The organism is Capnocytophaga sp. oral taxon 412 str. F0487 (genome assembly GCF_000271925.1).
GTDB lineage: Bacteria > Bacteroidota > Bacteroidia > Flavobacteriales > Flavobacteriaceae > Capnocytophaga > Capnocytophaga ochracea.
This window is the reverse complement of the sequence record NZ_AJZR01000033.1, coordinates 1-57671: the sequence shown is the minus strand read 5'-3', so window position 1 is coordinate 57671 and position 57671 is coordinate 1. Positions and strand designations below refer to the sequence as shown.

At 38.8% G+C, this 57671-nt stretch carries 48 protein-coding genes (1 of these 48 running past the window's edge); 19 read left to right on the top strand and 29 right to left on the bottom strand.

Annotated features, from left to right (window positions below; translation table 11 throughout):
- From HMPREF1321_RS06065 to HMPREF1321_RS11870, 8 genes are all read right to left on the bottom strand, one after another.
- Positions 1–1241: the 5' portion of a peptidase U32 family protein gene (locus HMPREF1321_RS06065; protein WP_009421772.1), read on the bottom strand. The gene continues 10 nt to the left of window position 1, outside the view; 1241 of the gene's 1251 nt are visible here — the first part of the coding sequence; its start codon is at positions 1239–1241; the stop codon falls past the left edge of the window.
- 121 nt (positions 1242–1362) lie between these two features.
- Positions 1363–3228, bottom strand: coding sequence for an ABC-F family ATP-binding cassette domain-containing protein (locus tag HMPREF1321_RS06060; RefSeq protein WP_009421793.1), 1866 nt, complete (start codon positions 3226–3228; stop codon positions 1363–1365).
- Positions 3229–3251: 23 nt separating this feature from the next.
- Complete coding sequence (locus tag HMPREF1321_RS06055; protein WP_009421782.1) at positions 3252–4562, bottom strand: (Fe-S)-binding protein; 1311 nt, start codon at positions 4560–4562, stop codon at positions 3252–3254.
- Positions 4563–4571: 9 nt separating this feature from the next.
- Positions 4572–5522, bottom strand: a complete 951-nt coding sequence (locus HMPREF1321_RS06050; protein WP_009411846.1) for an MlaD family protein — start codon at positions 5520–5522, stop codon at positions 4572–4574.
- Between the two features lie 20 nt (positions 5523–5542).
- Entirely contained in the window at positions 5543–6664 is a 1122-nt protein-coding gene (locus tag HMPREF1321_RS06045; RefSeq protein ID WP_009421809.1) for an N-acetylmuramoyl-L-alanine amidase, read from the bottom strand.
- Between the two features lie 149 nt (positions 6665–6813).
- Complete coding sequence (gene gpmA, locus HMPREF1321_RS06040) at positions 6814–7560, bottom strand: 2,3-diphosphoglycerate-dependent phosphoglycerate mutase (protein ID WP_009421776.1); 747 nt, start codon at positions 7558–7560, stop codon at positions 6814–6816.
- 22 nt (positions 7561–7582) lie between these two features.
- Positions 7583–10261 carry an AsmA-like C-terminal region-containing protein gene (locus HMPREF1321_RS06035; protein ID WP_009421781.1) on the bottom strand — a complete coding sequence of 893 codons (2679 nt, stop codon included), beginning with the start codon at positions 10259–10261 and terminating at the stop codon, positions 7583–7585.
- A gap of 203 nt (positions 10262–10464) precedes the next feature.
- Positions 10465–10719, bottom strand: a complete 255-nt coding sequence (locus tag HMPREF1321_RS11870) for a hypothetical protein (RefSeq protein ID WP_034575790.1) — start codon at positions 10717–10719, stop codon at positions 10465–10467.
- Between the two features lie 323 nt (positions 10720–11042).
- Between HMPREF1321_RS11870 and HMPREF1321_RS06025 the strand changes: the two genes are divergently transcribed.
- The 3 genes from HMPREF1321_RS06025 to HMPREF1321_RS06015 are packed head-to-tail and all read left to right on the top strand — an operon-like array spanning position 11043 to position 14078.
- Positions 11043–12461, top strand: coding sequence for an L-serine ammonia-lyase (locus HMPREF1321_RS06025; protein WP_009421783.1), 1419 nt, complete (start codon positions 11043–11045; stop codon positions 12459–12461).
- 25 nt (positions 12462–12486) lie between these two features.
- The gene (gene folP / locus HMPREF1321_RS06020; RefSeq protein WP_002672486.1) at positions 12487–13305 is read left to right on the top strand and encodes a dihydropteroate synthase; all 819 of its coding nucleotides are present in this window, start codon (positions 12487–12489) and stop codon (positions 13303–13305) included.
- Positions 13302–14078 (top strand): diadenylate cyclase, encoded by a 777-nt coding sequence (locus tag HMPREF1321_RS06015; RefSeq protein ID WP_002672484.1) that lies wholly within the window; start codon positions 13302–13304, stop codon positions 14076–14078. The genes folP and HMPREF1321_RS06015 overlap by 4 nt, the downstream gene beginning before the upstream one ends.
- Before the next feature lie 98 nt (positions 14079–14176).
- Here HMPREF1321_RS06015 and HMPREF1321_RS06010 read toward each other — a convergent pair whose 3' ends face one another.
- Positions 14177–14788, bottom strand: coding sequence for a fumarylacetoacetate hydrolase family protein (locus HMPREF1321_RS06010; RefSeq protein WP_009421773.1), 612 nt, complete (start codon positions 14786–14788; stop codon positions 14177–14179).
- Between the two features lie 404 nt (positions 14789–15192).
- Here HMPREF1321_RS06010 and HMPREF1321_RS06005 point away from each other — a divergent pair, with 404 nt between their 5' ends.
- Positions 15193–17571, top strand: a complete 2379-nt coding sequence (locus tag HMPREF1321_RS06005; RefSeq protein ID WP_009421790.1) for a thiamine pyrophosphate-dependent enzyme — start codon at positions 15193–15195, stop codon at positions 17569–17571.
- Here HMPREF1321_RS06005 and HMPREF1321_RS06000 read toward each other — a convergent pair.
- Entirely contained in the window at positions 17566–17952 is a 387-nt protein-coding gene (locus HMPREF1321_RS06000) for an RNA-binding S4 domain-containing protein (RefSeq protein WP_009419517.1), read from the bottom strand. The two genes, HMPREF1321_RS06005 and HMPREF1321_RS06000, sit on opposite strands and share 6 nt — an antisense overlap.
- An 81-nt stretch (positions 17953–18033) precedes the next feature.
- Between HMPREF1321_RS06000 and HMPREF1321_RS05995 the strand changes: the two genes are divergently transcribed.
- Together HMPREF1321_RS05995 and HMPREF1321_RS05990 are read left to right on the top strand one after the other, a co-directional pair.
- A complete protein-coding gene (locus tag HMPREF1321_RS05995) occupies positions 18034–18867 on the top strand; it encodes an FKBP-type peptidyl-prolyl cis-trans isomerase (RefSeq protein WP_009419518.1) in 834 nt (277 codons plus the stop codon).
- A gap of 1 nt (position 18868) precedes the next feature.
- Positions 18869–19570, top strand: coding sequence for a CDP-alcohol phosphatidyltransferase family protein (locus tag HMPREF1321_RS05990; RefSeq protein ID WP_009421774.1), 702 nt, complete (start codon positions 18869–18871; stop codon positions 19568–19570).
- On the opposite strand, the gene HMPREF1321_RS05985 is transcribed toward HMPREF1321_RS05990, so the two are convergent.
- The 3 genes from HMPREF1321_RS05985 to HMPREF1321_RS05975 all read right to left on the bottom strand — a co-directional run bounded on the left by HMPREF1321_RS05985 (position 19559) and on the right by HMPREF1321_RS05975 (position 24971).
- Positions 19559–21469, bottom strand: a complete 1911-nt coding sequence (locus HMPREF1321_RS05985) for a ComEC/Rec2 family competence protein (protein ID WP_009421778.1) — start codon at positions 21467–21469, stop codon at positions 19559–19561. The two genes, HMPREF1321_RS05990 and HMPREF1321_RS05985, sit on opposite strands and share 12 nt — an antisense overlap.
- Positions 21466–22374, bottom strand: coding sequence for a C40 family peptidase (locus HMPREF1321_RS05980; protein ID WP_009421811.1), 909 nt, complete (start codon positions 22372–22374; stop codon positions 21466–21468). Before HMPREF1321_RS05980 ends, HMPREF1321_RS05985 begins: the two co-directional genes overlap by 4 nt.
- Before the next feature lie 65 nt (positions 22375–22439).
- Positions 22440–24971, bottom strand: coding sequence for an ATP-dependent Clp protease ATP-binding subunit (locus HMPREF1321_RS05975; protein ID WP_009421814.1), 2532 nt, complete (start codon positions 24969–24971; stop codon positions 22440–22442).
- A 201-nt stretch (positions 24972–25172) separates the two neighbouring features.
- Here HMPREF1321_RS05975 and HMPREF1321_RS05970 point away from each other — a divergent pair, with 201 nt between their 5' ends.
- From HMPREF1321_RS05970 to rlmH, 9 genes are all read left to right on the top strand, one after another.
- Positions 25173–25982, top strand: coding sequence for a M48 family metallopeptidase (locus HMPREF1321_RS05970; protein ID WP_009421788.1), 810 nt, complete (start codon positions 25173–25175; stop codon positions 25980–25982).
- 219 nt (positions 25983–26201) lie between these two features.
- The gene (locus HMPREF1321_RS11865; protein ID WP_157461792.1) at positions 26202–26594 is read left to right on the top strand and encodes a hypothetical protein; all 393 of its coding nucleotides are present in this window, start codon (positions 26202–26204) and stop codon (positions 26592–26594) included.
- A gap of 225 nt (positions 26595–26819) precedes the next feature.
- A complete protein-coding gene (locus tag HMPREF1321_RS05960; protein ID WP_034575787.1) occupies positions 26820–27770 on the top strand; it encodes a hypothetical protein in 951 nt (316 codons plus the stop codon).
- A gap of 51 nt (positions 27771–27821) precedes the next feature.
- The gene (gene murG / locus HMPREF1321_RS05955) at positions 27822–28904 is read left to right on the top strand and encodes an undecaprenyldiphospho-muramoylpentapeptide beta-N-acetylglucosaminyltransferase (protein WP_009421808.1); all 1083 of its coding nucleotides are present in this window, start codon (positions 27822–27824) and stop codon (positions 28902–28904) included.
- Positions 28905–28909: 5 nt separating this feature from the next.
- The gene (locus HMPREF1321_RS05950; protein ID WP_009421787.1) at positions 28910–29818 is read left to right on the top strand and encodes a hypothetical protein; all 909 of its coding nucleotides are present in this window, start codon (positions 28910–28912) and stop codon (positions 29816–29818) included.
- A gap of 54 nt (positions 29819–29872) precedes the next feature.
- Complete coding sequence (gene murC / locus HMPREF1321_RS05945) at positions 29873–31225, top strand: UDP-N-acetylmuramate--L-alanine ligase (protein ID WP_009421789.1); 1353 nt, start codon at positions 29873–29875, stop codon at positions 31223–31225.
- Positions 31226–31285: 60 nt separating this feature from the next.
- Positions 31286–32701 (top strand): S1C family serine protease, encoded by a 1416-nt coding sequence (locus tag HMPREF1321_RS05940; protein ID WP_009421797.1) that lies wholly within the window; start codon positions 31286–31288, stop codon positions 32699–32701.
- Positions 32702–33005: 304 nt separating this feature from the next.
- Positions 33006–33470 (top strand): macro domain-containing protein, encoded by a 465-nt coding sequence (locus HMPREF1321_RS05935; protein WP_009421796.1) that lies wholly within the window; start codon positions 33006–33008, stop codon positions 33468–33470.
- Between the two features lie 44 nt (positions 33471–33514).
- A complete protein-coding gene (gene rlmH, locus HMPREF1321_RS05930) occupies positions 33515–33988 on the top strand; it encodes a 23S rRNA (pseudouridine(1915)-N(3))-methyltransferase RlmH (protein WP_009421791.1) in 474 nt (157 codons plus the stop codon).
- Here the strand turns inward: rlmH and HMPREF1321_RS05925 are convergent, their stop codons facing one another.
- The 3 genes from HMPREF1321_RS05925 to HMPREF1321_RS05915 all read right to left on the bottom strand — a co-directional run bounded on the left by HMPREF1321_RS05925 (position 33989) and on the right by HMPREF1321_RS05915 (position 36673).
- Positions 33989–34783, bottom strand: coding sequence for a lysophospholipid acyltransferase family protein (locus HMPREF1321_RS05925; RefSeq protein WP_009421775.1), 795 nt, complete (start codon positions 34781–34783; stop codon positions 33989–33991).
- A 186-nt stretch (positions 34784–34969) separates the two neighbouring features.
- Positions 34970–35920, bottom strand: a complete 951-nt coding sequence (locus HMPREF1321_RS05920) for an electron transfer flavoprotein subunit alpha/FixB family protein (RefSeq protein WP_009421786.1) — start codon at positions 35918–35920, stop codon at positions 34970–34972.
- 6 nt (positions 35921–35926) lie between these two features.
- On the bottom strand, positions 35927–36673 hold the full coding sequence (locus HMPREF1321_RS05915) for an electron transfer flavoprotein subunit beta/FixA family protein (RefSeq protein WP_034575795.1): 747 nt from the start codon (positions 36671–36673) through the stop codon (positions 35927–35929).
- A gap of 157 nt (positions 36674–36830) precedes the next feature.
- On the opposite strand from HMPREF1321_RS05915, the gene HMPREF1321_RS05910 reads away from it, so the two are divergent.
- Positions 36831–37490 (top strand): class I SAM-dependent methyltransferase, encoded by a 660-nt coding sequence (locus HMPREF1321_RS05910; RefSeq protein WP_009421805.1) that lies wholly within the window; start codon positions 36831–36833, stop codon positions 37488–37490.
- A gap of 15 nt (positions 37491–37505) precedes the next feature.
- On the opposite strand, the gene HMPREF1321_RS05905 is transcribed toward HMPREF1321_RS05910, so the two are convergent.
- The 6 genes from HMPREF1321_RS05905 to lepA all read right to left on the bottom strand — a co-directional run bounded on the left by HMPREF1321_RS05905 (position 37506) and on the right by lepA (position 45419).
- Entirely contained in the window at positions 37506–38240 is a 735-nt protein-coding gene (locus tag HMPREF1321_RS05905) for a shikimate dehydrogenase family protein (protein ID WP_009421807.1), read from the bottom strand.
- Between the two features lie 70 nt (positions 38241–38310).
- Positions 38311–39291 (bottom strand): polyprenyl synthetase family protein, encoded by a 981-nt coding sequence (locus HMPREF1321_RS05900; protein ID WP_009421780.1) that lies wholly within the window; start codon positions 39289–39291, stop codon positions 38311–38313.
- Complete coding sequence (locus tag HMPREF1321_RS05895) at positions 39288–41138, bottom strand: DNA topoisomerase IV subunit B (RefSeq protein WP_009421785.1); 1851 nt, start codon at positions 41136–41138, stop codon at positions 39288–39290. The genes HMPREF1321_RS05900 and HMPREF1321_RS05895 overlap by 4 nt, the downstream gene beginning before the upstream one ends.
- A gap of 79 nt (positions 41139–41217) precedes the next feature.
- Positions 41218–42123, bottom strand: a complete 906-nt coding sequence (locus tag HMPREF1321_RS05890) for a hypothetical protein (protein ID WP_009421798.1) — start codon at positions 42121–42123, stop codon at positions 41218–41220.
- Positions 42124–42728: 605 nt separating this feature from the next.
- Positions 42729–43604, bottom strand: coding sequence for a hypothetical protein (locus tag HMPREF1321_RS05885; protein WP_009421802.1), 876 nt, complete (start codon positions 43602–43604; stop codon positions 42729–42731).
- Between the two features lie 18 nt (positions 43605–43622).
- Positions 43623–45419, bottom strand: coding sequence for a translation elongation factor 4 (gene lepA, locus HMPREF1321_RS05880; RefSeq protein ID WP_009421806.1), 1797 nt, complete (start codon positions 45417–45419; stop codon positions 43623–43625).
- 316 nt (positions 45420–45735) lie between these two features.
- On the opposite strand from lepA, the gene HMPREF1321_RS05875 reads away from it, so the two are divergent.
- Entirely contained in the window at positions 45736–46920 is a 1185-nt protein-coding gene (locus HMPREF1321_RS05875; protein ID WP_009421800.1) for an alpha-hydroxy acid oxidase, read from the top strand.
- Between the two features lie 91 nt (positions 46921–47011).
- On the opposite strand, the gene HMPREF1321_RS05870 is transcribed toward HMPREF1321_RS05875, so the two are convergent.
- The 3 genes from HMPREF1321_RS05870 to HMPREF1321_RS05860 are packed head-to-tail and all read right to left on the bottom strand — an operon-like array spanning position 47012 to position 49904.
- Positions 47012–47896, bottom strand: a complete 885-nt coding sequence (locus HMPREF1321_RS05870) for a Ppx/GppA phosphatase family protein (protein ID WP_009421784.1) — start codon at positions 47894–47896, stop codon at positions 47012–47014.
- A gap of 7 nt (positions 47897–47903) precedes the next feature.
- A complete protein-coding gene (pdxA, locus tag HMPREF1321_RS05865) occupies positions 47904–48962 on the bottom strand; it encodes a 4-hydroxythreonine-4-phosphate dehydrogenase PdxA (protein ID WP_009421794.1) in 1059 nt (352 codons plus the stop codon).
- A gap of 24 nt (positions 48963–48986) precedes the next feature.
- Positions 48987–49904: a leucine-rich repeat domain-containing protein gene (locus HMPREF1321_RS05860; RefSeq protein ID WP_009421813.1), complete on the bottom strand. Its 918-nt coding sequence runs from the start codon at positions 49902–49904 to the stop codon at positions 48987–48989.
- A gap of 66 nt (positions 49905–49970) precedes the next feature.
- Between HMPREF1321_RS05860 and HMPREF1321_RS05855 the strand changes: the two genes are divergently transcribed.
- Complete coding sequence (locus HMPREF1321_RS05855; protein WP_009421803.1) at positions 49971–50870, top strand: GYDIA family GHMP kinase; 900 nt, start codon at positions 49971–49973, stop codon at positions 50868–50870.
- 328 nt (positions 50871–51198) lie between these two features.
- Here the strand turns inward: HMPREF1321_RS05855 and bshA are convergent, their stop codons facing one another.
- Positions 51199–52323, bottom strand: coding sequence for an N-acetyl-alpha-D-glucosaminyl L-malate synthase BshA (bshA, locus tag HMPREF1321_RS05850; RefSeq protein ID WP_009421804.1), 1125 nt, complete (start codon positions 52321–52323; stop codon positions 51199–51201).
- A gap of 100 nt (positions 52324–52423) precedes the next feature.
- Here bshA and HMPREF1321_RS05845 point away from each other — a divergent pair, with 100 nt between their 5' ends.
- Complete coding sequence (locus HMPREF1321_RS05845) at positions 52424–52852, top strand: hypothetical protein (RefSeq protein ID WP_009421810.1); 429 nt, start codon at positions 52424–52426, stop codon at positions 52850–52852.
- A gap of 127 nt (positions 52853–52979) precedes the next feature.
- Here HMPREF1321_RS05845 and HMPREF1321_RS05840 read toward each other — a convergent pair whose 3' ends face one another.
- From HMPREF1321_RS05840 to HMPREF1321_RS05830, 3 genes are read right to left on the bottom strand one after another with little or no spacing between them, the layout of a single operon-like run.
- The gene (locus tag HMPREF1321_RS05840; RefSeq protein WP_009421777.1) at positions 52980–55349 is read right to left on the bottom strand and encodes an ATP-dependent helicase; all 2370 of its coding nucleotides are present in this window, start codon (positions 55347–55349) and stop codon (positions 52980–52982) included.
- A gap of 22 nt (positions 55350–55371) precedes the next feature.
- Entirely contained in the window at positions 55372–56583 is a 1212-nt protein-coding gene (locus HMPREF1321_RS05835; protein ID WP_009421795.1) for a metallophosphoesterase, read from the bottom strand.
- A gap of 18 nt (positions 56584–56601) precedes the next feature.
- On the bottom strand, positions 56602–57327 hold the full coding sequence (locus HMPREF1321_RS05830; RefSeq protein WP_009421771.1) for a copper homeostasis protein CutC: 726 nt from the start codon (positions 57325–57327) through the stop codon (positions 56602–56604).
- Between the last annotated feature and the right edge of the window lie 344 nt (positions 57328–57671).

The following is a 57671-nucleotide window of genomic DNA, read 5'->3' as shown; positions in this document are numbered from 1 at the left end:
TTTGTTTTTACTATTTTATACAGTTTATCTGATAACCTTATTCTGAAATTGGTTTTGATAGTACAAGAATCACCTTTCTTAGCTCTTTCAGCAGGAGTATCGTTTACCATCATTGAGGTGAGTTCTATTTCTTGAACGCCTGTTGAAGGTCCAGTGATAAGTAATTTGTCGCCTATCTTTATATCAAAGGCTTCAATAGCAAACTCTGCAATGCCAGTCTTAGGAAAATAGTGTTTGCCTTGCCCAATGTACACTTTCTTTTGGGTAGCATTAGAGCCTGGGTTTTCACTCCATTCACCAAGTTTTTGCCCTAAATAATATCCACTCCAGAAACCACGATTGTACACCGTTTTGAGGGCTTCTATCCAGCCTTCAAATTTTTCTTTACTGTATGTGCCTGCGTAATAAGCATCTATTGCTTCTCGGTAGGTGCGAATAACGGTAGCCACATACTCAGGAGCGCGCCCACGCCCTTCAATCTTTAATACCTTTGCTCCTGTGTCGATTACTTGGTCGAGAAAGTCAATCGTGCAGAGGTCTTTAGGCGACATCATATACTCGTTGTCCAATTCTATTTCAAAACCGCTTTCTTGGTCGATTACAGTGTATTTCTTGCGGCAGTTTTGCTTGCAAGCTCCGCGATTGGCTGAGGAATTGTGTGAGTGCAAACTCAGGTAGCACTTGCCCGATACCGCCATACAAAGCGCCCCGTGTCCAAATATTTCTATTTCTACCAAATTGCCCGAAGGTCCTTTGATTTGCTCTTTTTCTATCTGCTCACATATCTTCTTGATTTGTCGCAAGCTCAGTTCACGGCTCATTACCATTGTATCAGCAAACATCGCATAGAAGCGCACGGTTTCAATATTAGTGATATTGATTTGGGTAGAGATATGCACCTCCATTCCTATTTGTCGAGCATAAGCTATGACTGCCTGATCCATAGCTATCACAGCTGTAAGACCTGCTTTTTTGGCAGCGTCTAATAGTGTTTTGATGATAGATAGGTCGTGGTCGTAAATAATAGTATTAAGGGTGAGATAAGTGCGAATGCCCTTAGGAGCACAACGGTGCGCTATTTCATCAAGGTCGTCAATCGTAAAGTTGATACTTGCTCTTGCGCGCATATTCAGCTGGTCTACCCCAAAATACACTGAGTCGGCACCATTGTCTATTGCCGCTTGTAGCGACTCAAAATTACCAGCTGGTGCCATTAGTTCAATTTTTCCTGAATGAGTCATTATATAGTGAGTGAGGGGGCAAAGATACGAAAATAAAGTAGAATTTGAAAATTGTAATGCATAAAATTAAGTAAATAGCCAAAATACTCTTAATATGCTAACTTGTCAGTGGAGTAAAATATTAATGTTCTTCCAGCTTCTCCGTTAGTTCAAACCAGCGTTCGGTCTTTTCCTCTATGGCAGTAAGCGTCTCTTGCAAGGCTACTGATTGTTCTTGTATTTCATTACTGCTAAGATTTCCTTCGGCAAAAGTAGCTTCTATAGCAGTTTTTTTCTCTTCTAACTGCGCTATTTCTTTTTCCAATCGGTTGTATTCCTTCTGCTCGTTGAACGATAAACCTTTCATTCCGTCCTTGCGCCAAGTGTTTTTGGTGGCTTCTTTCTTGGGAGTATCGTCTGTCGGAGGAACGCTCTCTTCGTACACGCGGTAATCGGTGTAGTTACCAGGGAAATCCTCTACTTCGCCATTACCTTTGAAGATAAAAAGGTGGTCTACTATTTTATCCATAAAATAGCGGTCGTGCGATACTACCACCAAGCACCCTGGATAGTCTAACAAAAAGTCTTCTAAGACGTTCAGAGTAACAATATCGAGGTCATTCGTAGGCTCGTCTAAAATCAAAAAATTGGGGTTTTGAATGAGTACAGTACATAGGTATAAGCGTTTAAGTTCCCCTCCGCTGAGTTTCTCTACATAGTCGTATTGCTTTTTACGGTCGAAGAGAAAGCGTTCTAATAGCTGTCCTGCTGAGAGAGTGCGCCCTTTAAGTAGAGGAATGTAATCGCCATACTTTTGTATCACTTCTATTACCTTTTGTCCTTGTTGTACCTCAATACCATCTTGGGTATAGTACCCGAACTTAATAGTGTCTCCCACTACTATTTTACCACTATCAGGCGTGATAGCCGAGGTGAGTAAGTTGAGAAAGGTGGATTTGCCCGTGCCGTTCTTACCTATAATTCCCACTCGTTCGCCCCGCAAGAAATTATAATTGAACTTATTGAGCACGCGCAAGTCTCCGAAGCTCTTGCTCACATTGTGAAACTCCACCGTCTTGCTTCCCAATCGCTCCATATTGATTTCGAGCTGTACCGAGTGCTCCTTCCGACGCTTGTGGGCTGCCTCCTTTATCTTATAAAAATCGTCTATACGCGATTTCGATTTGGTAGTTCGTGCCTTAGGTTGCCTACGCATCCAGTCGAGTTCCTTTACATAAAGGTTTTTAGCCTTCTCTACCGATGCCTGCTCTTGTGCTAATCGCTGTTCTTTTTTCTCTAAGAAATAGGAGTAGTTCCCTTTGTAGCTGAATAGTTCGCCATTGTCCAATTCCAGAATTTCATTGCACACACGTTCCAAAAAATAACGGTCGTGCGTAACGATGAAGAGCGTAAGGTTTTCTTTGGCAAAGTACTGTTCTAACCATTCAATCATTTCTAAGTCGAGGTGGTTCGTAGGTTCGTCCAATATCAGCAAGTCAGGTTTGCTAATAAGTACATTGGCTAAGGCGAGACGCTTTTTCTGTCCTCCCGAAAGGTTTTTTACTTTCAGTTGGAGGTTGTCTAATTTTAGACGGAAGAGTATTTGTTTGTATTGTGTTTCAAAATCCCAGGCATTATGGCGTTCCATCTGTTCAAAAGCCTTTTGATAAGCCATTTCGTTTTCAGGGTGCTGTAAAGCGTGTTCGTACTCCTGAATCAATCGTAAAATAGGATTGTCGGTTGCGAAAATAGTCTCTTCTACTGTTAGTTCTTCGTTAAAAGAGGGATTTTGTGAGAGAAAACCTATATGTATGCCCTTGCGGAATACTACTTGTCCGCTATCGGGTTGGTCTTTGCCTGCAATAATATTGAGTAAAGTAGTCTTCCCTGTACCATTTTTAGCGATAAAGGCTATTTTTTGGTCTTTATTGATACCAAAAGAGATGTTTTCAAGGATTATGCGTTCGCCAAAGGCTTTTGATATATTTTCTACGGATAGTAAGTTCATTTAATTTAGATAATAAATTAAAACTAATTTGTGATGTCTCTATCTGCTTGGCTATACGCCCAAGGGGCTCCATTGTTCTCTATATTAGTCATCATCACATTGAGTTCGGTAGGAGCTGCCGATTCTTCCATTACCAAATACTGTCTCATATCCATAATAATAGATAACGGACTGATACTCACAGGGCATACCTCCACACAAGCATTGCAAGTGGTACAAGCCCATAGTTCTTCAGGAGTAATGTAGTCGCCTAAAAGTTGTTTGCCATCGGGTTCAAAAGTACCGTGTTTGTCGATATTGCGCCCTACCTCTTCTAAGCGGTCACGTGTTTTCATCATAATCGCGCGAGGAGAAAGCTTTTTACCAGTGAGGTTCGCTGGACATTCATCGGTACAACGCCCGCACTCGGTACAAGTATAGGCGTTCATCAGCTGTAACCAAGTGAGGTCGGTCACGTCCGAAGCTCCAAACTTATCAGGAGGGGCTGTGTCTTGTGGTGTTGCAAAAGGATCGGCATTGGGGTCTAACATTAGTTTCACCTCTTGTGTTACCGCTGGATTTACCTTAGAAGCTCCTAACGGACGAATAGGTGCGTAGTACGTATTAGGGAAAGCTAACAGTATGTGTAGGTGTTTGGAGTAATACAAGTAGTTTAAAAAGCATAAAACCCCGGTAATGTGTAACCACCAACAACTGCGTTCTACAACTATAAGAGTGCTTACCGAAGCGTTTCCTAACAAGGGGCGTAACCATTCGCTCACAGGAAAAGAACCTGCTTGCACATAGTGGGGTACGTGTAATGCTTGTAGCTGAGCATCGGCAGCGTTCATCAGTAGGAAAAGACTCATCATTACCATTTCGGCATAAAGGATATTGCTTGCATCTTTTTTTGCCCACCCTCTGATTTCTGCCTTGCGAAAGCGTGGTAATTTTAGTACGTTTCTCCTTATCCAAAATACGGTTACTGCTACAATCACTAAGAGAGCTAATACCTCAAAAGAAGCTATCAAGAAGTTGTAAAACGCCCCTAAGGAGGCAAATATGCGGTGGGTTCCTATGATACCGTCAGTAATAATCTCTAAAAGTTCGATGTTGATAATCAGGAAACCTGCATATACAATAATGTGCAACACACCCACTATGGGGCGTACCAACATTTTCCGTTGCCCTAAAGCGAGCCACAACATATTTTTGAGTCGCTCTTTGCGGTTGCCAGAAGTGTCTTCCGGCTTGCCTAAACGGATATTCCTAATGAGTTTCCGTAGATTATAAATAAAAAAGCCTCCCCCTATACAGAGAAGTATTATAAATACTATGTTAGGAAAGAAGCTCATCAATACAGTTTATTCTCCTTTTTCTTCGTCTTGAGGCTCGTATGTTTTAGCTTTTTTACCAAAAACGGAGAAATGAAGATAACGCTTAGGATTTAAACGAAGGTCTTGCAAGAGCAATTCGAGCTGTTTAGCCGATTTGTCTAAATCTTTATAGAGCGTTTCGTCTTTTAGTAATTTTCCAATAGTACCCTTGCCTCCTTCTACTTCAGCCAAAAGAGTATTGAGGTTGTTAAGAGTTGTTTGTGCATTGGCAATTACTTTATTAAGTTCAGCTTCCGAAAGCTGTCCTGATACTTTTGATAGATCAGTAGTGATTTTATTAGCATTGCTTAAAGTAGCATTCAAATTGGCTTGATTAGCTACCAACATCTTATTGAGGTTTACTGATGCCTGATTTAGGTTGTGCATTGTCGCACTTAGTTCGGCAATGGCAATTTTTAAATTGTTAGTAGTTTTAGCATCTAAAACACTGTTCACTCCTGTAAGAGTGGTATCGGCTTGTCCTAAAAGGCGATTGAGCTTATCTTGTGTAGGTTTGATTGACGAAGAGATAGAGGCGAGCATATCTTCTTGTACACGTGCTTCTAATACATCTCCCGATACGGCTATAGGAGCATTATCGAAGGCGGGAATAATTTGCAGTCCTGCACCTCCAAGCAAACTGTTGTAAAGCTCGGCTACACTATTCTTAGAGAACTTAAAATCGTCTGAACACTCCATCGTAATTTTTATCTTGGCACTTTTCTCTTCTAAGTCCACTGCTTCCACACTCCCTACTTTCACCCCATTTACAGTGATTTGTGTACCTGTTTTTAACCCTCCTGAATGAGGAAAATAAGCGTAATAAGTATTCGTTTTATTAAATAATGATTTAGACTTCAAGAAGTTAAAGCCTATATAAAAAGCGGCAATACCCGCCACAACTATAATAGCTGTTTTTATTTCTCTGGATAGTTTCATCAGTTTCTATTTGAATAAGTTTACTTTTCTATTTGTTTAGCTCTTTCTACTGTAATGCGTTTCTTTTGGTAAAAAGCTACGATGTAAGCATCTTTATACCCTTTTTTTTTTGCTTTGTTCAGTAGCTCAAGGGCTTCTCTGTGCTTCGAAGTATCACCATAGTAATACACATATACACGCCCGTCTTTTTCAACCGATATAGGCGAGAGTCCTTTGAAATTAAAAGCCTTTGTTTCTAAATTTTTAGGGCTTGATGATATCTGTACTTTATAGCTCAAATCGCTGTTGTTGATAGTGCTTTTACTTGTACTTTGTCTTGGGGTATTATTTTTTTCTCTTACTTGTGAAATACTGTCGTCAGGGGTAGTATAAGAACTTTTGTCTTCTATCCATTTCTTGTAAGCGAGTATCGCCTCAGCAATGTTCTCTGCAAACTCTTCTTGCCCCTTAGCCGAGGTGAGGAATTTGCGTTCCTCGTTGTTAGTAAGGAATGCTGTTTCTATAAGAATACTGGGCATATAGGTTTGGTGCAAGACGATGAATCCCGCTTGGCGTACGCCTCTGTTAGTGCGTTTCATAACTCCTGTGAGTTGGTTTTGCACTAACTTAGCTAGCTGAATGCTCTGCTCCAAGAACTCTTCTTGCATAATAGATAGCCCTATTACCGATTCAGGTGAGTTAATATTGTACTTAGCGTATTTCTTTTTGTAATCATCTTCCAAGTAGATTACCGAGTTTTCGGCTTTGGCAACCTCAAAGTTCTGCTGGTTGGCGTGTAGCCCTAATACATATGTTTCCGCACCGTCTACTTGTGTTTCGTGAGCGTTGCAGTGTACTGAAACGAATACATCGGCTTTGTTCCTGTTGGCAATAGCTCCACGCTCATAAAGGTCAATTAGCACATCGGTTTTGCGAGTGTAAATCACCTTTATATCAGGGTAAGCCTCTAACTTTTTGCCTACTAATAATACTATTTTCAGCACCACATCTTTCTCAAAGATGTTTTTCTGTACTACTTTACCGGGGTCTTTACCTCCGTGACCCGCATCTAAAACTACTTTAAACACAGGGTTCTTCTGTCCATAAAACAGACTAAAAGTACTACTGCATAGTGAAAAAAGAAGAATGTATATAAATTTCATTAATATATGTTCTGCTTAAAATTGGTGCAAAGGTAATTATTTTACTCGAATATACAAAAAGCGTGACGTTAAAGTTTCATTTTTAAAGGAATAAAGGAGGTTATCTGCAATAAATAACCTCCTTATTCTATCAATATATCAAGCAAATTTTATTTTGATTTACCTTGATTTGCCACGCTGTTGATAGCGGCTGCAATAGCTTCTTGGTCGCCTAAATAATAATGTTTGATAGGTTTCAAATTAGCATCGAGTTCATATACCAAAGGTACTCCCGTTGGGATATTGAGCTTTAAGATTTCTTCTTTTGAAAGCCCGTCGAGATATTGTACCAAAGAACGCAAACTGTTACCGTGTGCTGCGATAATCACACTCTTGCCTGCTTTAATGTCTGGCGCAATCTCGTTAAACCATATAGGCAACATACGGTCATAACAATCTTTCAAACTTTCGCCTGCTGTTTTTTCTTCTTTGGTAAGTGAAGCGTAACGACGGTCGTGTGAGGGGTGACGTTCGTCCGATTCTTCAATAAGTGGAGGACGAACATCGTAAGAGCGTCTCCACAAAAGTACTTGGTCTTCACCGTATTTAGCAGCAGTTTCAGCTTTGTTCAAACCTTGTAGCGCTCCGTAACTCTTTTCATTGAGTCTCCAGCTTTTGTGTGTAGGCACCCAAAGGTCGCCCATTGCCTCCAAAGCATTGTTCAAGGTTTTGATAGCTCTTTTGAGCACTGAAGTATAGGCAACATCAAATTTGAAGTCTTCTTCTTTCATTACGCGTCCTGCTTCACGTGCTTCTTGTACGCCTTGCTCTGTTAAATCTACATCTTGCCACCCTGTGAATAAGTTGAGCTTGTTCCATTCACTTTGCCCGTGGCGTAAAAGTACTACTTTATACATATATATTTAATTAATTTTATTCTTATTCTTCTCCTTCTTTTTTACCCAAACCTCTGAGGAAATTGCCTATTTGTTTCTTGGCTTCTTTTTTAGCCTCTTCTTTGGCTTTCTCTTTCACTTTAGTCATTGTGCTGTCTTTGTTCTTCATCAGTCCTCCCACCGTTTTGGTTATTTCGCCTGCTGTACCCGAACTTGTTTTACCTCCTAAAGCCTTTTGTAGTGCGTCAGTGCCTTTAGCGGTAAGGTTGTTAATTTGGTTTTTAGCTATTTGGGTAGCCAAATTTTTTACTACGGCTTTAGCATCGGTGCTTACTTGTGGTTTTTTGAAAGTTCCACCTACGGTTGCTACCACGGGCAAGTTGTTTATCTTTTTCTGGTTTTCAGGAGTCAATTTTGCTAACAAACCTTCTGCTTCTTTACCCAACATTTGAGGCGGTACATTAAAGGTGAGCTTGTAATTCATCTGTTGGTCAAATCCGTGAGAACCTGCTACCTCTATGGCTACATCTTTATATTTGATAGTAAAAGGCTTGATTTTCACTTTTCCATCTTCAAAATCAACCGCTGCTTTCACATCTTTTAGGTTGAGATTGGCTAAATTTAAACCTGTAAATTGGCTGTCTAAGGCTGAGAGTAGAGGAGAACCGTGGCTGTCAATCTTAGAGTCGATAAGTGCTGCAAATAGGTCGCCCGAGATACTGTTAATTTGAGGAGTTAAATCGTTTTTCAAATTACCTTTTACGTTGATAACCGTATTCACTTTCCCTTGTACAACTTTCGCAATAGGCGCTATCTTTTCGAGCATAGTAATTTGCGTAAAAGCATCGGATATGTTAAGGCGGTTTAGGTTTAAATCTACGTCAAAGGTAGGTATTTTCTCTTTGGTCGATACATCTCCTGCAAGAGCTATATTTCCTCCAAAAATATCCGATTTTAAGTTCTCTAAGGTTACTTTTTGGTCTTTTATAATCAGTTTACCCGATACATTACTCAATTTCAAATTGTCGTATAACACCGTATTGGCTTTTGCAGTAAGCGCACAATCTAAGAAAGCAGGCACTTTTATAGCCGCTTCTTTTGTAGAGGTCTTATTAGCTTTAGGAGCTTCTTTGGTTTCTTGTTTCGCAGGAGCAGACGATTCTGTTGCGGGTTGCATAAAATCGTTTACTACTAACTTGTTCGAAGATAGATTAAAGTTTCCTTTGAGGATTTCTTTTCTGAAAGCAAAACCGTACAGATTATCTATCGTTCCAGTAAGGTGTAAGTCGCTATCACCTGTGCGAGCATCAAATTTTGAAAGCCCAATGTGCGACGGATTAAAGGCTACGTTTAAGTTATCAATATGGAAAGGTTTTACAAACTCCTCGCCTGCATATACAAACTGAGAAAGCGACAAATTACCTTGCGCTTTAATTTTTTGATAATTCTTAGCCTCTACCGATTTCATATCCAATTGTGTCGCTATATCAGCGCGTAAGATTCCTGCCAACTTCTTGTTTAACGAAATAGGGTATGCTTGCGATAAGTTTGCCAAGTTGATAGTCCCTTTTACTGCCATATCCACAAACGGGTTTACTACCACATTGCTCACATTGGCACGAGCCGAAAAATGGTCTTGGTCGATACTCATCGTAAATTTGTTGAGGTTCACTTTGGTATCGTTGGTAATACCCGTAGCGTTGTTTACTTTTAGGTCGATAGTGATGTCACGCACCGTTTTAGGCAGGTTCGGATATTTAAAAGAAGCATTGTCTGCATACATTTCAAGTCCGAAAGTAGGGATTTTATCACCTACCATATCACCTTTGGCAAAACCTTTCAGGGTCAGATTTCCTGTGGTTTTTACATTCTCAATGCTTTTAGAGTACTCTTCGGGAATGAGCGCTAAAAAGTTTTGAAATGAATTGGTAGGGGTGCTAAAAGTAAGGTCGTAATGTTGTCCTTCCTCCAATAACTGAATAAAACCATCGAATACCAAATCCAAACGATTTACAGTGGCTTTGTTTTGCTTGAAAGTATATTTCTGATTTTTGAGGTCGATGCCCAAAATAGCCTGCAAGGTAATAGGCACTTGCTTCATAAAAGTGCTTTTACCCATTGCAAAAGTTAGGTTGGCTTTCGTCTGAGTGTCTAAGTCCAATACCTCTTCGGCAAAGTTTCCTTTCCCGCTGTGGTAAATATCGGCTGCTTCCATAAAGAGGTTGCCGTCGTCCATTTTGAAACTAAATTTCAGATTTTCTACATTGTACCGCTGAATATCTAGTTTTATAGGTGCTGACTCTTCCTCAGGTTTATCCGAAGGAATAGCGATATCATAGTTGCCTTCTCCCTCCTTGTTAAGGTGTATATACACCGAAGCATCTTTCACATTAGCTCCTAACAAATTGTAGTTGCCCGCTAATAAATCTTTGATGCTAAGTGTTACATCTATGTGTTTAGCAGCAAAAAGTGTATCACCTACGAAAGGCTCTTTGTTTACCAAAACAAAATCGTTGAGGGTAACGCGTGCCTTAGGAAAGTTCTTAAACAGACTAATATCAACATCTTGTAATCCGATGTTCGCCTTTAAGTTTTCATTTGCCATCTCAATAACCTTTTCCTTGATAGTATCTTTAAAGAAAAAAGGAATAGCAATCATTGCGATGATGAGGAGCAATAGGGTTATACCTCCCCATTTCAGTATTTTTTTAGCTATTTTCATTCGTGTTTTAGCAATTATGTTTTCTGAGTGCAAAGATACGAAATAATTAACAATTAGCAATAAATTCTGAAATAATTATTTTGTTCTTTGTTTTTATAGTCTACCAGAATTGGTCTGCAAATTTTCATTTTGCACTTTACCAAGGTTGAAATCTACCAATATCCTCTTTTTTAACACTCTCTTAGCTTTAACTTCCCTTTGCTTTAACGCCACTCTTTCTTCGTCTTTTGTTCGTCTTTCCTTCGTCTTTTGTTCGTCTTTCCTTCGTCTTTTGTTCGTCTTTTCTTCGTCTTTTGTTCGTCTTTCCTTCGTCTTTTGTTCGTCTTTCCTTCGTCATTTGTTCGTCTTTCCTTCGTCATTTGTTCGTCTTTTCTTCGTCTTTTGTTCGTCTTTTCTTCGTCTTTTGTTCGTCTTTTGTTCGTCTTTTCTTCGTCTTTTGTTCGTCTTTTCTTCGTCATTTCTTCGTCATTTGTTTATCTGCCCGTGTGGCTCGCACCGTTCATTGTTCGTCTTACTTTTTCCGTTACTACACTCCCTCTCCTTGGGAGTAGCTTCCGAATAGGAGAGTATGTGACTGGGGAGAGGATATTCTGTCCGCTGATTCTTCGTTGGAGGTTTAGAGGAAATTTTATTAATCATTTTTGTTCAAATTCTACACCCAAGCTATACTGCTTTTACTTCACTAATTTAGTGTGTTTTATCTAATATGCTAATTTTCAAATTTGCTAATTTGCTAATTTCTCTCTATTTTTGCATTCTTATAAAGTCTTATAACGAAAAAATGGAGCAGATAAGTGTATTCGATATGCTAAAAATAGGGGTAGGTCCTTCCAGCTCTCACACTTTAGGTCCTTGGCGTGCTGCTGAGGCTTTCCTCAAAGAATTGAGAGAGAAGCACCTCCTAACCCGCACAACCAAAGTGCACGTAGATTTATACGGCTCACTCTCCCTCACAGGCAAAGGTCACGCTACCGATTTGGCAGTAATGTTAGGTCTCAGTGGTGCCGACCCTGAGTATGTGCCTATTGAGAGTTTAGACGTGATTATTACGGCTATTACTAATAATCAAGAGCTCTATTTAGGCAATGAGAGCATCATTAGCTTCAATCCTAAGGAAGACATTATTTTCAATAGAGATTTTTTGCCTTTTCACCCCAATGGTCTTACTTTTACAGCTGAAGGCGAGGGGTTTAGTTATGCTTCTACTTTCTACTCAGTAGGGGGTGGTTTTATAGTAAAAGAAGGAGAACAAGCAACAGCCAAGGAAGATACTCAGCGAAATTTCCCTTTCCCTATTGATAAAGCTGAGCAACTGATTAGCTATTGTTGCCAAGAAGGAAAGAAAATATCCGAAATCGTCTATGAAAACGAAAAAGCCTTGCGTACTGAGGAGCAAATCCATAGCGAACTGATGCGTATATGGCATACTATGTTGGAATGTACTTATATAGGTTGTCATACCGAGGGTGTACTCCCAGGCGGTTTACACGTGCGTCGTCGTGCTTATGATATCCACAAGAACCTCATAGGGGTAGTCACCTACGATAGTCCAGAGAATTGGCTGAACTCTATCAAGAAAACGAATATCAAGTTTCGCGAAATCCTTAAATGGGTAAGTTGTTTTTCGCTGGCAGTTAATGAAGTGAATGCTTCGTTGGGGCGTGTAGTTACGGCACCTACCAATGGTAGTGCAGGGGTGATTCCCGCCGTGTTGCTCTACTACATAACTATCGAAAACCAACAAGCTACCGAGGAGCAGATTCAGCAATTCCTATTGGTAGCGGGCGAAATAGGCAGTCTCTTCAAAAAAGGAGCAACCATCTCAGCAGCTATGGGCGGTTGTCAAGCCGAAATAGGTGTATCTTCCGCAATGGCGGCAGGTGCGCTCTGCGAACTCTTGGGTGGTTCTCCTGAGCAGGTGCTCATCGCTGCCGAAATAGCAATGGAACACCACTTGGGGCTTACTTGCGACCCTATTGGCGGATTGGTGCAAATCCCTTGTATCGAGCGCAATGCTATGGGGGCAATCAAAGCAATTAACGCTGCCGAATTGGCTATCGAAACCGACCCTAAGAATGTGAAAGTACCCTTAGACAAGGTTATCAATACTATGTGGCAAACTGCCAAAGATATGAACTCTAAATACAAAGAAACCTCAGAAGGGGGCTTAGCGGTAGCTGTAAATATGGCGGACTGCTAATCTAACGACTAATAACTAACAATTAATGACAATAAACTGTAAAGGAGAGCTTCTCTCTATGGATACCCCGCGAGTGATGGGAATCCTTAATCATACTCCCGACTCTTTCTACGAAGGTAGTCGTGTAACCGAAAAAACGCTCTTACAACGCGCAGAAACAATGCTCGCTCACGGCGCAGATTTTATTGATGTGGGTGGTTATAGCACCCGCCCCAATGCACCCGAAGTCTCACAAGCCGAAGAACTCAGTAGGGTAGTGCCCGTAGTGCGTTCTTTGGTGCAACATTTTCCCGAGATACGTATCTCGGTAGATACTTTTCGCAGTGAGGTAGCACGCCAATCGCTCTTAGAAGGAGCTTGTATTATCAACGATATTTCTGCCGGACTCTTAGATGAGCAGATGTTGGCTACAGTAGCGCAATTTCAGGTGCCTTATATTGCGATGCACCTCGTAGGTACACCCCAAACAATGCAACAGCACACTGATTATAAGGATATCATCAGTGATATGCGCTACTATTTTTCTGAGCGCAAAGCCAAAGCCTTGCAAGCGGGGATTAACGATTTTATAGTAGATGTAGGCTTTGGTTTCTCTAAAACCTTAGACCAGAATTACGAAGTGTTGAAGCACTTAGAGCTATTCCATAGCTTTGGTTGTCCGCTATTGGTAGGTTTTTCCCGCAAGTCGATGTTGTACAAATTGTTAGAAACTGACCCTGCTGGTGCGCTGAATGCTACGACAGTAGTCAATACCATAGCCCTGATGAAAGGGGCACACATTTTGCGGGTACACGATGTAAAAGAAGCTAAAGAATGTGTAACACTCTTTGAAAAAATACAATGAAACTATTCGATATTTTAGACTTTACAATTGTCGATGCGATTGACATAGTGCTGTTTGCAGCCCTCTTGTACTACCTCTACCGATTAATTCGAGGCACGGTAGCCATTAATATTTTTATGGGTATTGTGATTATTTATCTGATATGGAAGATTACCGAAGCCCTGCAAATGCAGTTGCTCAGTAGTATATTAGGTCAGTTCATTGGGGTAGGAGTCTTCGCACTGATAGTTGTATTCCAGCAGGAAATACGTCGCTTCTTGCTCACCATTGGTTCTACCAATATCACTGCGCGCAACAAGCTACATCGTGCTTTTCACTTCTTCAAAGAGAAGGAAATTCTTCTTAATATTGAGAGTTTGATAAATGTATGTCAGAAGTTAGCCAGTACCAATACAGGGGCGCTTATTGTTTTGGAACACAATATGCCTCTCGACTTTGTAACCCAAACTGGCGACAAGGTGAATATAGAGTTCTCCGAGCCTATTATCGAAAGTATCTTTTATAAGAATAGTCCGCTACACGATGGAGCCATTGTGATAAAGGGTAATCATATTATAGCTACAAGGGTAATACTGCCTGTTGCAAGTGAAATCAACTTGCCTAAACGCTATGGTTTACGTCATCGTGCTGCCATTTCTATCACCGAGAAAACAGACGCTACTGCCTTAGTCGTTTCTGAAGAAACCGGACACATTTCCTACTTCAAGAATGGTGCTTTTGTAAAGTTCAAGAATAACGATGAACTCATCAAAGCTGTACAATCCGATTTTTAATTGCTTGTCGCGCTACAACCTTTTTCAGATAGCGAACTTCAAGCATTCACTGGCTTTGGGGCTTCTAGGGCTAATAGTCAAATTTGCTAATTTCCAAATTATCTAATTTTCAAACTAAATCCTTTCTCTCCCATTAAAAATCCTTCTAACACATCACCTGTTGTAACTTTCCCTGCACCTTTAGGTGTTCCCGTAAAGATAAGGTCACCTTTACGAAGGGTAAAGTATTGTGATACCTCCGAGATGATAACGTCAAAACCTCTAAGCATTTGTATCGTATTGCCATTTTGTACAGTAGAGCCATTTTTGTCTAAGTGAAACTGAATAGAGGAAGAACTCTCAAATGTTTCTTTAGAGACAAACTTTCCTACGATAGCTGAGCCATCAAAAGCCTTCGCTAGCTCCCACGGTAGTCCTTTTTGACTCAATTCCACTTGCAGGTCGCAAGCAGTAAAGTCAATGCCCACCGCAATCTCGTCGTAATATTTATGTGCAAACTTCTCCGAAATACACTTTCCATTCTGGTTGATTTTGAGTACTAACTCTATTTCGTAGTGCAAATCCTGTGTAAAATCAGGAAGGTAGTAAGGAATTTCGAGGTTGTGAATAGCCGTATCAGGCTTCATAAATACCACTATGGGCTGAACCGTTGTTTTATCAAATTTTTCGATAGTCTCGTGGTAATTTTTACCTATACAAATAATTTTCATATTTATTTTAATGTGAGTTTGATATAAAAATACTATTTTTCAATCGCTTTTACGTTGTTACAATTCCTTATTAGGAATAAGGTCTTGAGACAAAAAACGCCTTTATTTATAATTTGGTTTTCTTTCCTTTGGGAAGGGTTTTATTTTATAAAATCTGTGAGAGGTTTTAAAGTAACAAAACACCTATTTGTTCAATTAAAAAAATAGTTTATTGTGATAAGAATACGCTTCATATGCAATGATTTCCTATTACTGAAATAAAGCTTATAGATTGCAAAAGTAAAAATAAAAACTGTATTATGTTTGTAAATTAAAAAAAAAGTAATACATTTGCCCGAGTTTTTCTAACAGAACAAAAAACGATTGTGAAGTAAAACGAATAATATCATTTTAAGATATAACCAATGAAAAAAGAACATATTTTAGAGGACTATGGCATCGCTGTTCTCAGTAGAGAATGTAGCTTGATGGGAAGGAAAGAAGTGCTTAGTGGTAAAGCAAAATTTGGTATTTTTGGAGAAGGAAAAGAAGTACCTCAATTAGCTTTAGCAAGAGCCTTTCGAGATGGTGATTTCCGAAGTGGTTATTACCGCGATCAAACTCTTATGATGGCTCTCGGGGTGCATACTGTAGAGAATTTCTTTGCAGGAATATATGCACACGCTGATATAAAGGCAGACCCTACAAGCGCAGGTCGTCAAATGGGTGGGCATTTTGCTACTCATAGTTTAGATGAGGAAGGGAATTGGAAAGATTTATTAAAACAAAAGAATAGTAGTAGCGATATATCGTGTACTGCAGGGCAAATGCCTCGTTTATTAGGATTAGCGCAAGCCTCTAAAGTATATCGTGAGTTACCTAATGCTGAAAGTAAAGGTTTCTCAAATCACGGTAATGAGGTAGCTTGGGGTACTATTGGTAATGCAAGTACCAGTGAAGGTCACTTTTTTGAAATCCTCAATGCAGCAGGGGTAATGCAAGTGCCTTTAGTAATGTCTGTTTGGGACGATGAGTATGGTATTTCTGTTCCTAAAGAATATCATACTATTAAGCAAAGTATTTCTGAAGCATTAAAAGGCTTTGTACGAGACAAAAAACATAAAGGTTTTGAACTATTTGTCGTAAAAGGTTGGGATTACCCAACCTTATATGAAACCTATCAAAAGGCAAGTAAGATAGCTCGTGAACAACATATACCTATATTGGTACACGTTCTTGAACTTACTCAACCTCAAGGTCACTCTACATCTGGTTCACACGAGCGTTACAAAAGTCCTGAACGACTTCAATGGGAAAAAGATTTTGATTGTATTTCCAAAATGCGTGAATGGATATTGGCGGAAGGCTATGCTACTGAAGAAGAATTGCTAGCTATAGAACAACAGGCTAAGAAACGCGTGAATGAAGGTAGGAAGAAAGCTTGGGAAGCTTATATTACACCTATTGAACAAGAGAGGAAAGAACTTACTGATCTTCTTGCTTCATTACTAACAAATACAAATAATAGTACTATAAAAGCAAAAGTAGAAAGTCTATCCAAATCTCTTCTTAAAGTGGCTTTACCTAATCGTAAAGATATTTTGAGCACTGCCAGAAAAGCCTTACGTTTATTATTATCTGAAGATGAAAATAGAATACTTCCTTTACAGAATTGGATAAAGAGCTATATAAAGGAAAACGAACCTAAATATAGTCGATTTCTTCATACTGAAAATAAACAAAATCCTATCCATATAGAAGAAGTACTCCCCACTTATGATATGTCAAAAGAACTTGTTGATGGGCGTATTGTACTGAGAGAGAATTTTGATGTCTTACTTTCTAAATATCCTAATTTATTGATATTTGGTGAGGACGTAGGGAACATAGGTGATGTAAGCCAAGGATTAGAAGGATTACAGAAAAAACACGGGGCTATAAAGGTGGCTGACACAAGTATTCGTGAAATCGCTATTGTAGGACAAGGTATAGGTATGGCCATGCGTGGCTTGCGTCCGATTGCTGAAATACAATATTTAGACTATATTCTTTATGGTTTACAAACACTAAGTGATGATTTGGCTAGTTTGCATTATCGCACTTTTGGTAGACAAATGGCTCCTCTTATCATCAGAACAAGAGGACACCGTTTACAAGGTATTTGGCACGCAGGTTCTCCTATGGGAATATTGTTAGCCTCTCTTAGAGGAATGTATATCCTTACTCCTCGTAATATGGTAAAAGCGGCAGGATTCTACAATACACTTTTAGAAGGCAATCAACCTGCGGTAGTGGTGGAATGTCTTAATGGTTACCGCCTGAAAGAAGCAATGCCCACGAACCTCACCGAGTTCAAAACGCCTATTGGAGTAGTCGAAACACTTCGTGAAGGAAAAGATATTACAGTCGTATCTTATGGCTCTACTTTGCGCATCGTGTGTGAAGTTGCCGATGAGTTAGCTTCTATGGGTATTGATATAGAGATTATAGATGCACAATCCTTGGCACCATTCGATGTGCGTCACGATATAGTGAAGAGCATACAGAAAACCAATCGACTATTAGTAGTAGACGAAGATATGCCTGGAGCTACTTCGGCATATATTTTGCAGAAAATTGTAGAAGAACAAAATGCTTATCAGTATTTGGACAGTGCGCCACAAACCTTAGCAGCAGGAGAACATCGTCCAGCGTATGCTACTGATGGTGATTACTTTTCTAAACCTAATGCTGATAGTATCATTGAGAAGATATACAGTATAATGCACGAAGCTAATCCTGAAAAATATCCAACCTTGCTATAATTCATTATCTTCTTGAAAATCGTTCAAGAGATTATCAATAGCACGACGGTCTTTTTTAGTAGGGCGACCCTCTCCTTTTTCGCGATAATAGTCTTGCGCAAGTCTTTGTATTTCGGCTTGTTCAAAAGCCTCAGGAGGCGTGTTGTCTTGGCGATAAAGGTCTACTAACTTAGCTCCCACACGGCTCACAGGGATATCTAAAACCTCCAATTGGTAGTTGATTTGGTTCTTACGCACTATTATTTGGTCGTTTTTGTAAATCTCCCTTGAGGGTTTTGCAGTTTCACCATTCACTTTGATGTGTCCTTTTTTGCAGGCTTCAGTAGCTATATTACGTGTTTTGAAGTAACGTACACACCATAAGTACTTATCAATTCGCATTCTTTTGTATTTTAGAAAATATAATAAGTGCAAAAATAATAAATTAATTGTATCTTATACTAAGGGATAAAGAAATTTTATATGATGAATAAATTTATATTTACTATTAGCACAATAGGTTTACTATTTGCTGTTTCGTGTAAGAAAAATGAAAACTCTAATGTAGCGCCTCCACGTGATGTTACAGAGGTGAGAAATGAGAATAATCAAAGTATTGAAACATTCTTAAAAACGCATACTTACACTTTTTCAGCAACAACCACTATTTCTGAAACGGTTACCTTTGCAACAACCTCTAATACTACAGCGTCTATCTTCAATGATAGTAAGCTAAAACGGTTAGAATTAGATGTCTATGATGCTAATAATGCTCTTGTACGTCATACGCTTTACTATCTTATTTTGCAAGAGGGAACAGGAACTACCACTACTATTGCTGATTCAGTATATGTGAATTATAAAGGACAGTTATTAGATTTAAGTGTATTTGATGAAACAACAACACAATCTACTTCTAATTGGATGGATCTCATAGGTAATATTGTTACCAACAAGCCTTCAGGTACTATTAGAGGTTTTAGGGAGGGGGTTGCTCAACTAAAAGCATCAGCTAGAGGGCTTACAAACAATAGTGATGGTACTCTAAATGCTCCTACTGATGGAGGAGTTGGAGTTTTCTTTATTCCTTCAGGTTTAGGCTATTTCAATAACAGCCAATCTAAAATACCTGCTTATTCACCTTTAATTTTTACAGTAAGACTTATTGCTACACGTCGTGCCGACCACGATCACGATGGTAAACCTTCTATAAATGAGATTGTGCGTAATGAATATGGTGTGGTAACTTATCCAGATTGTGATGCTAACAAAGATATTTCGTATCTTCCAGATTATTTAGATGCCGATTGTAAGTAGAATGAAGAAGTATGTCCCTAATCTTATCACTTTATCCAATCTCCTTTGCGGAACTGTAGCGATTGTCTTTGCCGTAAGAGGAGCGATTGATTGGGCTGCTTTGTTTGTGGCAATAGGCATTTTCCTCGATTTTTTTGATGGTTTCTTTGCTCGTTTGCTACACGTAAAATCCGAAATGGGTTTACAGTTAGATTCCTTAGCCGATATGGTTACTTCTGGAGTAGTTCCTGGCATTGTGATGTTTCAGCTGTTGAGTAATAGTACCTATGTATTACAAACTGAAGGGACTTTTGTTATGTTGTTGCCTTATGTTGGTTTCCTTATTACTTTAGCTTCTGCCTATCGTTTGGCGAATTTTAATATAGATACACGGCAGACATCTGGCTTTATAGGGCTTCCTACCCCAGCTAATACAATGTTTATTCTCTCTTTGCCTCTTATATTACAATATCAGCCTACTGAATTATTCGATAGTTTATTGCATAATATGTGGGTCTTGTTAGGGATTACTTTGTTGAGTGCTTACTTGTTGAATGCTGAATTAGCACTTTTTGCGTTGAAGTTTAGCGATTATTCTTTTAAGAATAATGCGTTGAAATATATATTCTTAGCACTTTGCGTAATTTTACTTCTAAGCTTAAAAATAATCGCTATTCCGTTAATTATTTTATTGTACATTATTCTTTCCTTACTACCTAAGTGATAAATCTCGCTTCATTCTATCCAAATTGATTTTAGGTTTCTGTAAGAAGATAACACTATCAATAACTACTTGCTTGGATTTTGGGTATACCCCTAAACTATCCATTAGCAAGTAGTTTTTTTGTTTGAAACGCAATATATAAGGTATCTTCTTAAGCTCGATATTGCTGATACCTTTATTTTTTATGTAGTTTATTACTACAGGATCAGGAGAAATTGTATCTGTTTGATAGATACTTAGTTTATCACCTTGTCTAATAGTGATTACTTTCTGTTTATATTTGCTGAAAACTAGCATTTCTTCAGTAGTTTCTAATTGATATTTGTAATAGAAAAGTACCCCTTGAAATAAAATAACAGATAAGAGAAGTGCTACCAATACTTTGTATTTCCTATAATGTACAAAAACAATGAGTATGAACACCGTCAATAAGGAAGAAAGAAGTAGGGGAGTAGTAAAAGGTATGTTGCGTATGATAAACATTTCTTGATGGGCTATAAATGCTACCAAAAAGTTCATCAAAGCGATTAATTTTTCTAAGACGAAGACTATGGCATAAGGCAGAATACCAAAACTTCCCAAACATAAGGCAATGATACCTCCTATGAGTATAGGTTGTAATAAAGGTACTACTACCAAGTTAGAAACGAAAAACAATATAGGAAGCTGGTGAAAATAGTACAAACTGATAGGTAAAACTACTATTTGAGCAGATAATCCTACCAAAAATAGTGACCATATCCATTGTAAGTATTTATTCTCAGGTTGCCACCATTTGCGCATCACAGGGTAGAATTTCATTATAGAAAATACCGCTGCATAACTCAACTGAAAGCCTACATCATACAAATAGTAAGGATTGATAAGCAACAGAAATAACATTGAGAGCATTAACGCATCAAACCTGCCTTGTTTCCTGCGTATAAGAGTACTCAATCCTACAAAGCTGAACATTACAGTAGCCCTCAATACCGAAGGAGAGGCGCCTGCTATGAAAGCAAAAGCCCATAAGCCTGCTAATAGTATAAAGTATTGCAATGGACGATAAAAACCTAAATTAGGCATCTTTTGCAGTAATAAAAGGAGTATAGCAGTAATAATCCCTACGTGTAATCCCGAAATAGCTAAGATATGCACCGCTCCCGCATCAACATAATGTTGATAGACTTCGTTATCTAAATCAGTACGTTTTCCTAAGAGTAGTGTTTTTAACAGAGCAGAAGACTCTTGATTAAAATATTTGTCTATTACAATAGCTAAATGAGAGCGTGTTCTCGCAATACTCCCCATAAAACCTGTTGTATTATTTTTTACAACAGAAAAAGCAACTACTTCTGTTCGCCCATATACACCTTTTCGCTCCATATACCGTTTATAGTTGAATTGATATGGATTTTTAGGAGGAGATATAGGAGTATATTTGCCTACAAAAACCAATCTATCTGTTGGAGCTAATGTTTTCACATCATCGGTAATTGTTTTAGAAGGGAAAAAGCACAGAATTTTTCCTTCTGTACTTGTATGGTTAGCCGTTAAGAGTTCAGCTTTAAAGGTAGTGCCGTAATCTGTTTGTGAAGTTTGCTCTATTATGTCAGCTTCTAAAGTGTAATACTCATTGGCATTTAGTTTTTGTGTGTAATGCTTAGAGTTATAGGTGGGGGTATGAAGGATAGTTATCAGTATACCCACTGCTACGGAAGTGAGACCTACGTGTATTACAATTCCGTGGCGAAAAGCATATCGTTTGGTAGCTAAAAACTGATGTATTGCCAAAGTGAGCAGTAAGCATATACAACTACTTATTGCAAATAAAAAAGAGGGAGCTATTACATCAGTGATAGCAATCCCTCCTATGAGTCCTAATAAGATAGTTAATATGGGAGTATTTACAAATCTCACATTACACGTTTTGCCATACGAAATGTTTTCTTGTAATATTCATCACTTAATGAAGAAATCACAACTCCTCTTTTAGAGGAAGAGTGTATGAATTTAATATCTCCATCTATATCTACTACCATACCTACGTGTGATATTCTGCTTTTCCTAGTCGTTCTGAAGAAAAGTAAATCGCCTACTTTTACATCTTCCAAGTCAATTTTAGTTCCTTGTGTAGCCATTTCTTGTGAGGAGCGAGATAATGGTACTGAAATAGATTTGAAAGTAGTACTTACAAAACCAGAACAATCCATACCATTACGGGTAACACCTCCGTGTCTGTAAGGAGTTCCTAAATATGAGAAAGCTGTATCTAATAATACTTTCTGTTGTTTGGTATCTGCTTTACTTTTAGAGAGTGCAGTAAGCGCTATATCGGTAGTTTCATAGCTTTCAGGTTCCTCAAATAGTTCTTCGTCTTCTAAGTCGTCTTCCAATTCAGTGTCTGCGAGAGTATTTTCAGCGTATTGTTTCAGGGCTTTATTACCGGTGTGTTTTTTAGGAGCATATCTCTTACTCTTAGCAACAGCTATATCTGCTTTTACAGGTTTTTTCTTTTTATCAGTTATAGCTATAGCTCTCTTAACAGGAGCTTTTTTTACAGACTTTTTAGCAGAATGATGAGCTACACTGCGTTTAGGAGGTAACTTATGACGTTTTTTAGCTGTTGAAGCCACTCTGGTGGTAGCTTTTTTCCCTTTCTTAGGAGGAGAAAATGTTTTCTTTTTAGGCTTGCTCTTATTTTCCACAGCCTTTGTGGTAGCTGTATTTACAACTACACTCTTTTCGGTATTCTTTACTGCCTCTGAAAAGGAAGATAAGCTGAGTAGTAGTGTAAATAAACCTAAAATTCTTAATACGTACATAGTAATTTGAGCGTTTAAATTCTGAACTTTGAGGAAACACCTAAAAGTTCAAAAGGTTGATGTTATTAAATAAGTTCTTTTTGCGTTATTATGAGGTTTTCTCCTTTCTCATCTAAATCAAAGTGAATGCTATCGCCTTCGTGCACTTGGTTAGATACTATTTCTTCGGCTAATATGTCTTCTACATATTTCTGAATAGCGCGTTTCAAAGGTCGAGCACCATATTGTTTGTCATAGCCCTTATCTGCAATGAATTCTTTTGCTTTCTGGCTGAGTTGTACTCCATAGCCTAAATCGTTGATACGTGAGTACAGTTTAGAAAGCTCAATATCGATAATTTTAAAGATATCTTCTTTACTAAGAGGATTGAAAGTAATCACATCGTCAATACGGTTTAGAAACTCAGGAGCAAATACCTTTTTCAAAGCATTTTCGACAATAGATTTCTCATTAGCTTCAGATTGGGCTATTCTTGCTGAAGTGCCAAAACCAACACCTTGCCCAAAATCTTTTACTTGGCGAGCTCCTATATTAGAGGTCATAATGATGATAGTATTTCTAAAATCAATCTTTCGTCCTAAACTATCAGTTAAGAAACCATCGTCAAGCACTTGTAAAAGCATATTGAAAACATCGGTATGTGCTTTTTCTATCTCATCTAAAAGCACCACAGAATAAGGTTTGCGACGTATTTTCTCGGTGAGCTGACCGCCTTCTTCATAACCTACATACCCTGGAGGAGCTCCTATGAGACGAGAAACAGAGAACTTCTCCATATACTCACTCATATCAATGCGTACCATTGTTTCTTCTGAATCGAAAAGTTCTTTGGCAAGCACTTTAGCGAGTTGTGTTTTCCCAACTCCTGTTTGTCCTAAAAATATGAAAGAGCCTATAGGTTTATTCGGGTCTTTTAAGCCTGTACGATTGCGTTTGATAGATTTCACTACCTTTTCTACCGCTTCATCTTGACCAATGATTTTAGATTTCATTATCTCGGATAATCCTGAGAGTTTGCTCATTTCAGTTTGAGCAATTCTGTTTACAGGTACGCCGCTCATCATTGAGACTACATCGGCAATATGGTCGGCGGTTACTACATCACGGTGTTGTTTAGATTCTTCGTCCCATTTCTTATTCATTTCGACTAATGAATTTTCGATAATTTTCTCGTTATCGCGCAAACGGGCAGCTTCTTCAAACTGCTGACGTGAAACAGCTCTGTTTTTGGCTTGAGTAGCTTGTTCTAAACGTTCTTCCAATTCCACGATATATTGCGGAACTTTTACTTGCATAATATGTATTCTTGCACCAGCTTCGTCTAAGGCATCAAGAGCTTTATCGGGCAAATAACGGTCGGTAAGATAACGATTGGTGAGCTTTACACAAGCCTCGATAGCCTCATCGGTATAGGTTACGTTGTGATGTTCTTCGTATTTTCCTTTTATATTGCGAAGGATTTGTATGGTTTCATCTACACTTGTTGGTTCGATGATTACTTTTTGGAAACGGCGTTCTAAGGCGCCATCTTTTTCAATAGATTGACGATATTCATCTAAGGTAGTAGCTCCAATACATTGTATTTCACCACGTGCTAAGGCAGGTTTAAACATATTAGAGGCATCTAAGCTACCTGAGGCGCCACCAGCTCCCACTAAGGTGTGAATTTCATCAATAAAAAGAATGATATCTTTATTCTTTTCGAGTTCACTCATTATGGCTTTAAGGCGTTCTTCAAACTGTCCGCGATATTTAGTTCCAGCTACTAACGAAGCTAAATCGAGTGTTACCACACGTTTGTTATACAATACTCGTGCCACTTTTTTCTGAATAATGCGCAAAGCTAATCCTTCGGCGATGGCACTTTTACCAACACCAGGTTCACCGATGAGTATTGGGTTATTCTTCTTACGGCGGCTCAATATTTGGGATACGCGTTCTATTTCCTTCTCGCGACCTACTACGGGGTCTAAACTACCTTGTTCGGCTAAAGCAGTTAAATCTCTACCAAAATTATCTAACACAGTGAGTTTTCGTTGCCCATATTGCCCCCCTTGATTGGGTTGCTGACCTTTGTAACCCGATTTGTTTTCGTGAGGTAAACTATAGTCTCGGTCGTATTCGTCAACTTCATCGGTGGGTGATGAGACTTGATAATTATCGTCGCGTATGGGTTGGAATTTATCTCTTGCTACTTCATAATTTACGCCTAGCTTGTTGAAAACTTTAGTAGTAGGGTCGTTTTCGTTACGCAAAATGCTTAGTAATAGATGAGCTGTATTAATCATATCATTCTGGGAGCGTTTTGCTTCTAAGTAAGTAGCCTGCATTGCTCTTTCGGCTTGTACGGTGAAATGAACGGCATTGAAGTTAGGAGGGTTGAGACCACGTGCAGAAGTGAGCGTGTGGATGTTTTGGCGTAGTCTTTCCATATCGATATTTAAACTGTGCATTAAATCGATTGCACTACCTTCACCTTCTTGCAATATGGCTAACACAAAGTGCTCAGTGCCTACCGTAGATTGCCCTAAGCGAATGGCTTCTTCTTTGCTATATGTGAATATCCTTTTAACTCTTGGTGAAAAGTTATCGTTCATAAAATCTCCTCTTGTTTTGTATTAAATAGTTGGGTAGTAACAAAAACTATTCCATTTCTCCCTATCAGGGAAAAAGATAGTCTTCTACACTGCGGGCAAAGGTACGAAAAAAAATATTAATACGAAAGAAAAATATAAAAATATTTTGTTTTAACCATAGAAAAGCATAAATTTGCGCCATTATTATTAAAAGAATTTCAAATGAAAAATTTTATCTTAATTGCAATGTCTATAGGGCTATTTTCTATGGGACAAGCTCAAAAAATCAATTTAGGGAAAGCCGCAAGTGCCGTTACAAAAGGAGCACAAGCTTTATCATTTACTAATGAAGATGCTAAAAGGCTTTCAAAGGAATCAGTAGACTGGATGGATGCTCATAATCCGGTAGCAGGCAAAAACAGTCCGTATACTAAACGCTTGAATCGTGTGTTTGGGAAACACCAAAATGAGGACGGTTTGAAGCTCAATTACAAAGTATATCTGGTAACCGATATCAATGCGTTTGCTTGTGCTGATGGGAGTGTGCGTGTGTTTTCATCGTTGATGGATTTGATGACTGATGATGAATTATTGGCAGTTATCGGTCACGAAATAGGTCACGTGAAGAATGAGGACACTAAAGATGCTATCAAATCTGCTTATATGCGTGCTGCTGCACAAGATGCTGCAAGCTCGGCTTCGGGGGTTGTAAGAAAACTAAGCGACACTGAATTGGGTGAAATGGCTAATGCTATGCTTGATGCTAAACACAGCAAAAAACAAGAGTCACAAGCCGATGAATATTCTTATAATTTTATGAAGAAACACGGTTATAATGTGGTGGGTGTTTATACAGCATTTAAGAAATTGGCTTTGCTTTCAGGTGGAGCGACCCAAAGTAAATTCCAAAAGATGATGAGCTCACACCCTGATAGCGAGAAACGTGCTGAAGTGGCTAAAAAAAGAGCTATTAAAGATGGGCTTTGGAAAGACCCAGGAGAAGTTACCTTGCCTAAAACGCCTATTAAATAGACTGTTTTATTAGTAAAAAGTACGATAAAAATAAGAAAACCTCCAAAAAGCGAATAGCTTTTTGGAGGTTTTTTTATTAGTGGTTAATGATTAGTGGTTAATGATTAGTGGTTAATGATTAGTGGTTAATGATTAGTGGTTAATGATTAGTGGTTAATGATTAGTGGTTAATGGTTAGTGGTTAATGGTTAATGGTTAATGGTTAATGGTTAATGGTTAATGGTTAATTTGGGAGAAGCTTATAGAAAGCTTATAGGAAAGACGAACAAAAGACGAACAAAAGACGAACAAAAGACGAACAAAAGACGAACAATGAACGAAGGAATGACGAACAAAAGACGAACAAAGAACGAACAAAGAACGAACAAAGAACGAACAAAGAACGAACAAAGAACGAACAAAGAACGAACAAAGAACGAACAAAGAACGAACAAAAGGCGAACAAAGAACGAACAAAGAACGAACAAAGAACGAACAAAGAACGAACAAAGAACAAACAAAGAACGAACAAAGAACAAACAAAGAACGAACAAAAGACGAACAAAAGACGAACAAAAGGCGAACAAAAGGCGGAGAAAAAGTGAAGGTATGTTAAAACTAAGATATAAATAAGAAGAATGTTATTAGTAGCTTTCAACGTTGCCAAAGTTTCAAATTTTGGTAAAGTTCATAACATTAAAGCGAAGAAAGAATAGGGTAAATACGAAAGGTGAGGGGGAAAGGACAGATTTTGATTTTTTAGATGATTTTTTTGAAGCAGTTTGCAATAAAAATAGTACCTTTGCAATTTCAAAATTAAATTATTTACAAATGAAAAGAATATTATATTTAGTGTGTATGGCAATCATTTTTATAGCTTGCCATAAAAACAATGACGAAGTTCCCCAACCAGACCCTAATAAACCTACCCCTGATAAGCCAATTCCAGACAATCCTAAGCCTGATAACCCCAAACCTAATACCCCTACGAATGCCTATTTGTATGGCATTACTATAGATGACAGTTGGGAGGAAACCGGAGTTACTGTTCAGCAGATTGTAAGTGCTATCAAGGCAATGCCTGTAAAGCCTACGGTGCGCATTGTGATGTCCAAGGGTACAGCGATAGTTAATTACAAACCGCTTTTTTCGGCTGTTCATCAAGTAGCTTATGTGATGGCAACACCTGCCGATTCCGAAGATATGAAAAAATACACTAACGTAGATAGTTATGTAAAGAGATTTCAAGATTCGTATAAAGAACTATCGGCATATACGGATTTTTGGGAAGTAGGCAATGAAATTAACGGAGAAGGTTGGATGGGTGACAACCCTCAGTTTATTGCCGATAAAGCCTATGGTGCTTATAAGTTTATTCGCAGTAAAAATGCGAAAACAGTGCTTGTGAGCTACTATTTTAAACCAGGTGACCAAAAGGTGACGATGGAGGATTGGCTAAAAAGATATATCCCCGAAGATATGAAAAAGGAGTTGGATTACGTGTTAGTAAGCTATTACGAAGATGATAACGGCAATTATCAGCCTAATTGGCAAGAGGTATTTAACAATTTAGAGTCTATTTTTCCGAAGGTTAAATTAGGCATAGGAGAGTGTGGCAATAACGATTATAAGAAGTACTCTGTACAGAGTAAAGTGGAAAGAGCTAAGCACTATTATGCGATGCCTAAATATGTAAAGAACTACGTGGGCGGTTATTTTTGGTGGTATTGGGTGCAGGACTGTGTGCCTCATCAAAACAGTGAAGTTTTTAAGGCTATCAACAGCAGTATTAAGCAAACGCTTAAATAATATTGCTTTTTGTGAAGATTTGCGTACCTTTGCACCAAATTAGAACGAGAAATGAAAAAGTTTATCATATCAGGAGGAGGTACAGGCGGGCATATTTTTCCTGCTATCGCTATTGCCGATGAATTGAAAAGACGTATTCCAGATGCCGACATTCTGTTTGTGGGCGCCAAAGACCGTATGGAGATGCAAAAGGTACCACAGGCGGGTTATCCTATTGAAGGGCTTTGGATTTCGGGCATTCAGCGTAAAATTACCTTGCAGAACCTGCTATTTCCCTTAAAATTTATCAGTAGCTTGCTGAAATCTCGGAGCATTATCAAGCGTTTTAAACCCGATGCCGTAATAGGTACCGGAGGTTTTGCTAGCGGTGCTGTGGTGAAGGTAGCAGGCGGAATGGGTATTCCTACTTTCATTCAAGAACAGAATTCGTATGCGGGTATTACCAACAAAATGCTTTCTAAAAAGGCAAAAAAAATATGTGTAGCTTACGATGCAATGGAACAGTTCTTCCCCAAAGAGAAAATCGTAAAAACAGGTAATCCTATTCGCGGTGGGCTCTTGGATATAGCAAAGCACCGCACAGAAGGACTGACATATTTTCAGCTGAACCCTGAGCAAAAAACGTTATTGGTATTAGGGGGTAGTTTAGGAGCCAGGCGTATCAATCAGCTGATAGAAGAGCAGTTGCCTTTATTTGAAAAACTTGGGGTGCAAGTGTTATGGCAGTGTGGCAAACTGTATTATGAAGAGTACAAGAAATATGAAAGCGAACGAGTGAAAGTTTTAGCTTTTATTGACAAAATGGAGTTGGCTTATGCTGTTGCCGATGTAATTATCTCTCGCGCAGGAGCCAGCTCGGTGAGCGAATTGTGTGTAGTGGGAAAACCTGTGATATTTATTCCTTCGCCCAATGTGGCAGAAGACCACCAGACCAAAAATGCACAAGCTATTGAGCAAAAACAGGCTGCTATTTTGATACGCGAAACTGATTTAGGCACTACTTTTGCTACTACTTTTACCGAACTCATAAATGACGAGGCAAAACAGCAGAGCCTGTCGCAACACATTAAGACGTTGGCTTTGCCTAATGCTACTGAAGAAATAGTAAATATTATCTTAGAAAATAAGAATTAAAACAGATGAAGAGACTTTTTACATTTATAGCACTGGGGTGTGCTGCATTTACTTTTGCGCAAAACCAATTGGGAAAACAGTTTTTTATAGATACTAAAAGCGATGAATTTAAAAGAGGCATCGTGGAAGTGAAGGAATACGTGAATTACGACGCATATTTGCAGTTACAAAGAAACCTTAAATCGGGCAATTCGGCAGGTATTAATAGCGATATGATTCGCCAAGCGTATATGACGCGAAAGGTAGCTCTGCCGAAAGGAAATTACGTTATTGACAACGATGAACAGCGCTTTGAATTCGAGATAGGCAACAACGGTCAGTTTGTAGGTGAAGGGCAGTTTGAAAACAAGGAAAAAAACCTAAAATCTACCTATATCTTCGCCAATGGAAAACTCTCGGAAATACACATATTCAATACCGAAGGTAGATTGCGCAAGAAAAACATCTTCAAAGGGAACATTATTGAAGGACACGTGTTTGACCACGCTGGTAAGCTTGCCCAAAAGATAGAAATACACACCAACTTGAAGGAAGGAGCCGACCAGGTAGTTACTACTTACCACAAGAATGGCAACCCCAGCAAAGAAGTGAATACAATCAAGAGTACTACAAAGGAATTTTACCAAAACGGGAAGCTGAAATTAGACCAAGTGGATAGCAAAATCACTACTAAATATGACCCAACTGGGAAAATTACTGAAAAATGGTATGTTACTGAAAACGGCAATTGTCGTGAAACTTATGACAAAGGAGTAATTAACCAAAAAACTTGTGAAGACCGCAGTACAAAAGAGACTACTGTTTCCATCTACAAGAATGGAAAATTAGACAATTATACTGTAACTGATACTAAGAAAAAGGAAGTTCGCAAATACGATGCTTCAAAAAAGCTAATAGAAACTAAAAAATTATGAGGTAATTGAGTGAAGAATTAAAAACTCTTACCTCTTACTTCGCATTTTATACAAATGGATTTACAACCTATACAGAACGTTTATTTTATAGGCATAGGGGGCATAGGAATGTCCGCCCTTGCTCGTTATTTTAATGCCAATGGCAAAAAGGTATGTGGTTATGACCGTACCCCCACTGAAATTACTGAAATGCTCGAAAAAGAAGGTATAAAAGTACATTTTACCGATGATGTAAATGCTATTCCCGCCTCTTTTAAAGACAAGCGCACTACGCTGGTAGTGTATACACCTGCTGTACCCAAAGACCATAAGGAATTAAACTATTTTCAGCAAAATGGCTACGAAGTGGTAAAACGCTCGGAAGTATTAGGGTTTATCACCAAAAATACTTTCTGCCTTGCAGTGGCAGGTACGCACGGTAAGACCACTACTTCAAGTATTCTCGCCCACCTATTGGTAGAAGCAGGAGCCTCAGTAAGTGCGTTTTTAGGAGGGATTGCTGAAAACTTCAACAGCAACTTAGTACTGAAAGGCAGTGAGTACACTGTGGCAGAAGCCGATGAGTTCGACCGTTCCTTCTTGCGACTCTCGCCCAATATAGCTTGTATCACCTCTATGGATGCCGACCATCTCGACATTTATGGCGATAAAGAACACTTGATAGAAGGTTTTAGAGAGTTTGCAGGTAAGATAAAACCAGGGGGAAGTCTTATAGTGCGCAATGGTTTAGATATAGAAGGTGAGACCTATGGATTAGAAGATAATGCCGATTATACTTTCCAAAATATAACGGTAAAGAACGGTATTTACCATTTTGATTTTCATTATAAAGGAGGCGTCTATAAAGACTATACTTTATTGAAGCCAGGAAGACATAATCTACTCAATGCCTTAGCAGCCGTATCGATGGCGGTAAAAGCAGGTTTTGCCCCTGAAAAGTTGCTCCCTCATTTGGCTACATTTAAAGGGGTGAAAAGGCGTTTCTCGTATATTATCAAGGAAGACAACTTTGCTTTTATAGACGATTATGCACATCACCCTTCGGAAATCAATGCGTTGTTCCAAGCGGTAGATGAGATGTACCCCCACACTCCTAAAACTATTGTCTTCCAACCCCATTTGTTCACCCGTACACGTGACTTTTTAGACGATTTTGCAAAAAGTCTATCACAGTTTGACGATGTAGTTCTATTGGATATTTACCCAGCTCGAGAGCTGCCTATTGAAGGTATTACTTCACAAGTATTGTTAGACAAAGTGACGGCTAAACAGAAAATATTGGTGAGCAAAGCAGAATTGATCCCTTTATTGCTTAAAAAACAACCAAAATTATTACTTGCTGTAGGAGCAGGCGATATAGGAGCTGAAGTAGAGAAAATTAAAGAAGCTTTTACCGTTGGTCATTAAAATGGCACAGTTGTTGCCTATTCGTTTTACGATATAAAACAAATTAGTAAAACAAAAAATATGATGAAGAATTATGCAACAATGATAGCTACTGCCTTCCTCGGCGGTGCTATGACCTTAGGAGGGTATAAACTCTTTATAGATAAACACGATGCCAAACAAGAAGCGCTAGAGCTGCTCTCACGTCCTGCTTTGGTACAAACTAATCACACTACTCCTGAAAGAACGGTAGCAGGTGAAACCAACTTTGTAGAAGCAGCTAACAAAACGGTGAATAGCGTAGTGCACGTAAAGAACACTGTAAAATCACAAGGAGGTGTTACTTCTATCTTCGACCTTTTTTACGGTAATGGGGGAGGCGAACAGACCCAAGTAGGTACAGGCTCTGGCGTTATCATTACCCCCGATGGTTATATAGTTACCAATAATCACGTGATTGCCAATGCTACTACTTTGGAGGTTACCCTTAACAACAATAAAACTTATACTGCTAAACTCATAGGCACAGATGCTTCTTCGGATATTGCCTTACTGAAAATAGAAGCCGACGAAAAGCTACCTTTCCTGACCTTTGCGGACTCCGATAACACACAAGTAGGCGAATGGGTGCTTGCGGTAGGGAATCCTTTCAACTTAAATTCTACCGTTACTGCGGGAATCATCAGTGCGAAAGCGCGTAACATCAGCGAGCGCGGTAGCGATAAAATAGAATCATTCATACAAACCGATGCCGTGGTGAATATGGGGAACAGTGGGGGAGCTTTAGTAAACCTCAATGGTGATCTCATTGGTATCAATACTGCTATCTCATCTACTACGGGTGTGTATATGGGCTACTCGTTTGCTGTGCCTAGCAATATCGCTAAGAAAGTGGTAGAGGATTTGATAGAATACGGGAATGTACAACGCGGGGTTATGGGCGTACGCGGACAAGGATTAGACTCTGAAGTAGCCAAAAAACTCAATATCAAAGAAACTGAAGGATTCTATGTAGATTCAGTAGATGATGAGTCAGGAGCAGGAGCTGCCGGACTTAAAAAAGGAGACATCATCAAACAAATTGACAATGTGAAGATACATAAATACTCTGACCTTAGCGGTCACATCGCTTCTAAACGTCCTGGTGATATGCTAAAAGTAACTTACGTACGCGAAGGTAAAGAACGCACTGCCAATATTACCCTTAAGAAAAACACTACTTATGTAATACAATCCTTAGGTTTGGAAGTGAAAAACCTTTCAGATGCTGATCACAAGCGATTTAAAACTAAAAACGGAGTGAAGGTTACCGCTGCGGGTCAGTTTTATGAGTACAATAATATCAATATAGTGGGGAAAGTGTTGCTTTCAGTGAATGGAAAGACGATTAAAGATGTAGATGAACTGAAAAATGTAATGTCTACTCTTTCTTCACGTAATCGTAACTCGTTAGAAATCTTGAATGAAAAAGGAGAAAAAGAAAGGTTCTTTTTCTAATGATAAAACAATAATGATAATCACTCTTGCATTATAAAAAAGAGATGAGAAAAGTCTCCAATCTCCTTCACATCACAAACTTTGTCAAAGTTTAAGTACTTTGACAAAGTTTTTTTATGAATCTAAATAGTGTACTTGTATAATTTATTATAAGTATTCTGTTCCCTTATAAAAGTTTTTAATATAGAATTTGCCTTAAATAGTAAAAAAAGAGTTGTTTATTGTGATGAAAGTAATAAAAAATTGTTTTTGTAGTGTTAATAAAAATTAGTTATCTTTGCCAAAATAACAAAAGATTTAAGCGATGATACACTATTTAAAAGCAGATGCTACGGTGCCACAAGCCGAAGGGAACATTGTTATCGCCCATATTTGTAATGATATAGGCGCTTGGGGGAAGGGATTTGTGTTAGCACTTTCCAAACGCTGGAAATACCCCGAAAAACAATACAAACAATGGTATAAAGAAGGGGGAAATTTTGCTTTGGGAGAGGTACAATTTGTGTCGGTAGAAGAGAAGATATGGGTTGCAAATCTCATTGGGCAACACAATATATATAGAGATGAAAACGGTGACCCGCCTATTCGTTACGAGGCTGTGAAAAGAGGATTGCAAATAATAGCCGATTTTGCTTATGAAATAAATGCCAAAGTGCAAATGCCTCGCGTAGGTTGCGGATTGGCAGGAGGCTCTTGGGACAGAATTGAGAAACTTATAAGGCAAACACTTTTAAGGAAAAACATCGAAGTATTTGTTTGTGATTTATAACCTTATTTTTATTTTTTACCTTTTAGCTTTTATCCTGAAAAATAATGAACATCAAACTTCTCGCGGTGGGCAAGACCGATAATCCTGTTTTGCAACAGCTCATTGATATGTATGAAAAACGACTTTCGTATTACATCAATTTTGAATTGCAACTCTTGCCCGATATTAAGAATAGCAAATCACTATCGGAAGAGCAACAAAAAGCAAAAGAAGGGGAGCTTATCCTCGGCAATGTAGCCTCGTCTCATCACCTGATACTCTTAGACGAACGTGGCAAAGAGCTTACCTCAGTAGCTTTCGCCGATGAATTGCAAAAGAAAATGAATGCTGGCATCAAGCAGCTCACCTTTGTGATTGGGGGACCTTATGGTTTTTCAAAAGAAGTATACGACCGTGCTAATGGCAAGTTGTCACTTTCCAAACTCACCTTTTCACACCAAATGATACGCCTATTTTTTGTAGAACAACTCTACCGTGCTTTTACGATTCTCCGTAATGAGCCCTATCATCATCAGTAATTAGGGTTGTGGCGTTGTTACTATTTTAGGAGCTTCTTCACCGTCTAATTTCTTAACTTTAAGGAATGATTCGTGTTGTTCGATAGCCATTTCTATTTTAGCTACAATTTCTTCAACCGTATCATTTTCGTAATCTATTTGCAAAGGCGATTTGATAATCATCGATTGTTGCACTCCTTTCTTTTTGATATTTATTCCCTTTTTATCAAACGAGCGACGGAATCCATCGATTACGATGGGCACTACCACAGGTTTGTATTGCTTGATGAGGTGTGCAGTACCCTTGCGGATAGGTTTCCACGGCGAGGTAGTGCCCTGCGGGAAGGTAATCACCCAACCATCGGCAAGGGCGATACCTATGTTTTCCACGTCGGCTTGGCGGACTTCGCGATGTATTTCTTTTCCTTTTTCGCGCCAGGTTCTGTTCACCGGTATAGCTCCTGCGTAACCTAATATTTTGGGCAGAATCCCTGATTTCATAGTCTCGGAAGCCGCCACGTAATAAATATTGAGTTTTGGGTTCCACAGATAGCCCATATTATCCAAGGTATCTTTACGACCTTTAAGACTTGCGTTGAACACGTGAAACATAGCTGTTACGTCGGCAAAATAAGTCTGGTGATTTGAAATGAACATCACATTCTGTGGTGGCAATTCGCGAATAACGTCCGAACCCTCAATCTTCAGTTGGTTAAAACCATCATACCTGCTGTGAGTAAGGATACCAAAAACGCGGATGAGCCATCGTTTTACGAAAAGTGTATGTCCGAAAGGGTCTTTTTTAAATAAAGGCATTGTTCAATTTTTTTGATTAGGTAATGAGCTAAAAAGTCAATTAGTATAGTAACAAATTAACTCATTAACTCATCAGTTTAGTTTATTGAAAAGTCTCTCTTACTATCTGCATAGCATTCTTTGTATTGGTTGTAAATCTTCACAGTTTCTTGGGCATTTCCCAGCCGTGAAAAGTTATTACAAGTATTAAAGTTTAGCTTTTAGTTTTTCTATAAGTTTGGGAACAACTTCAAAAGCATCGCCTACCACGCCGTAATCGGCAGCTTTAAAGAAAGGAGCCTCGGCATCGCTGTTGATAACCAGCTTCACTTTTGAGGCATTAACTCCCGCCAAGTGTTGTATAGCCCCTGAAATGCCAATGGCAATATACAAGTTAGGCGCAACGGGTTTCCCTGTTTGTCCTACGTGTTCAGCGTGTGGACGCCACCCCATATCAGCCACAGGCTTAGAACAAGCGGTGGCAGCGCCGAGTACTTCGGCAAGATCTTCGATAATGTACCAATTCTCGGCGGCTCTTAATCCGCGTCCTCCTGATACCACAATAGAGGCATCGTCTAACGGTACTTTGCCTGTAGCCTTCTCGGTAGCGATTATCTTTATATCGAAATCACTATCTGAGAGGGTAGGGGAGAAGGGTTCTACAATTGCCGGAATAGGATTTTCTTTTACTCCGAAGGCATTAGGAGCTAATCCTACTATTTTTATAGGTGTTGTGATTTTGTTTAAACTTACGGCTTTATTAGAAAAGGCATTACTCTTAATAGTAAAATCGTTTTCAGGGAGTGAAATGGCGTTAGGTACATAACCTGCTTGTAGAGAAATGGCTAATAAAGGGGCAATATTCTTGGCTTGCGACGAGGCGCTGAAAAGCACCGTTGTACTCCCTTCTTTCTTCACTGCCTGTTGTAATATTTGTGCTACAGCCTTCGCCGAAAAGTGTTGTAGCTTTTCATCGGCTATGTTCAATACTTTATCAATACCATAAGTGCCTAACATTTCAGGATTATCAATGTTGATAGCTACTGCTACTATTTTGGTATTTTGTTTTTGAGCAAGAGTTTTGGCATAAGTAGCCACTTCATAACTACTTTTCTTTACTTTTCCGTTTTCGGAATCTATATATATGAGTATGGACATTTTTTATTAAATTACTTTAGCTTCGTTGTGTAATAAATCAATAAGAGTATCTAAATCATCAGCCGATACTATTTTTACAGGTTTTTTGGCAGGAAGTTTTTCAAAACCTATGGTTGTTACTCTCGTATCTGTATTTTCAGCAGGCAACACAGTAATTACTTTAGTGCGAGCTGCCATTAGGTTGCGCATATTTGGTATACGAAGGTCTTTCTCTTGGGTAAGTCCTTTTTGTCCCGCAATTACTAACGGAAGAGTTACGGAGAGTTTTTCCTTACCGCCGTCTATTTCTCGTTCAGCTGTTACCTCTGTCCCATTGATATCTAAACCTATGCATTTGTTGATAAAGGGTAGATTTAGTAATCCTGCCAAAAATCCTCCCACCATTCCGCCGTTATAATCAATAGATTCCTTTCCTGTAATGATAAGGTCGTAATTTCCCTCTTTAGCTACCTTAGCCAACTGAGTAGCTACAAAAAAAGCATCAGTAGGAGTGGCATCAATACGGATAATATCGTCAGCACCAATTGCGGAAGCCTTGCGCAATACGGGTTCTGTTTCTTGGGTGCCTACATTCACAAGAGTGATAGTAGTGCCTAACTTTTCTTTAAGTAAGATTGCCTTAGTGAGGCAGAATTCATCGTTAGGATTGATGATAAACTGCACTCCTGTATGGTCAAACTTCTTATTTTCATCAGTAAATTTTATTTTCGAAGTAGTGTCGGGGACGCTACTGATACATACTAATATCTTCATAATCTTATAGATAATATAATTAAAATGATATATTAATAACCAAAAGGTGGTTATTTTTGAAGCGGTAAAAGTACTTCCTTTTGTATAACTGTGCAAACTATTATGCGAAAAAAATGTACCTTTGCCTCCTAACTATTTGAAATACTAAATAAAAATAATGAATCCTCCAGTAACCGATATGCAACTTTTAGGACAGTTATTGCGTTGTCCTAGCGGAATATATGCAAAAGAAGTAGGTGAATATACTTTCTTTTCTAATCGCACTATGATTTTCAATACTATTGATTGTTTATCACTTTTGCCTAATAGCAATGTTTTAGAAATTGGCTTTGGCAATGCCAGCCATTTACCTTATTTATTTGAAAAAGAGCCAACCATTCACTATACAGGAGTGGAAACTTCTGTGGAAATGATAACTGAGGCTACTGTAAACAATCCCGAATTGGTAGCGCAACAATCTGTTTCTTTTCTGCAAGTACAACCCGATGAGAAACTTGAGTTTAATATACTTTTTGATGTTTGCTTTTCAGTCAATACACTTTACTTTCTCAAAAGCCCTACTCGCTATTATCGCAATATTTGTCAGTTGCTCAAGCCTATGGGAAAGGTAGTGATTACTTTTATTGACAAGTCAGTAGGTGAGAAAGCTCCTTTTGCACAAGTGGGTTTTAAGTTTTATACCGTTCTCGAAGTGCGAAAGATACTCTCACGCATAGGGCTTAAGAATATCAAAGAGTATACTTTTGAAGAAACACTTGTTTCTAAGAGTGGCAAGAAAATACGTCGTCCTTATTGCATAATGATGGGAGAAAAATAAAAACTTCTCTGCTTTTTATTCTTTATTCCATATTTCCCACGCTTTTTCTGCTTGAAGTTCTAACATTAGTTGCCCATTACAAGTAGTAGCTCCCTGCTTTTCCCCTCTGTGTAGAAATGTAGTTTGTGAAGGATTATAAATAAGGTCATAAAGCAAGTGCTCAGGAGTGAGATACTCATAAGGAATAGGAGGACAGTCGTTAATATTAGGAAATGTACCTAAAGGAGTACAGTTAATAATAAGGTGATAATTTTCTATAATCTTTTTGGTGAGTTCTGCGTAAGTAAACTGATTTATCTGTGGTGTGCGCGATACAAAACGATAATCAATATTTAGTTGCTTGAGCGCATAAGCAACAGCACTCGATGCACCTCCCGTGCCTAAGATAAGAGCGTGAGTATGTTGTGGTTGCAATAAGGGAGATAATGATTTGCTAAAGCCATAGTAGTCGGTATTATAACCGACGAGTCCATTACGGGTAACTTTTATAGTATTTACAGCTCCAATGGCTTGTGCAGTAGCATCAACGGTAGTAAGTAGCTTTATTACTTCTCGCTTATACGGAATGGTAACATTCATTCCTCGTAAATTGGGAGTGCTTTTTAAGAGAGCGGGTAATTCATTGAGATTTTGTATATCAAAATTGATATATTCACAATCATTAATACCTTCTCGTTTAAATTTCTCAGTGAAATATTTTCGAGAAAAAGAATAGCCAATGTTGCGCCCCACAAGAGCAAAAGTTGTCATAAGAAAAATGCTATTTTAATAGATAAACTATACATATTATCTATATACTGAATGTTACCTCTTACCTAACTTAAATTTTCCTATCAATCACGTAATTTACCATTAGGGTTAAGGCTTCTTTATAAGGTGAGGTTGGGAATTCATTCAATATATTTAAGGCTTTTTGTTGGAACTCTTTCATTTTAGTCGTAGCGTATTCTAGCCCTTTATGATTCTTTACAAATTCAATAACTTCCTTTACGCGTTTTTTGTCTTTGTTGTATTTTTTTACCGAATTGATAAGCCATTGTTTTTCTTCTTCGGAACAAGTATTGAGTACATAAATAAGAGGTAGGGTCATTTTTTGTTCTTTAATATCTATACCCGTAGGTTTACCAATCGCATCTTCGGTATAATCAAAGAGGTCGTCTTTTATTTGGAAAGCCATTCCTATGTATTCGCCAAAGAGTCGCATTTTCTCTATCAGTTCGGTCTGTTCTGGCTGTACCGAACAAGCTCCCATCGCACAACAAGCGGCTATAAGTGCCGCGGTTTTCTGACGGATAATCTCGTAGTACACCTCTTCTACAATGTCTAACCGACGAGCTTTTTCTATCTGCAAGAGTTCGCCTTCACTCATTTCACGTACGGCTGCCGAGATAATGCGCAATAGGTCGAAATCACCATTGTCTATAGAGAGTAGTAAGCCTTTAGAAAGTAGATAATCACCTACCAATACAGCAATCTTGTTTTTCCATAAGGCATTGATTGAGAAGAACCCTCGGCGTTTGTTGCTGTCGTCCACTACATCGTCGTGTACAAGGGTAGCAGTGTGTATGAGCTCTATTACCGATGCTCCCCGATAGGTGCGTTCGCTCACCTTACCTCCCGATACCATCTTGGCTACTAAGAACACAAACATCGGTCGCATTTGTTTGCCTTTGCGATTTACAATATAGTAGGTAATACGATTCAGTAAGGCAACCTTAGACGACATCAAGCTACGGAACTTTTGTTCAAAAAGTTCCATTTCTTCACGGATAGGTTCTTTTATTTGAGCTGTTATCTTCATTGCTCGAAGTTATCAATTTCTACTTTTAGATTGTTGATGATAAACTCTTGACGGTCAGGAGTGTTTTTGCCCATATAGAACTCCAAGAGCTGTTCGGTATGGATAGTTTTGTCCATCATTACAGGGTCTAAGCGTATATCTTCTCCTATAAAATCTTTAAACTCATCGGGGGAGATTTCTCCCAATCCTTTAAAACGAGTAATTTCAGGTTTGCCCTTTAACTTGTCTATGGCTGCTTCCTTTTCTTCTTCGCTGTAACAATATATTTTTTGTGTTTTGTTGCGTACACGGAACAGAGGTGTTTGCAGTATATATAAGTGCCCTTCTTTGATGATTTCGGGGAAGAACTGCAAAAAGAAAGTGATAAGCAAAAGACGAATGTGCATACCGTCTACATCGGCATCAGTGGCTACCACGATGTTATTGTAGCGAAGGTCGTCCATAGAGTCTTCAATATTTAGGGCGGCTTGTAATAGGTTGAACTCTTCATTTTCATACACTATTTTCTTACTCATTCCGTAGGTATTCAAAGGTTTACCGCGTAGTGAGAAAACGGCTTGTGTGGTTACATCACGCGATTTGGTAATAGAGCCCGAAGCTGAATCTCCCTCAGTAATGAATAAGGTGCTTTGTAGGGCACGCTCGTCTTTGGTATCGGTGAGGTGCACACGACAGTCGCGTAGTTTACGATTGTGTAAGCTTGCTTTTTTAGCTCTTTCTTTTGCCAATTTGCGAATACCTGCCAAGTCCTCACGTTCGCGTTGTGCCTGCATAATCTTCCGTTGTAGCGCATCGGATATCTCAGGGTTTTTATGTAGGAAATCATCCAAGTGGCGACTGATGAAATCATTGATATAGGTGCGTACAGAAGGCATTCCTTCTCCCATTTCGGTAGAACCGAGCTTGGTTTTCGTCTGGCTCTCAAACACAGGTTCCATCACTTTGATTGAGAGACCCGCGATGATAGACTTACGCACATCGGAGGCATCATAGTTCTTTTTATAGAAGTCGCGAATGGTCTTTACATAAGCCTCTTTGAAAGCGTTGAGGTGCGTACCTCCTTGTGTAGTGTTCTGACCGTTTACAAAAGAGTAATACTCCTCACTGTACTGAGTTTTGCTATGAGATATGGCAATCTCAATATCTTCACCTCTAAGGTGAATGATAGGATAAAGAAAATCCTCTTCATTGTTGTTTTCGGTGAGAAGGTCTTTGAGTCCGTTTTCAGAATAGTACTTTTCACCATTGTAGTTGATAGTAAGCCCTAGGTTGAGGTATACGTAGTTTTTGAGCATACGCACCACATACTCATTACGGAACTTGAAGTTCTTAAAGATAGTGTCGTCTGGAATAAAAGCTACGCTGGTACCGCGCCTTTTCTGGCTTTCCTCGATAGCGCTTTCTTCTTTTAGCAGACCTCTCTCAAAAATAGCCGATTTGCATTGACCATCGCGCACCGATTCCACTTTGAAGTAGGTAGAAAGGGCATTCACAGCTTTTGTACCCACCCCATTGAGTCCGATAGATTTCTTAAAAGCTCGGGAGTCGTACTTACCCCCCGTATTCATTTTCGATACTACATCTACTACCTTTCCTAAGGGAATACCGCGCCCATAGTCGCGTACTTCTACTTGATTATCGGTGATTTTTACGTCGATGGTCTTACCAGCTCCCATCACAAACTCATCTATACAGTTATCGATGACCTCTTTGAGAAGGATGTAAATACCGTCGTCGGCTGAAGAGCCATCACCCAGCTTCCCGATATACATACCAGGGCGTGTGCGAATGTGTTCTTGCCAGTCCAAAGAGCGGATACTATCCTCGTCATATCTAATTTCTTCCATAAAGTTTACTTTTGTTTTTAGATGTGCAAAAGTATTAAAAATTATTCATATCCAAAAAATAAATATCTGTCTCCCTTGCTTACAATTGTTTTGAAAAACAATTATAACATAAAGGTGTCGCTACCGTTACTTTCTTCTCCTCTCCACAGCAATGGCAGTACTTCTCTTCGTAGAAACGGTTGCCGAACTTCACCCACGCTTCATAACAGCTGTCGCATAAAGGCTTCGAAGGGTCAAAAGGAATAGCGGTATTACAACGGATACAATGTCCTTTTTTCTCTTCTTGTACGGCATTTTCCTGAGGTGTTTCAGTTTCTACAGCTCTTTCAGGGGTAGGCTCGCGCTCTGCAGGTTGTCTGTTCTCAGCATTTGCGTAGTTTTCGGGTACAAAAGAGGAGTAGCGGATAGGCTTCACCTCCCTGTTAGACAATACATCGTCTACCAAATCCAAATACACGGTAGAGCCTGCATAGTCTTTCGCCAGACCTAAAAACTTCTTGTTGTAGTTAGGGCGTTTGGCAAAGATAGTGTAACCGCTGTCGAGTACACTCATAATGGTGTTTTTGGAAGTTTCGAAGAAGTTGTTTTTGTTTACAAGGTCGGTGAGGGCTTTTTCGGAGAGTACACCAAACTCTACCTTATTTTCCAGCGAGTAATCCAAAAGGTTCATAGAGGTAATCACCGATTGCTTTTCGTTGGCATAATATTGTCCGTGTAACTGTGGAATATACACCATTGTGATATTCGGGAAGCCCAAGAAGTACTCAATATCTTCACGCTTACAATTTTCTTCTCCATTAAAGGTATTTTTGCCAAACCCAATGAGTATATGTAGTTTGGTGTTCTTTAAAAGCTGTTTAAAAACATTGTCTTTGAGGTAATCCCCCAGCTGAATATAAGGCGAAATGATAATAAGCTCCTTTTCCGCCTTAAAAAGGGTATCGTAAATAGTATCCGATAGTGGTTTTCCTGTTAAAAAGTCCATAGATATATGATTTTTAAGAGTATGTTTATATTTTTGTTTTTCTATTTTTTAATTATTAATTTCAAGGGAAAAGATTGTAATACACATATTATAGTTCACCTAAAAAAAGAAAAATATAAAAATGTTATGTTTCTAATGTTTAAAAATAATATATGAATAACTGAAGCCGTTATTACGAAAGATAAAATTAGAAATATATAATTATTTACAAATAATCTAATAGGTAATAAACAACCTAATATACAAAATATAATAACTATAAAGGAAAGGAGTATTACGTATGATATGTTAATATATAATATTTGAAATAAGGACACTTTTTTTCCCCCTATCTCTATTCTTTTTTTGGGATAAGTATTTTTTAACTTATCAATATTTTTATTAGATGTTGAAGTTAAAACAGATATTGCTGTAGTATTAAAACCAGCTAAAATTCCCAATAAAACAATAATTTGTCCTAAATATGAGTCATTAAAGAAAGAAAAGTTTTTCCCTAAATAAACAATTAATAATGATATACAAAAAGGAACTACAATATCAAAAGAAATATACTTCTTTGAAATGGAATAGTAATCAGATATCAATATTAAAAACTCCTTAAACATTTATATTAGATTTATCATTGCTTGTTTTATACTTTCTCTAACAACAGCACCTGTTGTAGGATTTATATCTACACTTATAGTATTTCCTTTCATTATTTTTTCTATGAAGAACTTTGCTTCATTATTATTGTTGTCCTTTCCTCTTACCCAAACTCTAGAAATAGTGTTATTATGAGTAATATTTTGCAAAATATCACGAAGAAATTGTTCTATACTTTGATTGTATTCTGCCTTTGCAGATATAGTAAGTTCTTTTTTTACACTCAAAGTCCTATTAGATAAACCTAGAAAATCAGAACCTAATACTTGTTTGTCTATATAAAGCTTACATTCAACAATTCTATCTATTCTATCAATTATATCATTTAAATTCTCAATAATAATATCTCCCATTTCTGTTCTGAATTCTTTTTCCAAATTTATATAAGACAAGTATTTATTTATAAGATTATCAATGTAGTTTTTAAATTGATTTATGGATATTCCTAATCCTGATTTTTGAAATATTATTTCAAATTCAGAATTACTATTAAATGCTAATATAAAGTAATTTTGTTCTTTTTCTCCTTCTGTTAAGTTTTTAGGATTATCTCTTTCTGTATTATCAGAATAATCTAATAAAGGTTTATTTACTCCAAAAGGTGCAGATTTGATACAGCCAAAAAAACATTTCAATCTACCATTACAATCTCTTTGTTCTAATTGGTTGATAAATTCTATTGAGCAGAATTTTGTACGATTAATATTGTATTTTTTGCTTTCATCATCTAAATTATTTACAAACTCTACAAAGTTATTGAAGTCAAATTCATCATAAGATATATCTTCTCCTGTATAAAACTTAAATATGTGATAAGTTATTTTTTTTTGGCTCATAATTAATTATTTTTAACATCAATCATTTAGCTTCAACACCGCCATAAATGCACTTTGTGGTATCTCCACATTCCCTACTTGGCGCATACGTTTTTTACCGGCTTTCTGTTTCTCTAAGAGCTTACGCTTACGCGAGATGTCCCCTCCGTAACATTTGGCGGTAACGTCCTTACGCAAGGCTTTAATGGTCTCGCGAGAGATAATTTTAGCCCCAATAGCCGCCTGAATAGGAATATCAAACTGCTGACGCGGTATGAGCTCACGCAGTTTTTCACACATCTTCTTACCTATATTATAAGCATTATCAGCGTGGATAAGGGCAGAGAGGGCGTCTACCGATTGCGAGTTGATGAGAATATCCACCTTCACAAGGTTAGAAGCACGCATCCCAATAGGTGAATAGTCAAACGAGGCATAGCCCTTGCTCACCGTTTTGAGTCGGTCGTAGAAGTCGAACACGATTTCGGCAAGTGGCATATCAAAGTTCAGCTCCACACGCTCAGGGGTGAGGTAGTGCTGGTTGGTGATAACACCGCGTTTTTCAATACATAGCGACATCACCTGACCAATAAAATCCGATTTGGTGATGATGCTCGCCTTGATATACGGCTCTTCCACACGGTCTAATTTCGACGGGTCGGGAAGGTCAGAAGGGTTATTTACGATAATCTCTTTTTCGGGTTCTTTCTTTGTATAGGCGTGGTAACTTACGTTGGGCACGGTGGTAATGACGGTCATACCAAACTCACGTTCCAAGCGCTCTTGCACAATCTCTAAGTGCAACATACCCAAGAAACCGCAACGGAAGCCAAAGCCCAAAGCGGCTGAACTTTCGGGGGTGAAGACTAAGGAAGCATCGTTTAGTTGGAGTTTTTCCATTGAGGTGCGTAGCTCTTCGTAATCTTCGGTATCTACCGGATAAATTCCTGCAAATACCATTGGTTTCACGTTCTCAAAGCCGTCAATAGCTTCTTTACAACCGTCTACTGCCGAGGTAATCGTATCTCCTACTTTCACCTCACGCGCGTCCTTAATACCGGTGATAAGGTACCCCACATCGCCAGTGCCAATCACTTGCTTGGGCACTTGGTTGAGTTTGAGCGTGCCCACCTCGTCGGCATCATAAATTTTGTCGTTGGACATAAATTTGATTTTCTGCCCTTTGCGTATTTCACCGTTCATCACCCGGAAGTAAGTCTCTACCCCGCGAAAAGAGTTGTATACCGAGTCGAATATCAACGCTTGTAGTGGTGCCTTAGGGTCGCCAGTAGGGGCAGGAATACGCTCTATAATAGCCTCCAAAATCGCCTCTACGCCCAACCCTGTTTTTCCGCTAGCAGGGATAATCTCATCGGGCGAACAGCCCAAGAGGTCTACAATGTCGTCTTTCACCTCTTCGGGGTTAGCACTGGGTAGGTCTATTTTGTTGAGTACGGGAATGATTTCAAGGTCGTTTTCGAGAGCCAAGTAGAGGTTAGAAATCGTCTGTGCTTGTATGCTTTGAGCAGCATCTACGATCAGGAGTGCCCCTTCACAAGCAGCGATGGAACGCGATACCTCGTAAGAGAAATCCACGTGACCGGGGGTATCGATAAGGTTGAGGATATACGTTTCGCCTTTGTACACATATTCCATTTGTATCGCGTGGCTCTTGATAGTGATACCGCGCTCCCGCTCCAAGTCCATATTGTCGAGCAATTGGTCTTGTTTTTCGCGTTCGGTTACGGTTTGGGTAAAGTCGAGCAAACGGTCGGCTAAGGTACTCTTTCCGTGGTCGATATGTGCAATAATGCAGAAATTACGTATGTTCTTCATTTGTTTCTTAGTGTTTAGTTTTTAGTGATGAGTTGTGAGTTGTCTGTACCGAGAGACAACGAACTAATAATTAAAGGTGCAAAGATAGAAAATAATTGTCAATTCACAAATTGAAAGTTCTATCGTGCTTCAAAGAGGTTCTCATTTGTAGTTTATCGAATTATTTGTAATATATTTTTGATTGTAAATTTACTTTTTCAAAAGAAAAAGTTGCTAAATCAAAATTATTGTTTATATTTGCGACCAAATTAGAAAAAGAAAACAATATCTATTTCTTTAAAAGTATTAAGATTATCAATTTAAAAAACTTATCCAAATGAGAGATTTAACTAAAATGACAAACATTGAGGACTTGCGTGTGGTGTGTAAACGCAACGTCCCTAAGATGTTCTATGAGTATGTAGACACCGGATCTTGGACTGAATCAACTTACAGAGAAAATGTTTCCGATTTTAACCCTATCAAATTCCGTCAACGCATATTAGTGGATATGGATAACCGTACCCTCGAAAGTACTCTTTTAGGGCAAAAGGTAAAGTTTCCCGCTATGACGGCTCCTGTTGGCTTTATGGGAATGATGTGGGCTGATGGTGAAATCCATATGGCAAAAGCCGCTCAAAAATTTGGAATCCCCTTCACGCTTTCTACGATGTCTATCTGTTCTATCGAAGATTTGGTAGAAGCAGGAGTAGAGCCCTTTTGGTTTCAGTTGTATGTAATGCGCGACCGCGATTTTATGAAAGACCTTATTCGTCGTGCTAAAGATGCTAAATGCTCTGCTTTAATGATAACCGTAGATTTGCAGGTGCTCGGCAATCGTCATCGCGATATCAAGAATGGACTTTCCACCCCTCCTAAGTTCACTATCCCTAATATGATTAACCTTTCTACTAAAATTCCTTGGGGGTTGCGCTATGTGTTTGGCAATCGCCGTTGGACATTTCGCAATATTGCAGGTCACGCGAAAAACGTATCCGACCTCTCTTCACTTTCCTCTTGGACAAAAGAGCAGTTCGACCCAAGTCTTAGTTGGAAAGATATCGCCGAAATTAAAGAATTGTGGGGGGGACCTATCATCTTAAAGGGTATTATGACTCCTGAAGATGCTATCGAAGCTGTAAAATATGGTGCCGATGCAATTATTGTGTCTAACCACGGTGGTCGCCAAATGGACGATACTATTTCCACTATCAAAGCACTCCCCGATATTGTAAGTGCCGTAGGTAGCCAAACCGAAGTATGGATAGACTCTGGTTTCTATACAGGGCAAAATATGCTCAAAGCGTGGGCGTTAGGAGCCAAAGGTATTATGCTTGGTCGTGCTCCTGTATATGGGCTCGGTGCTTATGGCGAAGAAGGCGTAACACGTGCTTTGCAAATATTATATGACGAAATGGATACTACTATGGCTTTTTCAGGTCATCGTAACCTCCAAGATGTAGATAGTAGTATTTTAGTAGAGGGTACTTATCCTCTACCAAGCAATAATTTCCGAGTTTAGTTTAACTTTCATTGTAAAAAGAAAGAGCTTAATACATCATTCGTATTAAGCTCTTTCACTTTTTATTACAAACTATTAAAATTTAAACCACTTATTCTTCATTATAAATGCTCCTTACAATCCCGTCGGCAAGACCAATGCGGGGTACGTGTACAATTTCTGCTCCTGACCATTTCATCGCATTGATGAACACTGTAAGTGCATACAGAATTACGTCGGCACGGTCGGGATTAAAACCTAAGAGCCTGATGCGTTCATCGTAAGTAAATCCCGATACATAATTATAGTAATCGGTGAGGTACTGATAGCTCAGTGGTTCTCCTTCTCTGCTGTTGGAATTCTTGTGTATCTTGTTGATGTTCCCTCCTGAACCAATGGCTTCTATATGCTCACAGTCTTTCGTATGCTTTTTTATCCAGTGTTCTACTTCTTCCCACGTTTTATTGCTTACTTTGTTGTCTAATAAACGTACTGTACCTATGGGGAACGAACGCGACTTTTTTACCTTCCCCTTGGAGAAGACCGTAAACTCAGTACTACCCCCGCCTACGTCTATGTATAGGTAATCTTTATCTTTTTGTATTAAACTTGAAATATCGGTAGAGGCAATAATGCTCGCCTCTTCGGCGCCATCTATAATATCTATGCGCACTCCTGTACGTTTGTATACCTCATCGGCTACTTGTTGCCCATTGGTAGATTCTCGCATTGCCGAGGTCGCACAAGCGCGATACTTTTCCACTTGGTTTACTTTCATCAGCAAACTGAACGCTTGCATCGTGTCTGCCAATCTATCGGTGTTTTCTTCTGAGATGAGTCCGTCTAAAAACACATCAGCTCCCAAACGGATAGGCACGCGCACCAAGCTGGCTTTGGTAAATTTCGGAGCTTCGTTAGGCTCTTCCAATACGTTCGAAATGAGTAATCTCACCCCGTTCGACCCTATGTCTATCGCTCCTAATTTTTTGATATTCATTTCGTAATTATTTGTCTTTGTCCATTTCTAAAGAGTGCACTTTTAGCGGGTTCTTGGTCAGTTCAGCGTATTCTTCACGGTTTCTAAACACATCTAAAGCAGTGAAAATAGCGTGACGGAACGACTCAGGGTCGGCAATGCCCTTGCCTGCTATTTCGTAAGCCGTACCGTGGTCGGGCGAAGTACGTACTTTGCTAAGTCCTGCTGTATAGTTCACACCACTACCAAAGGCAATGGTTTTGAACGCGATAAGCCCTTGGTCGTGGTAAGGTGCTAATACCGCATCGTAGTTCCGGTAGGTTTGTGAACCGAAGAAACTATCGGCAGCAAAAGGTCCAAATACCAATATATTCTCATCAAAATACAGCTTTTTCAAGGCTGGGCGTAACACTTCGTCATCTTCGCTACCTATCACGCCTTTATCTCCGCAATGTGGATTAATGCCCAATACGGCTATTTTAGGGCGTTGTAAGCGGAAGTCCTTAATGAGTGATTCGTTCATCAGGCGCGCTTTCTCCATAATGAGGGCTTCTGTAATAAGAGAAGAAACCTCTTTCAAAGGCACGTGGTCAGTAAGTAAACCCACTTTCAGGTCTTCGCTCACCATAAACATCAGGCTAGTACCGTTGAGCTCTTGTGCCAAATAATCGGTGTGACCAGGGAAGTGAAACGCGTCCGACTGTATGTTGTTTTTATTGATAGGAGCGGTTACTAGCACATCAATACTGTTGTTTTTTAACGCTTCCACCGCAGCTTGTAATGATAAAAAGGCATATTTGCCACCTTCTTCGGTTTCTTGTCCAAAGGTGACCGTAGGTGTTTCTTTCCAGCAGTTTAGCACATTTAGCTTGCCGTCAATAGCAGCTTCCACGCTCTCAATTCCTTGAAAATTGGCAGTGGTATTGAAATGTTTCTTCTGAAAAGAAACTAACTTGTTCGAAGCAAAAATAATAGGCGTACACAATTCCAATATTTGGTGGTCTTCAAAGGTTTTTAGGATAATTTCAAGTCCTACACCGTTCATATCACCAATGGAAATTCCTACTTTTATGGGTTTTTCTTTCATAAAATGAAATGCATTTTAGGGTACTTATTCTTCTCTCTGAGTGTAGAATACGCTTATTCTGGGCAAGCGTTTTTCTACTTCTTCGTATTGCTGAGTAGTGAAATTACGGTTGTTGATGTACAAAACACCCTTCCACTGTATTTTCTCTATCGATTTTATAAATTGTTTGAAATCAAGCGGATTGTCGTTGATATTCACGTAAGTTAATCGTGGATTTTCAGCCAATGCTTGTGGTAATTTAGTGAGGTTGTTCGCATTGAAGTATACGTTTTCTAACTTTGGCAAACGTCCTACTGAGGCAGGCACTTCGCTAAGCACAGCATTGCGCAACGACAGTTCTTCAAGTAGTGGCAACTTGTCGAAGTTATTAGGAAGTACTTTTATTTTGTTCTTCGTGTCAAACTGACTGATGATAAGTGATTTCAACTTAGGTAAAGCAAACACTTGCTCTGGGAAATCTGTAAATTCAGCTCCTTCAAACTTCAAATTTTCTAACTGTTTTAAGTTCATAAGTGACGCAGGCACTTCAGTAATCGGGTTATAGATATCTATAGTTTGCAAAGCCGAAAGACTGCCGATGTTCTCAGGTAATTTGCTGAGGTTATTGAGGCGTAATACCAATACTTTTAGTGTTTTATTTTCAACACTTAGCTCAGGAAATGAAGCTATCCCCACTTCCTTTATTTCCAATACTTCAAGTTGCTGTGCTTCACTGAAAAGCCTTCTCAATAAAGCCTCACTTACTTGCACTTCATTATTTGAATTGCTATAAATTCTAACTTCTTTTAGCTTAGCAAAGTTAGTCTTCATAAGCTCTTCAGCGCTCCTGAAACTTTGTTCATCTCCGCTGGTAGTGGCAATTCTTATTTGCATAGATTGTGCCCCTGCAACAAACGGAATTGCGAGGGCAAACACGCATAAAAGTTGTTTTATTTTTTTCATTATTCTATTTTTTATCTGTAAATAATTATTACTTTTGTCCTTTCAGAGTGCAAAGATATAAAAAATATGGGAGTAACACAAACTTATTCTTTTCATAGTAATGGTAAATTGCTCATTACGGGCGAATATGCGGTGCTCGACGGCGCGCTCGCTTTTGCTTTACCCACCCAGAAAGGACAGACATTGAAGGTAACAGAAGGAGCAAACGAAAGCCGATGGCAAGCCTTTGATGCCAACGGTGATTTGTGGTTCGACAGTGCGACACTCACTACTGAAACCGACCAACAAATAGCGCAAACATTGCAAAAAATTCTCACTACGGCTACTCTCCTCAACCCCAATTTCAAAGATAAATGGCTACACTCTCAGGTGCAAACTCATTTAGAGTTCCCTCGTTTGTGGGGCTTAGGCACTTCCTCTACACTCATCAACAATATAGCGCAGTGGGCAGCCGTAAATCCATACGAACTGCTTTTTAAGAGTTTTGGTGGTAGTGGTTACGATATCGCTTGTGCCAAAAGCAATACTCCATTGTTGTATAAGTTAGAAGGAGGCAAACCACATAGTTACCCTTTGCGCTTTCTTTTTCCTCATACACATCAAATCTACTTCGTTTATCTCAATCAGAAACAAAATAGCAAGGACGGAATTGTGCGTTATCGGTCAGTAACTAAAAGTAAACGCAAACTTGCTGAGAGCATTACTCGCCTTACTGAACAGTTTGTTTTAGCGCATACCGTAACCGATGTTTGCCAGATATTAAACGAACACGAAACACTCATTAGCAACTACTTGAGTATGCCCACCATTAAAGAACGCCTTTTCCCCGATTTCAACGGCACAGTGAAGAGTTTGGGCGCTTGGGGTGGTGATTTTGTATTAGCCATTTCCGAAACCGAAGATACCCCCGCTTACTTTGCCTCCAAAGGTTTTGATACTTGCGTCCCTTACAACGAAATGATATAACATAAACCTCTGAATTGCTACTGTTGCATTTTTTCTGTTAAAATTGAGGATTTACCCTTAATTTATTCAATATTTTAAAATCGTCTTATCTCCCTCTGATATTCAGTATAGTAAGCTCATTCCTTCGTCTTTCCTTCGTCTTTTGTTCGTCTTTCCTTCGCTTTAGCTTCGAGTTTCCTATAAGTTACCTATAAGATACGATAATGTTTAGTTGTACTGTTTTTCAGTACTTTATAAATTTGGGGCTAAAAAATATTTTACTGTCTTATTTTGAAGAAAAATAGCTGTTTTAGCTATTTTTAACAGAAAAAACGCAAAAGTACTTTCCCTATTTATTGTCGATAGCACTGTAGTAAAGTGCTTCATACATTGGCACTATTCTATCCTCGTCAAAACGTTCGGCTACTTTGCGGGTATTCTGTTTAAATTGTGCCAATCGGGTTTTGTCTTCAAGTATGTAAATAGCCTTCTCTGCCATTGCTTTTACATCGCCTATGGGGCACAGATAGCCCGATACGCCCTCTTCATTCACTTCTGGAAGTCCTCCGGTATTGCTCGATACTACCGGAACGCCTGCTGCCATTGCTTCTAATGCCGAAAGTCCAAAGCTCTCAGAAGCAGAAGGGAGTAAGAATAAATCGGTGAAACACAAAATGCGTTCTATATCAGAAGTATTACCTAAAAACAGCACTTTGCTCTTGATGCCTAAATCCTTGCAGAGCTGGTCGGCTATCTCGCGCTCAGGTCCGTCACCTACCATTATGAGCTTAGCAGGAAGTTTCTGCTGAATGCCATAAAAAATTCTCACCACATCGTCTATGCGTTTTACCTTCCTAAAATTACTAATGTGTGTAACGATGAGTTCCTCAGGCTTTGCCATTACAGTGCGTTTGCAAGGAGAAGTTTCTTTGGATTTTTTTATATTTGTGAAGTTAGGAATTACCTTAATATCTTTATCTATACGGAAAAGTCTTAGAGTATCTTGCTTCAAACTCTCGGACACTGAAGTTACAATATCCGATTCGTTAATGCTAAACGTGACTGCCTCTTTGTAAGTAGGGTGGTTGCCCACAAGGGTAATATCGGTGCCGTGAAGGGTCGTTACCATAGGTACTTCTATCCCTTCCCGTTTGAGCATTTGTTTAGCCATATAACCTGCATAAGCGTGCGGAATGGCATAATGCACGTGCAAAATATCTATGTGATAGGTTTTTATCACATAAGCCATTTTGCTGGACAATGCTAGTTCGTAAGGCTGGTAGTGAAACAAGGGGTATTCTTCTACGTGCACTTCGTGAAAGTGAATGTTCATCTCCAAGAAGTCTAAACGCACGGGGTAACTATACGTGATAAAGTGCACCTGATGACCTTTGCGAGCTAAGGCAAGCCCGAGTTCGGTAGCTACAACACCACTCCCCCCAAAGGTAGGGTAACACACTATGGCTATATTCATATTTGATATATATTAGAGAGGCAAAGGTACTAATTTTTCTGTGGGTATTGAAAATATTAACAAAAAATTATATCTTTGTACTCAGTAAATAGCGTTCTATATGAAAACTTTAGATTCGTTTATAAATATTAAAAACGGCGATTTTCTCCTTATAAAAGGAGAGACCATCACTGCCGATACTACTTTTGCAATTCTTAGAGAACATTTTCCTAATAACAAAGTATGGGACGTAGGAACAGGCTATTATTGGTTGTATTTCAGCGATTGTTCTTTTGAGGGGAAGTTATTTAATGTGTCGCTTTGTTTTGAAGGAGAACAGCTAAAATTCTTAGGTTTTGCAATGAAGAATGAAAAACAAACCTCGTGGAACGATTGGAGTGAAGCATACGAATTGCAGACTGAAAAATACTATGACCAATGGCTTACAGCACATATAGGCAAGGAACGCACTTTCTCTTGGGGAACTATTAAGTCTATTTACGACCGCAAAGGAGGGGGTACAGCTATTTGGGTGAATTATAACAAATAAAAGAGGCTTTCTATAAAACTATAGAAAACCTCTTGTTATCGAGTGAACCTCTCAGTGAGAGGAATTCGTACCTCAGCTTAAAAGCTATAATGCTCTTTAATTTGAAATGACAAATAGGTAATGTGGGTTATAAATTTTCGTTCAAACTATCAATAATAGTTAGTTTAGCAAAGCGTAATAATATATTTTTTAAACCTCCTGTCTCGAAATTTATTTGCGCCTTTTTATCATTTCCTGTTCCCTCCAATGAAATTACTTTACCACGACCGAAACGTTCGTGATAAACTACTGTTCCTATATCCAGTCCGTTATAAGTATTTTTATTATTACTATTAGAATTATACAAAGCATTCACAGGTTTTAACTTCCTGAGTTTTTGTTGTTCTTCTCCTGTCGGAGCGTTTTTATGAGGAGGTATTCCACTTATAGGTTTCCGCAAACGTAGTTTACTTTTATCTACTTCACCAAAAATATCCCTATCAATAAGTGGTTTATATCGATAATTAGGATTAGAAATAGAAGGTGTAAGATACTGCAAATAACGTTCATCTATTTCTTCGATAAATCTACTTGGCTCGGCATCAGAAAGTTTCCCCCAACGATAACGGTTTTCTGCATAAGTTAAATAGGCTTGTTTCTCAGCACGGGTGAGTGCTACATAAAATAACCTTCTTTCTTCTTCCAAATCGTTACGTGATTGTATGCTCATTGCCGAAGGAAACAAATCTTCTTCCATCCCTACCACGTATACATACGGAAACTCCAATCCTTTTGCCAAGTGAATAGTCATCAGAGCTACACGGTCATCATCGCCTATCTCTTTATCCATATCAGTAGCCAAAGCAACATCTTCTAAATATTCTGAAAGACTTGCCCTGCTATCTGCTACATCTTCTTGTCCTTCTACAAAATCTTTCATACCATTAAGCATCTCTTCGATGTTTTCCATTTTGGCTATACCCTCGGGTGTACCATCTTTTTTAAACTCTTGCAAAAGCCCTGTTTTCTTTGCGACTTGCTCGGCAACTTCAAAAGCATTTGCTTTTTGATTGAGAGCTTGAAAGTTAAGAATCATTACCACAAAATCAGTAAGTTTTTGCTTTGTAGTAGTGTTGATGTGCAATTCTGGAAGTTTATTGATGTTATACATTATCTCGAAGATAGACTTCTTATAATGATTTGCTGCCAAAGTAAGCTTTTCCATTGTAGTTTCTCCAATGCCTCGTGCAGGAAAATTGATAATGCGCACCAAAGCTTCCTCATCATTTGGATTGATAATAAGTCTCAAATAAGCAAGCATATCTTTGATTTCCTTGCGTTGGTAGAATGATAATCCGCCATAGATGCGGTATGGAATATCACGTTTTCTAAGAGCATCTTCAATAGCACGCGATTGTGAGTTAGTACGATAAAGCACCGCAAAATTACCATTAGGAAGCTGGTATTGCATCTTGTTTTCAAAGATAGAGCTCGCTACAAAACGACCTTCATCAGCATCAGTAGGACTTCTATGCACTTTAATAGGTTCACCTAATTCATTTTCGGTGAAAACTACCTTTTCCAATCGTATTTTATTGTGTTCTATCACGCTATTAGCTGCTTCCACAATATTTTTTGTAGAACGATAATTTTGCTCTAACTTATATTCTTTTGCCTCTGGATAATCATTTTTGAAATTGAGAATATTATTGATGTTTGCTCCCCTAAAAGCATAAATACTTTGCGCATCATCTCCTACTACACAAATGTTATGAAAACGGTCAGCCAAAGCCTTCACGATAAGATATTGAGAGTGATTGGTATCTTGATACTCATCTACAAGAATATACCTAAACCTATTTTGATATTTTGCCAATACATCAGGATATAGATTGAGGAGTTCATTTGTTTTCAGCAGTAAATCGTCAAAATCCATTGCTCCTGCTTTAAAACACCTATCTACATATTCTTGATAAATTTCTCCTAAACGTGGTTGTCTTGCCATTGCGTCAGCTTCCATTAGTTCAGGATTATTAAAATAGGCTCTCACGGTAATAAGACTGTTTTTAAAGGAAGAAATACGCGATTGTATTCGTTTATACTTATAGATATCTTTGTCCAACTCCATCTCCTTAATGATACCATTAATAAGGCGCTGAGAGTCTTGGGTATCATATATAGTGAAATTTTGAGGATATCCCAATTTATCGGCTTCGATGCGCAAGATTTTAGCAAAAACGGAGTGGAATGTACCCATCCATAGGTTCTTTGCTTCGTTGTTGCCTACAAGACTAGCAATACGCTTTTTCATTTCGTTGGCAGCCTTATTAGTAAAGGTAAGAGCAAGGATATTGAAAGCATCTACACCTTCTCTCATCAAGTTGGCTATACGATAAGTAAGCACGCGAGTTTTACCAGAGCCTGCTCCTGCTATCACGATGATAGGTCCATCTTTTTGAAGCACGGCAGCACGTTGAGGGGCATTTAGACTTCCTAATTCCTTTAAAAATGTATCCATAATAATCTTAGCAAAAGTTATATTATCCTCGTTTGAGTTCTATGACAGTAATTTCAGGCCATACGCCTAATCTCCCAGGAAAGGCGTGATACCCAAACCCACGATTTACGTTTAAATATTGTGCTCCTTCTTTATACATACCTCCCCAATATTTATAAATATATTGTGAGGGACTCCACCGCCATTGGGGTATTTCAATCCCACACTGCATTCCGTGTGTATGACCGCTAAGGGTGAGCGCTATGTTCTTTCTCTCGGGCAAAACAATTTCTTGAAAATGAGTAGGGTCGTGGCTCATCAGTATTTTAAAATCTTCTTCGTTTACTCCCTCCATAGCTTTATTGAGGTCGCCGTATTTAGAGAACCTACCGCGCCCCCAGTTTTCAACGCCTATAAGGGCAATCTTTTCGCCATTGCGTTCTAAATAGCGATGTTCATTTAGGAGCAAGTCCCAACCCATTTCCTTTTGTAAATCAAACAAGTGTTCTAAGTTTTTGCGCTTAGCTTCAACGCTTTCCCAAGAAGAGTAATCGCCATAATCGTGGTTACCCATAATAGAAAAGACACCATCGGGAGCGTGCAACGTAGCAAACAAGCTTTTCCAATCGTGAACCTCCTCTGCCAAGTTATTTACCAAATCGCCTGTAAAAAGAATAACATCACTCTTTTGAGCATTGATAAGTTCTACCCCATAACGTATCTTTTCATAATTGTCAAAACTCCCACAGTGAATATCCGAGATTTGAGTAATTCGATAGCCGTCGAACGCCTTAGGAAGGTCGGGAAAATAAAGGGTATACTTCCATACCTTGTAATTGTACTTTCCTTTAAAAATAGCGTAGAGGATAGAGGCAAAAGGAATTGCCGCCAAGCCCCAACCCAGCATACTGATAAACTTGCGTCGTGAGGGCATACGAGGAGCGTTTTGCTTTTTCCTGCTGAAAAAAGCACGTATAAGGCGAGTAATATCTTCTATAAACAAAGGCAAACTGACAAACAAGCAGATGATGAGCCACGTGAGAAGTCCTGCCACAGCATATTGCTGAGGAGCACTCCACACTGTTTTACCTCTGTTGAACCAATGGTAAAGAAGATTGGCGACAATGACAACTGCTATTCCCCAGAAAGTCCAATGTATCCATCGTGCTGAGGCAAGTGTCTTTAAGCTTCTGCTAGCATAAAAACTCAATAAGAAATACAGCGTAAAGATACTGATAAGTATAATATAAATCATAGAATATTTGCCTATTCGTTAATTTGCTAATTTGCTAATAATCTCACGAATAACTTTAACGTTAGAAATAGGTCTTTTTCTTTCATCTAAAAAACTTTCTGTTTTGAACGAGAAAGGTAAGGTAGTACCTAAATCTTCGAAAACAGTACCTGAGAAATGTACTTCGGTAAAACCGGCAGCTTTTATCTGCACGATACTTTGCGCATTGATGCCACCACCGGGCATAATAGTAGGTTGTCCTCCGCCAATGCGATTGAGTTCTTTTAAAAGAGCGAGCCCCTCAATGGCCGATTTCTTACCTCCTGAGGTGAGAATGCGTTTTACTCCCAAACGTTTCAAGGTTTGAATAGCTACAATGGGGTCAGGAGCACAGTCGAAAGCGCGATGATAGATAAATTCCATATCACCTGAGGCTTCAATGAGGCGTGCGGTGCGCTCTTCATCAATGGTATTATCGCGGTGCAACACACCCGTTACTACGCCCATACAACCTAACTCACGACAAAGAGCAATATCGCGCAACATTACATCGAATTCTTCTTCGGTATAAGTGAAATCGCCACTGCGTGGACGTATCAGCACACAATTGCCGATGCTCAGCTCGTCCATTACTTTTTTAATCAATCCGTAGCTGGGAGTGATGCCTCCTACTCCCAATTCACTGCATAATTCAATGCGAGTAGCACCTGCTTCTTGTGCATTTTTAGCCGACTCGAATGAGCTGGCACATATTTCGTAAATCATAATGTCTTTGTTAATTTGGAGTGCAAAGGTAGAGAATAATTAGCAAATGAGCAAAATTTTAATTAATGGTTAGTGGTTAATGGTTAGTGGTTAATGGTTAGTGGTTAATGGTTAGTGGTTAATGGTTAGTGGTTAATGGTTAATGGTTAGTGGTTAATGGTTAATGGTTAATGGTTAATGGTTAATGGTTAATGGTTAGTGGTTAATGGTTAATGGTTAATGGTTAATGGTTAATGGTTAATGGTTAATGGTTAATGGTTAATGGTTAATGGTTAATGGTTAATGGTTAATGGTTAATGGTTAATGGTTAATGGTTAATGGTTAATGGTTAATGGTTAATGGTT

Excerpts from the sequence above, each read along its gene's own strand:
- HMPREF1321_RS05995 (WP_009419518.1), top strand. The coding sequence starts at position 18,034 with ATGATGAATAAATTTATATTTACTATTAGCACAATAGGTTTACTATTT.
- HMPREF1321_RS06045 (WP_009421809.1), bottom strand. The coding sequence starts at position 6,664 with ATGAAATTTATATACATTCTTCTTTTTTCACTATGCAGTAGTACTTTT.
- HMPREF1321_RS05885 (WP_009421802.1), bottom strand. The coding sequence starts at position 43,604 with ATGAGCCAAAAAAAAATAACTTATCACATATTTAAGTTTTATACAGGA.
- murG (WP_009421808.1), top strand. The coding sequence starts at position 27,822 with ATGAAAAAGTTTATCATATCAGGAGGAGGTACAGGCGGGCATATTTTT.
- HMPREF1321_RS05910 (WP_009421805.1), top strand. The coding sequence starts at position 36,831 with ATGAATCCTCCAGTAACCGATATGCAACTTTTAGGACAGTTATTGCGT.
- HMPREF1321_RS05975 (WP_009421814.1), bottom strand. The coding sequence starts at position 24,971 with ATGAACGATAACTTTTCACCAAGAGTTAAAAGGATATTCACATATAGC.
- HMPREF1321_RS06055 (WP_009421782.1), bottom strand. The coding sequence starts at position 4,562 with ATGAGCTTCTTTCCTAACATAGTATTTATAATACTTCTCTGTATAGGG.
- HMPREF1321_RS06015 (WP_002672484.1), top strand. The coding sequence starts at position 13,302 with ATGAAACTATTCGATATTTTAGACTTTACAATTGTCGATGCGATTGAC.
- HMPREF1321_RS05905 (WP_009421807.1), bottom strand. The coding sequence starts at position 38,240 with ATGACAACTTTTGCTCTTGTGGGGCGCAACATTGGCTATTCTTTTTCT.
- HMPREF1321_RS06035 (WP_009421781.1), bottom strand. The coding sequence starts at position 10,261 with ATGAAAATAGCTAAAAAAATACTGAAATGGGGAGGTATAACCCTATTG.
- HMPREF1321_RS11870 (WP_034575790.1), bottom strand. The coding sequence starts at position 10,719 with ATGACGAAGAAAAGACGAACAAAAGACGAAGAAAAGACGAACAAAAGA.
- HMPREF1321_RS05980 (WP_009421811.1), bottom strand. The coding sequence starts at position 22,374 with ATGTACGTATTAAGAATTTTAGGTTTATTTACACTACTACTCAGCTTA.
- HMPREF1321_RS05940 (WP_009421797.1), top strand. The coding sequence starts at position 31,286 with ATGATGAAGAATTATGCAACAATGATAGCTACTGCCTTCCTCGGCGGT.
- HMPREF1321_RS05875 (WP_009421800.1), top strand. The coding sequence starts at position 45,736 with ATGAGAGATTTAACTAAAATGACAAACATTGAGGACTTGCGTGTGGTG.
- HMPREF1321_RS06000 (WP_009419517.1), bottom strand. The coding sequence starts at position 17,952 with ATGCGAATTGATAAGTACTTATGGTGTGTACGTTACTTCAAAACACGT.
- murC (WP_009421789.1), top strand. The coding sequence starts at position 29,873 with ATGGATTTACAACCTATACAGAACGTTTATTTTATAGGCATAGGGGGC.
- HMPREF1321_RS05915 (WP_034575795.1), bottom strand. The coding sequence starts at position 36,673 with ATGAAGATATTAGTATGTATCAGTAGCGTCCCCGACACTACTTCGAAA.
- pdxA (WP_009421794.1), bottom strand. The coding sequence starts at position 48,962 with ATGAAAGAAAAACCCATAAAAGTAGGAATTTCCATTGGTGATATGAAC.
- HMPREF1321_RS05860 (WP_009421813.1), bottom strand. The coding sequence starts at position 49,904 with ATGAAAAAAATAAAACAACTTTTATGCGTGTTTGCCCTCGCAATTCCG.
- HMPREF1321_RS06060 (WP_009421793.1), bottom strand. The coding sequence starts at position 3,228 with ATGAACTTACTATCCGTAGAAAATATATCAAAAGCCTTTGGCGAACGC.
- bshA (WP_009421804.1), bottom strand. The coding sequence starts at position 52,323 with ATGAATATAGCCATAGTGTGTTACCCTACCTTTGGGGGGAGTGGTGTT.
- folP (WP_002672486.1), top strand. The coding sequence starts at position 12,487 with ATGACAATAAACTGTAAAGGAGAGCTTCTCTCTATGGATACCCCGCGA.
- HMPREF1321_RS05990 (WP_009421774.1), top strand. The coding sequence starts at position 18,869 with ATGAAGAAGTATGTCCCTAATCTTATCACTTTATCCAATCTCCTTTGC.
- HMPREF1321_RS06025 (WP_009421783.1), top strand. The coding sequence starts at position 11,043 with ATGGAGCAGATAAGTGTATTCGATATGCTAAAAATAGGGGTAGGTCCT.
- HMPREF1321_RS05895 (WP_009421785.1), bottom strand. The coding sequence starts at position 41,138 with ATGGAAGAAATTAGATATGACGAGGATAGTATCCGCTCTTTGGACTGG.
- HMPREF1321_RS05925 (WP_009421775.1), bottom strand. The coding sequence starts at position 34,783 with ATGCCTTTATTTAAAAAAGACCCTTTCGGACATACACTTTTCGTAAAA.
- HMPREF1321_RS05840 (WP_009421777.1), bottom strand. The coding sequence starts at position 55,349 with ATGGATACATTTTTAAAGGAATTAGGAAGTCTAAATGCCCCTCAACGT.
- HMPREF1321_RS05855 (WP_009421803.1), top strand. The coding sequence starts at position 49,971 with ATGGGAGTAACACAAACTTATTCTTTTCATAGTAATGGTAAATTGCTC.
- HMPREF1321_RS06005 (WP_009421790.1), top strand. The coding sequence starts at position 15,193 with ATGAAAAAAGAACATATTTTAGAGGACTATGGCATCGCTGTTCTCAGT.
- HMPREF1321_RS05960 (WP_034575787.1), top strand. The coding sequence starts at position 26,820 with ATGGCAATCATTTTTATAGCTTGCCATAAAAACAATGACGAAGTTCCC.
- HMPREF1321_RS05970 (WP_009421788.1), top strand. The coding sequence starts at position 25,173 with ATGAAAAATTTTATCTTAATTGCAATGTCTATAGGGCTATTTTCTATG.
- lepA (WP_009421806.1), bottom strand. The coding sequence starts at position 45,419 with ATGAAGAACATACGTAATTTCTGCATTATTGCACATATCGACCACGGA.
- HMPREF1321_RS06010 (WP_009421773.1), bottom strand. The coding sequence starts at position 14,788 with ATGAAAATTATTTGTATAGGTAAAAATTACCACGAGACTATCGAAAAA.
- gpmA (WP_009421776.1), bottom strand. The coding sequence starts at position 7,560 with ATGTATAAAGTAGTACTTTTACGCCACGGGCAAAGTGAATGGAACAAG.
- HMPREF1321_RS05830 (WP_009421771.1), bottom strand. The coding sequence starts at position 57,327 with ATGATTTACGAAATATGTGCCAGCTCATTCGAGTCGGCTAAAAATGCA.
- HMPREF1321_RS06050 (WP_009411846.1), bottom strand. The coding sequence starts at position 5,522 with ATGAAACTATCCAGAGAAATAAAAACAGCTATTATAGTTGTGGCGGGT.
- HMPREF1321_RS05920 (WP_009421786.1), bottom strand. The coding sequence starts at position 35,920 with ATGTCCATACTCATATATATAGATTCCGAAAACGGAAAAGTAAAGAAA.
- HMPREF1321_RS05950 (WP_009421787.1), top strand. The coding sequence starts at position 28,910 with ATGAAGAGACTTTTTACATTTATAGCACTGGGGTGTGCTGCATTTACT.
- HMPREF1321_RS05900 (WP_009421780.1), bottom strand. The coding sequence starts at position 39,291 with ATGAAGATAACAGCTCAAATAAAAGAACCTATCCGTGAAGAAATGGAA.
- HMPREF1321_RS05835 (WP_009421795.1), bottom strand. The coding sequence starts at position 56,583 with ATGATTTATATTATACTTATCAGTATCTTTACGCTGTATTTCTTATTG.
- HMPREF1321_RS05870 (WP_009421784.1), bottom strand. The coding sequence starts at position 47,896 with ATGAATATCAAAAAATTAGGAGCGATAGACATAGGGTCGAACGGGGTG.
- HMPREF1321_RS05890 (WP_009421798.1), bottom strand. The coding sequence starts at position 42,123 with ATGGACTTTTTAACAGGAAAACCACTATCGGATACTATTTACGATACC.
- HMPREF1321_RS05845 (WP_009421810.1), top strand. The coding sequence starts at position 52,424 with ATGAAAACTTTAGATTCGTTTATAAATATTAAAAACGGCGATTTTCTC.
- HMPREF1321_RS05935 (WP_009421796.1), top strand. The coding sequence starts at position 33,006 with ATGATACACTATTTAAAAGCAGATGCTACGGTGCCACAAGCCGAAGGG.
- HMPREF1321_RS11865 (WP_157461792.1), top strand. The coding sequence starts at position 26,202 with ATGGTTAATTTGGGAGAAGCTTATAGAAAGCTTATAGGAAAGACGAAC.
- rlmH (WP_009421791.1), top strand. The coding sequence starts at position 33,515 with ATGAACATCAAACTTCTCGCGGTGGGCAAGACCGATAATCCTGTTTTG.